General features: G+C 45.9%; 57 protein-coding genes, 1 tRNA gene, 2 rRNA genes and 1 other annotated feature. Of the genes, 1 reads left to right on the forward strand and 59 read right to left on the reverse strand.

Going from position 1 to position 56,699, the window contains the following annotated elements:
- The 48 genes from G475_RS0117090 to metG all read right to left on the reverse strand — a co-directional run.
- Nucleotides 1-230 (reverse strand): 16S ribosomal RNA (locus G475_RS0117090); the annotation flags it as partial.
- Between the two features lie 723 nt (nucleotides 231-953).
- Nucleotides 954-2,450 carry a lysine--tRNA ligase gene (gene lysS, locus G475_RS0117095; RefSeq protein WP_026702309.1) on the reverse strand — a complete coding sequence of 499 codons (1,497 nt, stop codon included), beginning with the start codon at nucleotides 2,448-2,450 and terminating at the stop codon, nucleotides 954-956.
- A 132-nt stretch (nucleotides 2,451-2,582) separates the two neighbouring features.
- Complete coding sequence (dusB, locus tag G475_RS0117100; RefSeq protein ID WP_026702310.1) at nucleotides 2,583-3,578, reverse strand: tRNA dihydrouridine synthase DusB; 996 nt, start codon at nucleotides 3,576-3,578, stop codon at nucleotides 2,583-2,585.
- Nucleotides 3,579-3,598: 20 nt separating this feature from the next.
- The gene (locus G475_RS0117105; RefSeq protein ID WP_026702311.1) at nucleotides 3,599-3,802 is read right to left on the reverse strand and encodes a helix-turn-helix domain-containing protein; all 204 of its coding nucleotides are present in this window, start codon (nucleotides 3,800-3,802) and stop codon (nucleotides 3,599-3,601) included.
- Complete coding sequence (gene folK / locus G475_RS0117110; RefSeq protein WP_026702312.1) at nucleotides 3,754-4,287, reverse strand: 2-amino-4-hydroxy-6-hydroxymethyldihydropteridine diphosphokinase; 534 nt, start codon at nucleotides 4,285-4,287, stop codon at nucleotides 3,754-3,756. The genes G475_RS0117105 and folK overlap by 49 nt, the downstream gene beginning before the upstream one ends.
- Nucleotides 4,284-4,646, reverse strand: coding sequence for a dihydroneopterin aldolase (gene folB / locus G475_RS0117115; protein WP_026702313.1), 363 nt, complete (start codon nucleotides 4,644-4,646; stop codon nucleotides 4,284-4,286). The genes folK and folB overlap by 4 nt, the downstream gene beginning before the upstream one ends.
- Nucleotides 4,639-5,466: a dihydropteroate synthase gene (folP, locus tag G475_RS0117120; RefSeq protein ID WP_026702314.1), complete on the reverse strand. Its 828-nt coding sequence runs from the start codon at nucleotides 5,464-5,466 to the stop codon at nucleotides 4,639-4,641. Before folP ends, folB begins: the two co-directional genes overlap by 8 nt.
- A 34-nt stretch (nucleotides 5,467-5,500) precedes the next feature.
- Nucleotides 5,501-6,367 carry an aminodeoxychorismate lyase gene (gene pabC, locus G475_RS0117125; protein ID WP_026702315.1) on the reverse strand — a complete coding sequence of 289 codons (867 nt, stop codon included), beginning with the start codon at nucleotides 6,365-6,367 and terminating at the stop codon, nucleotides 5,501-5,503.
- The gene (gene pabA, locus G475_RS0117130; protein WP_026702316.1) at nucleotides 6,367-6,957 is read right to left on the reverse strand and encodes an aminodeoxychorismate/anthranilate synthase component II; all 591 of its coding nucleotides are present in this window, start codon (nucleotides 6,955-6,957) and stop codon (nucleotides 6,367-6,369) included. The genes pabC and pabA overlap by 1 nt, the downstream gene beginning before the upstream one ends.
- Nucleotides 6,941-8,422, reverse strand: a complete 1,482-nt coding sequence (locus G475_RS0117135) for an anthranilate synthase component I family protein (protein ID WP_324603226.1) — start codon at nucleotides 8,420-8,422, stop codon at nucleotides 6,941-6,943. The genes pabA and G475_RS0117135 overlap by 17 nt, the downstream gene beginning before the upstream one ends.
- A 66-nt stretch (nucleotides 8,423-8,488) precedes the next feature.
- On the reverse strand, nucleotides 8,489-9,418 hold the full coding sequence (gene cysK, locus G475_RS0117140) for a cysteine synthase A (protein WP_026702318.1): 930 nt from the start codon (nucleotides 9,416-9,418) through the stop codon (nucleotides 8,489-8,491).
- A gap of 96 nt (nucleotides 9,419-9,514) precedes the next feature.
- Complete coding sequence (hslO, locus tag G475_RS0117145) at nucleotides 9,515-10,411, reverse strand: Hsp33 family molecular chaperone HslO (RefSeq protein WP_026702319.1); 897 nt, start codon at nucleotides 10,409-10,411, stop codon at nucleotides 9,515-9,517.
- Nucleotides 10,412-10,430: 19 nt separating this feature from the next.
- Nucleotides 10,431-11,264 carry a type III pantothenate kinase gene (locus tag G475_RS0117150; protein WP_233275807.1) on the reverse strand — a complete coding sequence of 278 codons (834 nt, stop codon included), beginning with the start codon at nucleotides 11,262-11,264 and terminating at the stop codon, nucleotides 10,431-10,433.
- A gap of 42 nt (nucleotides 11,265-11,306) precedes the next feature.
- On the reverse strand, nucleotides 11,307-13,394 hold the full coding sequence (gene ftsH / locus G475_RS0117155; protein ID WP_026702321.1) for an ATP-dependent zinc metalloprotease FtsH: 2,088 nt from the start codon (nucleotides 13,392-13,394) through the stop codon (nucleotides 11,307-11,309).
- A gap of 67 nt (nucleotides 13,395-13,461) precedes the next feature.
- Nucleotides 13,462-14,004, reverse strand: coding sequence for a hypoxanthine phosphoribosyltransferase (gene hpt, locus G475_RS0117160; RefSeq protein ID WP_026702322.1), 543 nt, complete (start codon nucleotides 14,002-14,004; stop codon nucleotides 13,462-13,464).
- A 148-nt stretch (nucleotides 14,005-14,152) separates the two neighbouring features.
- Nucleotides 14,153-15,553, reverse strand: a complete 1,401-nt coding sequence (gene tilS, locus G475_RS0117165; RefSeq protein WP_026702323.1) for a tRNA lysidine(34) synthetase TilS — start codon at nucleotides 15,551-15,553, stop codon at nucleotides 14,153-14,155.
- The gene (locus G475_RS0117170; protein WP_026702324.1) at nucleotides 15,537-15,980 is read right to left on the reverse strand and encodes a threonine/serine exporter family protein; all 444 of its coding nucleotides are present in this window, start codon (nucleotides 15,978-15,980) and stop codon (nucleotides 15,537-15,539) included. The genes tilS and G475_RS0117170 overlap by 17 nt, the downstream gene beginning before the upstream one ends.
- 27 nt (nucleotides 15,981-16,007) lie before the next feature.
- Complete coding sequence (locus G475_RS0117175; RefSeq protein WP_026702325.1) at nucleotides 16,008-16,766, reverse strand: threonine/serine exporter family protein; 759 nt, start codon at nucleotides 16,764-16,766, stop codon at nucleotides 16,008-16,010.
- A gap of 25 nt (nucleotides 16,767-16,791) precedes the next feature.
- Nucleotides 16,792-17,799 (reverse strand): protein kinase domain-containing protein, encoded by a 1,008-nt coding sequence (locus G475_RS0117180; RefSeq protein WP_026702326.1) that lies wholly within the window; start codon nucleotides 17,797-17,799, stop codon nucleotides 16,792-16,794.
- Nucleotides 17,756-18,499, reverse strand: a complete 744-nt coding sequence (locus G475_RS0117185) for a VWA domain-containing protein (RefSeq protein ID WP_026702327.1) — start codon at nucleotides 18,497-18,499, stop codon at nucleotides 17,756-17,758. The genes G475_RS0117180 and G475_RS0117185 overlap by 44 nt, the downstream gene beginning before the upstream one ends.
- 74 nt (nucleotides 18,500-18,573) lie before the next feature.
- Complete coding sequence (gene spoIIE / locus G475_RS0117190; protein WP_084414181.1) at nucleotides 18,574-21,069, reverse strand: stage II sporulation protein E; 2,496 nt, start codon at nucleotides 21,067-21,069, stop codon at nucleotides 18,574-18,576.
- Between the two features lie 292 nt (nucleotides 21,070-21,361).
- Nucleotides 21,362-21,438 (reverse strand) — tRNA-Met (locus G475_RS0117195).
- Nucleotides 21,439-22,057: 619 nt separating this feature from the next.
- A complete protein-coding gene (locus tag G475_RS0117205; RefSeq protein ID WP_026702330.1) occupies nucleotides 22,058-22,477 on the reverse strand; it encodes a S1 domain-containing RNA-binding protein in 420 nt (139 codons plus the stop codon).
- An 86-nt stretch (nucleotides 22,478-22,563) separates the two neighbouring features.
- Nucleotides 22,564-22,962 (reverse strand): FtsB family cell division protein, encoded by a 399-nt coding sequence (locus G475_RS0117210; protein WP_233275808.1) that lies wholly within the window; start codon nucleotides 22,960-22,962, stop codon nucleotides 22,564-22,566.
- Between the two features lie 31 nt (nucleotides 22,963-22,993).
- Nucleotides 22,994-23,566: a spore cortex biosynthesis protein YabQ gene (gene yabQ, locus G475_RS0117215; protein ID WP_026702332.1), complete on the reverse strand. Its 573-nt coding sequence runs from the start codon at nucleotides 23,564-23,566 to the stop codon at nucleotides 22,994-22,996.
- A complete protein-coding gene (gene yabP / locus G475_RS0117220; RefSeq protein ID WP_051302648.1) occupies nucleotides 23,563-23,859 on the reverse strand; it encodes a sporulation protein YabP in 297 nt (98 codons plus the stop codon). The genes yabQ and yabP overlap by 4 nt, the downstream gene beginning before the upstream one ends.
- Nucleotides 23,860-23,937: 78 nt before the next feature.
- Nucleotides 23,938-24,195: an RNA-binding S4 domain-containing protein gene (locus G475_RS0117225; protein WP_026702334.1), complete on the reverse strand. Its 258-nt coding sequence runs from the start codon at nucleotides 24,193-24,195 to the stop codon at nucleotides 23,938-23,940.
- Entirely contained in the window at nucleotides 24,185-25,702 is a 1,518-nt protein-coding gene (gene yabN, locus G475_RS0117230; protein ID WP_233275809.1) for a bifunctional methyltransferase/pyrophosphohydrolase YabN, read from the reverse strand. The genes G475_RS0117225 and yabN overlap by 11 nt, the downstream gene beginning before the upstream one ends.
- Nucleotides 25,677-27,302, reverse strand: coding sequence for a polysaccharide biosynthesis protein (locus tag G475_RS25500; RefSeq protein ID WP_051302650.1), 1,626 nt, complete (start codon nucleotides 27,300-27,302; stop codon nucleotides 25,677-25,679). The genes yabN and G475_RS25500 overlap by 26 nt, the downstream gene beginning before the upstream one ends.
- A 419-nt stretch (nucleotides 27,303-27,721) precedes the next feature.
- Complete coding sequence (gene spoVT, locus G475_RS0117240; protein WP_026702336.1) at nucleotides 27,722-28,261, reverse strand: stage V sporulation protein T; 540 nt, start codon at nucleotides 28,259-28,261, stop codon at nucleotides 27,722-27,724.
- Between the two features lie 200 nt (nucleotides 28,262-28,461).
- Complete coding sequence (gene mfd / locus G475_RS0117245) at nucleotides 28,462-31,995, reverse strand: transcription-repair coupling factor (protein WP_026702337.1); 3,534 nt, start codon at nucleotides 31,993-31,995, stop codon at nucleotides 28,462-28,464.
- A 216-nt stretch (nucleotides 31,996-32,211) separates the two neighbouring features.
- Entirely contained in the window at nucleotides 32,212-32,445 is a 234-nt protein-coding gene (locus G475_RS0117250; RefSeq protein WP_026702338.1) for an anti-sigma-F factor Fin family protein, read from the reverse strand.
- A gap of 76 nt (nucleotides 32,446-32,521) precedes the next feature.
- Nucleotides 32,522-33,085: an aminoacyl-tRNA hydrolase gene (gene pth / locus G475_RS0117255; RefSeq protein ID WP_026702339.1), complete on the reverse strand. Its 564-nt coding sequence runs from the start codon at nucleotides 33,083-33,085 to the stop codon at nucleotides 32,522-32,524.
- Nucleotides 33,086-33,323: 238 nt separating this feature from the next.
- Nucleotides 33,324-33,983: a 50S ribosomal protein L25/general stress protein Ctc gene (locus G475_RS0117260; protein WP_026702340.1), complete on the reverse strand. Its 660-nt coding sequence runs from the start codon at nucleotides 33,981-33,983 to the stop codon at nucleotides 33,324-33,326.
- 114 nt (nucleotides 33,984-34,097) lie between these two features.
- Entirely contained in the window at nucleotides 34,098-35,048 is a 951-nt protein-coding gene (locus tag G475_RS0117265) for a ribose-phosphate diphosphokinase (protein WP_026702341.1), read from the reverse strand.
- Nucleotides 35,049-35,072: 24 nt separating this feature from the next.
- Complete coding sequence (gene glmU / locus G475_RS0117270) at nucleotides 35,073-36,443, reverse strand: bifunctional UDP-N-acetylglucosamine diphosphorylase/glucosamine-1-phosphate N-acetyltransferase GlmU (RefSeq protein ID WP_026702342.1); 1,371 nt, start codon at nucleotides 36,441-36,443, stop codon at nucleotides 35,073-35,075.
- Between the two features lie 261 nt (nucleotides 36,444-36,704).
- Nucleotides 36,705-36,998: a septation regulator SpoVG gene (spoVG, locus tag G475_RS0117275; protein WP_026702343.1), complete on the reverse strand. Its 294-nt coding sequence runs from the start codon at nucleotides 36,996-36,998 to the stop codon at nucleotides 36,705-36,707.
- A 183-nt stretch (nucleotides 36,999-37,181) separates the two neighbouring features.
- Nucleotides 37,182-37,559: a RidA family protein gene (locus G475_RS0117280; RefSeq protein WP_035711684.1), complete on the reverse strand. Its 378-nt coding sequence runs from the start codon at nucleotides 37,557-37,559 to the stop codon at nucleotides 37,182-37,184.
- Nucleotides 37,559-38,398, reverse strand: coding sequence for a pur operon repressor (gene purR, locus G475_RS0117285; RefSeq protein WP_026702345.1), 840 nt, complete (start codon nucleotides 38,396-38,398; stop codon nucleotides 37,559-37,561). The genes G475_RS0117280 and purR overlap by 1 nt, the downstream gene beginning before the upstream one ends.
- Nucleotides 38,399-38,458: 60 nt before the next feature.
- The gene (gene ispE, locus G475_RS0117290; RefSeq protein WP_026702346.1) at nucleotides 38,459-39,322 is read right to left on the reverse strand and encodes a 4-(cytidine 5'-diphospho)-2-C-methyl-D-erythritol kinase; all 864 of its coding nucleotides are present in this window, start codon (nucleotides 39,320-39,322) and stop codon (nucleotides 38,459-38,461) included.
- A 253-nt stretch (nucleotides 39,323-39,575) separates the two neighbouring features.
- Nucleotides 39,576-39,758 carry an alpha/beta-type small acid-soluble spore protein gene (locus tag G475_RS0117295; RefSeq protein WP_026702347.1) on the reverse strand — a complete coding sequence of 61 codons (183 nt, stop codon included), beginning with the start codon at nucleotides 39,756-39,758 and terminating at the stop codon, nucleotides 39,576-39,578.
- Between the two features lie 141 nt (nucleotides 39,759-39,899).
- Nucleotides 39,900-40,154: a Veg family protein gene (locus tag G475_RS0117300; RefSeq protein ID WP_026702348.1), complete on the reverse strand. Its 255-nt coding sequence runs from the start codon at nucleotides 40,152-40,154 to the stop codon at nucleotides 39,900-39,902.
- A 316-nt stretch (nucleotides 40,155-40,470) separates the two neighbouring features.
- Nucleotides 40,471-41,358: a sporulation peptidase YabG gene (yabG, locus tag G475_RS0117305; RefSeq protein WP_026702349.1), complete on the reverse strand. Its 888-nt coding sequence runs from the start codon at nucleotides 41,356-41,358 to the stop codon at nucleotides 40,471-40,473.
- Nucleotides 41,359-41,869: 511 nt separating this feature from the next.
- On the reverse strand, nucleotides 41,870-42,745 hold the full coding sequence (gene rsmA, locus G475_RS0117315; RefSeq protein ID WP_026702351.1) for a 16S rRNA (adenine(1518)-N(6)/adenine(1519)-N(6))-dimethyltransferase RsmA: 876 nt from the start codon (nucleotides 42,743-42,745) through the stop codon (nucleotides 41,870-41,872).
- Nucleotides 42,699-43,310 carry a ribonuclease M5 gene (gene rnmV / locus G475_RS25505; RefSeq protein ID WP_051302653.1) on the reverse strand — a complete coding sequence of 204 codons (612 nt, stop codon included), beginning with the start codon at nucleotides 43,308-43,310 and terminating at the stop codon, nucleotides 42,699-42,701. Before rnmV ends, rsmA begins: the two co-directional genes overlap by 47 nt.
- 128 nt (nucleotides 43,311-43,438) lie before the next feature.
- Nucleotides 43,439-44,647 (reverse strand): G5 and 3D domain-containing protein, encoded by a 1,209-nt coding sequence (locus G475_RS0117325; protein WP_026702352.1) that lies wholly within the window; start codon nucleotides 44,645-44,647, stop codon nucleotides 43,439-43,441.
- Between the two features lie 214 nt (nucleotides 44,648-44,861).
- Nucleotides 44,862-45,629: a TatD family hydrolase gene (locus tag G475_RS0117330; protein ID WP_026702353.1), complete on the reverse strand. Its 768-nt coding sequence runs from the start codon at nucleotides 45,627-45,629 to the stop codon at nucleotides 44,862-44,864.
- 88 nt (nucleotides 45,630-45,717) lie between these two features.
- On the reverse strand, nucleotides 45,718-47,694 hold the full coding sequence (metG, locus tag G475_RS0117335; RefSeq protein WP_026702354.1) for a methionine--tRNA ligase: 1,977 nt from the start codon (nucleotides 47,692-47,694) through the stop codon (nucleotides 45,718-45,720).
- Nucleotides 47,695-47,840: 146 nt separating this feature from the next.
- Nucleotides 47,841-48,101: a binding site (T-box leader), on the reverse strand.
- A gap of 408 nt (nucleotides 48,102-48,509) precedes the next feature.
- Between metG and G475_RS0117340 the strand changes: the two genes are divergently transcribed.
- Complete coding sequence (locus tag G475_RS0117340) at nucleotides 48,510-48,794, forward strand: AbrB/MazE/SpoVT family DNA-binding domain-containing protein (RefSeq protein ID WP_026702355.1); 285 nt, start codon at nucleotides 48,510-48,512, stop codon at nucleotides 48,792-48,794.
- A gap of 76 nt (nucleotides 48,795-48,870) precedes the next feature.
- Here G475_RS0117340 and rsmI read toward each other — a convergent pair whose 3' ends face one another.
- The 11 genes from rsmI to rrf form a co-directional block, all read right to left on the reverse strand.
- On the reverse strand, nucleotides 48,871-49,737 hold the full coding sequence (gene rsmI, locus G475_RS0117345; RefSeq protein ID WP_026702356.1) for a 16S rRNA (cytidine(1402)-2'-O)-methyltransferase: 867 nt from the start codon (nucleotides 49,735-49,737) through the stop codon (nucleotides 48,871-48,873).
- Between the two features lie 13 nt (nucleotides 49,738-49,750).
- A complete protein-coding gene (locus tag G475_RS0117350) occupies nucleotides 49,751-50,005 on the reverse strand; it encodes a GIY-YIG nuclease family protein (protein ID WP_026702357.1) in 255 nt (84 codons plus the stop codon).
- The gene (locus G475_RS0117355) at nucleotides 49,992-50,729 is read right to left on the reverse strand and encodes a tRNA1(Val) (adenine(37)-N6)-methyltransferase (RefSeq protein WP_026702358.1); all 738 of its coding nucleotides are present in this window, start codon (nucleotides 50,727-50,729) and stop codon (nucleotides 49,992-49,994) included. Before G475_RS0117355 ends, G475_RS0117350 begins: the two co-directional genes overlap by 14 nt.
- A gap of 79 nt (nucleotides 50,730-50,808) precedes the next feature.
- On the reverse strand, nucleotides 50,809-51,156 hold the full coding sequence (gene yabA, locus G475_RS0117360) for a DNA replication initiation control protein YabA (protein ID WP_026702359.1): 348 nt from the start codon (nucleotides 51,154-51,156) through the stop codon (nucleotides 50,809-50,811).
- 27 nt (nucleotides 51,157-51,183) lie between these two features.
- Nucleotides 51,184-52,005 (reverse strand): PSP1 domain-containing protein, encoded by an 822-nt coding sequence (locus G475_RS0117365; RefSeq protein WP_026702360.1) that lies wholly within the window; start codon nucleotides 52,003-52,005, stop codon nucleotides 51,184-51,186.
- A 2-nt stretch (nucleotides 52,006-52,007) separates the two neighbouring features.
- Nucleotides 52,008-52,994, reverse strand: a complete 987-nt coding sequence (holB, locus tag G475_RS0117370) for a DNA polymerase III subunit delta' (protein WP_026702361.1) — start codon at nucleotides 52,992-52,994, stop codon at nucleotides 52,008-52,010.
- 15 nt (nucleotides 52,995-53,009) lie between these two features.
- The gene (locus G475_RS0117375) at nucleotides 53,010-53,339 is read right to left on the reverse strand and encodes a cyclic-di-AMP receptor (RefSeq protein WP_026702362.1); all 330 of its coding nucleotides are present in this window, start codon (nucleotides 53,337-53,339) and stop codon (nucleotides 53,010-53,012) included.
- A gap of 84 nt (nucleotides 53,340-53,423) precedes the next feature.
- On the reverse strand, nucleotides 53,424-54,065 hold the full coding sequence (gene tmk, locus G475_RS0117380) for a dTMP kinase (protein ID WP_026702363.1): 642 nt from the start codon (nucleotides 54,063-54,065) through the stop codon (nucleotides 53,424-53,426).
- Entirely contained in the window at nucleotides 54,058-55,518 is a 1,461-nt protein-coding gene (locus tag G475_RS25510) for an aminotransferase class I/II-fold pyridoxal phosphate-dependent enzyme (protein ID WP_051302655.1), read from the reverse strand. Before G475_RS25510 ends, tmk begins: the two co-directional genes overlap by 8 nt.
- A gap of 78 nt (nucleotides 55,519-55,596) precedes the next feature.
- A complete protein-coding gene (locus tag G475_RS27800; protein WP_051302656.1) occupies nucleotides 55,597-55,791 on the reverse strand; it encodes a sigma factor G inhibitor Gin in 195 nt (64 codons plus the stop codon).
- 589 nt (nucleotides 55,792-56,380) lie between these two features.
- Nucleotides 56,381-56,497: ribosomal RNA gene (gene rrf / locus G475_RS0117400) — 5S ribosomal RNA — on the reverse strand.
- Between the last annotated feature and the right edge of the window lie 202 nt (nucleotides 56,498-56,699).

Here is a 56,699-nt window from a genome sequence, read left to right on the forward strand (position 1 = left end):
CCCGCTTTTACCCATCGACCAGGCGGTCGATGGGCCTATCCGGTATTAGCCCCGGTTTCCCGGGGTTATCCCAGACCTCAGGGCAGGTTGCCCACGTGTTACTCACCCGTCCGCCGCTCGTTCCACACGCATTCCCTCCGAAGAGGGGCTGCCTGCTTCCCGCGCTCGACTTGCATGTATTAGGCACGCCGCCAGCGTTCGTCCTGAGCCAGGATCAAACTCTCCATTAAAAAGTTTGAACTAGCAAAACATAAATCATGCGATTCAACACCGTTGAATCGTCTTTGAATTGACAGACGCTTGACTTTCATTCAATTTTCAAAGGGCAATTTTCCCGCCGCCTCAATGGCGACTTTTTTATACTAACACCATGAATATCGGATGTCAATATATTTTCTTATTTGTTTATGAATAAGCTGTCTTCACAGCGACAAATAATAATATATCACCGCCATTATTTTTACGCAACCCATAATTTAAAATTTGTTTATTTCCATGATGTTTACCGTTCAAAAGCTTGAAGCGTTCATTCTATGAAGCTCCCCTCATGCCTTCCCCGCAGAAGCCGCCCGTGTTCCGACCCTGCTTCGAATAGCATAATAAAAAAAGGACTGCATCAAAAGGTACAGCCCCTTTCTTGTGATAAAGAAAATGGAACCAAGGCAGAAGCGGAAGGCGGCGACGCCGGGCCAACAGGACGTTGGTCATACATGCGTTGCCACATGATGTGGCGGTTTTAGCCTGTTTCCTTTTCAAGCAGCAGCCAAAGACCCCCTCAAACGGTGTTTGGGGCCGCAAGAAGCCGGTCAGATCAGCGTTGGCACAGGACGTGCCGAACTTAGCCGATCTTCCTCCATTGATGCAGCTGAGACGCTGCCCGCGGCAAGCGTCCGCCTACAGCGGATGCCTCAGCATGTAACGCTCTTTTGATACAGCTCCGTTTCATATTTGGTCTATTCCTGAGATTGCTTTCGCATCTGCGGGAACAATAATACATCCCGAATGGATCCTGAATTTGTTAAAAGCATCACCAGCCGGTCAATGCCAATACCAAGTCCCCCTGTTGGAGGAAGGCCGTATTCCATCGCTTCCAAGTAGTCCGTATCCATCATATGAGCTTCATCATCCCCGTGTTCTCGTTCCCTTACCTGGGCTTCAAACCGCTCCCGCTGATCAATGGGATCGTTCAGCTCTGTAAAGGCATTTGCATGCTCCCGTCCCATAATAAACAATTCAAAACGATCGGTGAAGCGCGGGTCTTCTTGATTTTTCTTGGCAAGTGGGGAAATCGCCAACGGATGACCATAAATAAACACAGGTTGAATTAATTTCTCTTCTACGAAATGCTCAAAGAATTCATTTACGATATGTCCAAATGTCATTGTTTCTTTCACCGGTACACCATGTTCTTTCGCTAATGCGTGGGCTTTTTCATCGCTCATGTCTTCCCAGAAATCCACTCCTGTTTCTTCTTTAATGGCATCGACAATATGAACTCTACGCCAGGATGGTGTTAAATCCACTTCATTCTCTCCGTAATTAACTTTGGCCGTTCCAAGAACTTCCTGCGCAATATGAGCAATCAGGTTTTCCGTAAGGGTCATAATGTCAGTATAATCCGCATATGCTTCGTACAATTCTATCATTGTAAATTCAGGATTATGACGGGTGGATATGCCTTCGTTCCGGAAAACCCTCCCGATTTCATATACTTTTTCCATGCCGCCCACTATTAACCGTTTTAAGTGCAGTTCAATCGCAATCCGAATATACAGCTCCATATCCAAAGCATTGTGATGGGTAATGAACGGCCGAGCTGCAGCTCCACCTGGAATAGAATGAAGCATAGGTGTCTCTACTTCCAGATACCCCTGGTCATCAAGATAACGCCGCATGGCCTGGAGGATTTTACTTCGAATCACAAACGTATCACGTACTTCCGGGTTCACGATAAGGTCCAGATAACGCTGGCGGTAACGCTGTTCTACATCTTTTAAGCCGTGGAATTTATCCGGGAGCGGACGTAATGACTTAGACAACAGTTCAAATTCTGTGGCTTTTGCCGACAATTCCCCCACTTTTGTCTTGAACGCCGTCCCGGTTACACCTACAAAATCGCCAATGTCAGTATTCTGAAATAACTCATAAGCTTCTTCGCCTACTTGATCTTTTCGTACATAGATTTGAATTTGTCCGGATATATCCTGAATATGGGCAAATCCGGCTTTCCCTTTCCCCCGCTTCGTCATTACCCGGCCGGCAAGGGAAACCACTGCTTCCTTTTCTTCCAGTTCTTCTTTCGTAAACTCGTCAAACTCTTCCGCCATGGATGCAGCAGTATGGGTCCTGTCAAAGCGCTCCCCAAATGGATCCTTTCCCTGTTCCTGCAGGGACTGGAGTTTATCTTTGCGAACAGCTATTTGATCATTTTGTTCCTGTTCCTGACTCAACCACAACAACTCCTCACCAATAAGTATTTTTCATTCCAACCGGTATCAGTAAAAAACTTCCATATTCTCATATAAACGGGACTGACCCTTTACGTCGAGGGGCAGCCCCACCTGTTTTGTTTGAGACGATTTTTACACCGTCGAAGCTTTTTCACGTTCTTCCAGCTGTTCGACAAATTCATATAAGGCATCTGCTACATCATCCCGGTAATCCAGATGATTAATTTTGTCCCGGACTTTACTGTTGCCCCGCATGCCTTTTAAATACCAGGCTGCATGTTTTCTCATTTCCCGTACTGCTACTTTCTCTCCTTTAAGATGAATAAGCCGGTCCATGTGAATCATGCATACATCCATTTTTTCCCGCGGAGTTGGCTCTTCGCTCCATTCACCAGTTTCAAGATAATGGATGGTGCGGTACAGCATCCATGGATCTCCGAGCGCAGCTCGCCCCACCATAACTCCGTCTACACCTGTTTGCTCCAGCATCGCTTTGGCGTCATGCGGAGTTTTCACATCACCATTTCCGATCACCGGCACCTGGACTGAATCTTTCACTTCTTTCAGGATATCCCAGTTCGCGGTGCCTTCATACATCTGCAGCCGTGTACGGCCATGGAGAGAAACCGCTTTGCCTCCGGCTGCTTCAATCGCCTGGGCATTTTCTACGGCCAAGATATGTTCATCATCCCAGCCCATCCTCATTTTCACTGTAACCGGTTTGTCTACAGCTTCCACTGCTGCTTTTACCATCTCATAAATTTTATCCGGGTCAAGCAGCCACTTGGCTCCCGCATCGCACTTCGTGATTTTAGGAACCGGACAGCCCATATTAATGTCAATGATATCAGCATTCGTCTGCTGATCCACCACTTGCGCTGCTTCTGCCATGGTGTCTTTATCGCCGCCGAATATCTGCAGGCTTAATGGTTTTTCCCGTTCATCTACATACAGCATCTGCATGGATTTTTCATTTTTATTTATTATGGCTTTATCACTTACCATTTCCGCGCAGACAAGACCGGTTCCAAATTCCTTTGCAATCAAACGAAAAGCGGGATTGCAGACACCTGCCATCGGCGCCAGTACTACCGGGTTTTTCATTTCAATATTATCGATCTTCAGCAAGTTTTGCACCTCCTATGCTTCTAATCAGAATGAAGCTCTTTTATAGAAATACCTAAGGCTTTGGTTACTTCATGCAGGAATGCGTCATCAGGGATACGGGTCCCCCGTTCCACCTGACCCAGTATTGAAACGGCAATTCCCATCTTTTTTGCCAGACGGACCTGGGTAAACCCTTTTAATTTTCGAAAAGCCCGAATCCTCCTCGCCCAGAGCATTTCCTCCATAAGCGTACACCTTCTTTTTCCCGGCCGGATAGTTGATCTGTCAGCTCCTGGATGGTTTGTTTATAGTTGGATACATATTGTGCAGCAGCTATTTCATTTAAAGGTATAAGCACAAACGCTCGTTCGTGCATTCTTGGGTGAGGGATATACAACTCATTCATCTTAATATTTTCATCATTGTATAGTAAAATGTCAAGGTCTATCGTACGGGGGCCCCAACGCTCGTGTCTCACTCGGTCCAGGCCTTGTTCGATAGACTGCGTGGTTTCAAGGACTTTCCCAGGGGTTAATTCGGTCTTCAGATGCAGCACCATATTTAAAAATGCCGGCTGCCCGGTTACTCCAACCGGTTCGGTTTCGTATATCGAGGAGAGACGAACAGGATCCAATGATTTATGCTGCCGGAGTTTACAGACAGCCTGCCGTAAATAATACTCGCGATCTCCAATGTTGGAACCCAGGGCCAAATAGCAGTCGTTTGTCATCCCCGTGTCCTCGTTATTTCAATGGCCACATATTCATAATGTCCAGCAATAGGGGGATTAGGCTTCATTACTTTGATGGTGGCTTCCTGAATCACCGCAAACGCGTCCAGTACTTCGGAAGCAATATCTTCTGCAATGGTTTCCACCAGTTTATAACATTTATCCTCTACTACGTTCTTTACAGTTTGGTACGCTTCCGCATAATTTACACTTTTATCTAGATCATCTTCCACCGCCGCTTCCGATAAATCAGCTTTCAACACGAGGTCCACCTGAAACGGCTGGCCCAATTTATTTTCTTCAGGAAAGACTCCGTGATATGCGTAAAACTCCATACCTTTCAGATAAATTTTATCCAACGGTTGTCACCTTCCCTTTTCCAAGCATCGCATCCATCATTTTTACGGTTCGGCTCATTTCTAAAACATCATGGACACGGACGATGTCCGCCCCCCGCTCCACACCTAAACTAATGGTGGCTCCTGTCCCCTCTACTCTTTCCTGAGCCGGCAGATTCAATGTTTTCGAAATAAGGGACTTCCTGGAAGTACCGAGCAGAACGGGGTAGTCGAGCGCAGTGAATTCTTCCAGTCTTCGCATAACTTCCAGGTTTTGATCATACGTTTTGGCAAAACCAATACCAGGATCCAGGATGATCCGTTCTTTTTTTACTCCTGCTTTCAGACAGATATCTATGCTTTCTTGAACATCTGCGAGGATGTCCTGCATAATTTCGTTATAATTTATATTTTCCCGATTGTGCATCAGGATAATCGGGACGTCATACGCAGCGGCTGTCTCTGCCATTTCCGGATCAGCCTTGGCCCCCCATACATCATTAATAATATCGGCACCAGCCTCCAGGGCTTGTCTGGCCGTTTCCGCTTTATACGTATCAATGGAAATAGGGACGGTCAGTTGGTCTGCCAGTTCCTCCAATACAGGGAGAACCCTGCGCCGTTCTTCTTCTCCATCTACCTTTGTCGACCCAGGCCTGGTGGATTCCCCGCCGACATCGATGATATCAGCACCCTGCTCTACCATCTGCCGGGCACGTTTTAAGGCAGCGCCCCCATGATTATATTCCCCGCCGTCAGAAAATGAATCCGGGGTGAGATTCAATATACCCATGACATATGTCTTTTTTGAAAAATCAATAAGGTTATTATTCCATTTCATAACGTTCTCACTCATTCCCCTCGTCCTTTCCTGCTTAAAATATATCTGCTACCTTCCAGAGAGATTCCCGGTGCAAGGCATATTCCTGTTGAAATAAATCGACGGCTGTCGTTTCTTTATGATAGCATACTTTCGTGTCAATCTCTGTAAGCGGCACAATCTCCTGAATGGAATTCGTCACAAACGCCTCCTCTGCTTCAATTACATGGGAGGGCTGGAAACATCCTTCTCTAAGGTAATAGCCATGTTTTTCAGCGATACGCATCACCAAAGAGCGGGTAACACCGTCCAGTATTCCCGTCTGCAGAGAGGGGGTGTACAATGCGTTTCCTTTTCTCCAAAAAATATTAGAGACAACCCCTTCCGCCACAAAGCCCTGTTCTGTAAGAAAAAGCCCTTCCACTTCCGGATCTGGCCCTGTTTCCCGTTTTCCTAAAATATTATTCAAGAAATGATGAGATTTTAACCGAATCGGGGTCTCTGGCGTATTACGCGGAACTGTTAAAAATGCAGCTTTTTTAGAAGCTGTCTGTTTCCCTTTCAGAGGAGAAAGGGGCTTCATGTAAATGATAACGGTCGGGGTCTCATATGGTTCTGTAGATAAACCTAGATTTCCCGGACCTGCTGAAATATTATAACGAACATAAGCATTTTTCCAGCCATTGGCCTTCTGAAGCATATGTAATTGGGAAAGAATCGTTTCCCTGTTATATTTCCAGGGTATATTCATCGACTCCAGGCCTTTTTCCATGCGGTGAAAATGATCATCCAGCAAAAATGGATGTCCATTGTAGATCCGGAATGTTTCAAAAAGACCCAGCCCATACATAAAACCGTGTTCAAAAACAGAAAGACGAGCAGCGCCCGCCTCCTGAATCTCTCCATTTATATAGACATACATTAGTAGGAAACTCCCTGCGGACTTCGGTTCGCTTTAATAAAGTTACGGAGAAGCCGTTTTCCCTCTCCTGTCATAATCGACTCCGGGTGAAACTGCACCCCTTCCAGCGCCATACTTTTATGGCGTATACCCATAATTTCGCCTTCCTCTGTTTCCGAGGTGATATCAAAACAGGCAGGCAGACTCTTCCGTTCAACAATTAAAGAATGATAACGGGTCGCTGTGAATGGATTCGGAAGGTTTTTATACACAGATTGTCCGTCGTGGTTTATCTCCGACGTCTTTCCATGCATAAGGCGGTCAGCCCGGATGACGTTCCCTCCAAAAACCTGTGCAATGGATTGATGGCCGAGACAAACTCCAAATACCGGGAGCCTCCCGGCAAAATGTCGAACCACCTCCATGCTTATGCCTGCTTCATCCGGACTGCAGGGGCCGGGAGAAATCATTAGAAAATCCGGAGCCATTTCCTCTATTTCTTCTATAGTTACTTTGTCATTGCGGCGGACAATCAGCTCTTCGCCCATTTCCCCAAGGTACTGGACAAGATTGTACGTAAAAGAATCATAATTATCAATCATTAAAATCATATACTTTTTCCTCCTCTGCTCTACTCTTATTCAACTCTGCTTCACTCCACTCTTTCGCCTTCCACAGTGCTCTTGCTTTCTTTAACGATTCTTTGTACTCCGCGTCCGCGCTGGAATCAATGACAATACCTGCTCCGGCCTGCACATAACAAATTCCGTCTTTTACAGCCATAGTGCGGATCGATATGTTCAGTTCCATATCACCGTTAAAACCGATCCAGCCAAGGGAACCGGTATAAATACCCCGGCGCACCGGTTCCAATTCCTCAATAATTTCCATCGTGCGGATTTTGGGAGCACCTGTAATCGTGCCGCCAGGAAAAGCTGCTTTTATCATATCATAAACATCCACATGTTCGGCAAGGTTTCCTTTTACATTCGAAACAATATGCATGACGTGGGAATAACGCTCTACTACCATAAGCTCATCTACTTTTACACTGCCATAGGCACATACTTTCCCAAGGTCATTGCGTTCGAGATCCACCAGCATCACATGTTCTGCCCGTTCCTTTTCTGTTCCCATCATTTCCTGTTCCAGCTTCTGGTCCTGTTCCCGCGTTTGTCCCCGGGAACGAGTACCGGCAATAGGCCTTGTTGATGCTTGCGTTCCCCGTTTTTTCACAAGCAGTTCCGGGGAAGCGCTGACCAGCTGCAGATCCGGAGTATGAAAATACCCCATGTAAGGAGATGGATTCAATTCGCGCAGCTTTTCATAAATATGAAGCGGAGGGGTGGACAACGCTTCTGACTGTCGAACCGACAAATTGACCTGGAACGCATCGCCGCGACGGATATATTCCTGGATTCGGCGGACAGCTTCCGTAAACCCTCTGTTGGAAAAGGAGGATTGTTTTTCATGAACCATCCCAGGTCCCGGCTGCCGTTTCCAGGTAAACAGAGGCGGAGCTTCCCATAATTGTCTGAGGCGGTGCCACTCTTGTTCTGCTTCCCTGTATTTGTTTTTATCGTAGTGAAGGATAACCCATAGTTTTTGGTTTTCGTGATCATATACAAACAACTGCTGGAATGCTAAAAAATAAAGATCAGGTGTATTTAGATCATCCTCCGCCTCCGCGGGCAGATCTTCGATATAACGTATGTAATCATAACTAACTGTTCCTATGACGCCTCCCTGAAAATCAGGAAGGTGACGCTCTGTTTTGAGTTGAAATGGAGCGAGCCAGGACTTCATTTCGTTTAATGGCTCCCCTTCTACCTGAAAAGTGTTCTCTTTCGTTTCAATGTTTAACCTATTATTTTTAGCTGTAAAGACAGCAAACGGAAGAACACCGGCAATGCTGTAGCGTCCTCTCTGCCCACTTTCCAGCAGAACATGATACAGCTGATCCGCGCTTAAGGAGCGATAGGCGGAAAAGAATGTTTCTTCAGCATAATCGATTGAATCAGCCATCACCGAAAATTCCGAGGCAGGATCCGGCATAGGAGCCAGTCCGGTTCTCATATGATTCCACCCCCTAAAAATAAAAGCAGAGCCGCTAAGCCCTGCTTTCCTAACATGCTTTCGTTTTTACTCTTCTTCTTCAAATTGGTAAAGAGGAGTACTGAGATAGCGTTCGCCATTACTAGGTATAACCGCAACCACTTTTTTGCCTTTTCCAAGCTTCTTCGCTTCTTCCAGCGCTGCATAAATCGCCGCACCGGAAGAAATACCTCCGAGAATGCCTTCTTCTTTTGCCGCGCGGCGGGCAAAATCAAAAGATTGCTCCGTGGTAACTGTCATGACTTCATCATACACATCCGTATCAAGAATTCCCGGTACGAAACCTGCTCCAATCCCCTGAATTTTGTGCGGTCCTTTGCTGCCGCCGCTGAGGACAGGGGAATCTGCCGGTTCCAACGCTACGATGCGCAGATTAGGATAATTTTCTTTTAAAAGTTTACCTGCCCCGGTTACTGTGCCGCCTGTACCGATACCAGAGACAAATGAATCAATTTGACCATCAACCTGCTTCAGCAGTTCACGCCCTGTGGTTTCCCTATGAACATCAACATTGGCCTGGTTTTCAAACTGCTGCGGCATAAAATAGCCTTTCTCTTCGGCAAGTTCGTTCGCTTTGCCAATAGCGCCTCCCATGCCTTCCGGTCCAGGTGTCAAAACAAGCTCAGCACCATAGGCACGAAGAAGGTTACGGCGTTCCATACTCATCGTGTCCGGCATAACCAGTACCGAACGATATCCTTTTGCCGCTGCCACCATCGCCAGACCAATGCCTGTGTTACCGCTTGTCGGCTCAATGATGGTATCGCCCTGCTTTAATTTTCCGTCTCTCTCTGCTGCTTCAATCATCGCTAGGGCAATCCGGTCCTTGACACTGCTGCCGGGGTTCATGTATTCCAGTTTCAAATAAACATCTGCATCGTTTTCTCCGGTTAAAGAGTTTAATTTGACTAAGGGTGTGTCTCCAATGAGTTCCGTGATATTATTTGCAACTTTCATCTTATCGGTTCCCCCTCGTTAATACCAAGTAAATTTATTGGTTTTATTGATAATATAGTACCAGCCTTTTGATTCCGTGTCAATCGAAACCAGCCGTTACTGCACGCTATTTTCTATATTCCACGCTTCTTCCTTCAGTTCCTTCAAATCTTCCTCAGAAAAATGATATTTTTCGTTACAAAAATGGCACTGCGTCTCAGCGCCGCCGTCTTTTTCAATCATATCCTGCAGTTCATCGCTGCCGAGGGAAATCAAAGCATTGGATACCCGCTCCGCTGAACAATGACAGGAAAAAGATACAGAAGTCCGTTCTAATATCTTCCCTTCTTCCCCTAAGATGATATAAAGAATTTCTTCCGGAGTTTTTCCTTTTTCAATCAATTTGGATATCGGCGGCATGGACTCCAATTGCTGCTCAATCTTTTCCACCAGCCACTCGTCTGCTCCCGGAAGAAGTTGAATAATGAAACCGCCGGCGGCCAAAATCGAGTTATCCGGGTTAACCAGCACGCCCAGCCCTACAGAAGACGGGATTTGCTCGGAAGAAACAAAGTAATACGTGAAGTCCTCCCCGATTTCCCCGGAAACCAGCGGCACACTGCCTGTGAAATGCTCTTTCATTCCAAGATCCTTTACAACCGATAATACACCTTCTGTTCCAACCGCCTGGGCTACATCCAATTTTCCTTTTTCATTTAAATCAAAATGAACCTGCATATGATGCGCATACCCTCTTGTATCACCTGAGGAATTACTGTCCACCACAATGGGTCCCATCGGGCCGTTTCCTTCGATTTTTATAGTAAGCTTCTCGTCCCCTTTCAGCATGGAACCCATCATAGAACCGGCAGTCATGGCTCGTCCCAACGCGGCACCCGCGGTCGGCCACGCCTGATGCCGTCGGGCTGCTTCATTAACCATGTCCGTGGTCTGAATGGCATAGGCTCTTACCTGGCCATTATAAGCTGTTGTTTTGATTAAATAATCTTCCATCTATAAATGTCTTCCTTTCTTATTGTTCACTCTTGTTTTTCTCATAAATATAGCGCAGTCCCTTTAAAGTGAGGTGGGGATCTACCTTATCAATGCTTCGAGCTGCCTCGTTTACTAACAACACATCCCCGCCCGTTGCAAGTACAAAGGGGTTTCCTTTAACTTCCTCTTTCATACGGGATATTATACCATCTACCTGGCTGGCATACCCAAAAAATAAACCTGATTGGATGGCATCGATCGTATTTTTCCCTATCACCCTGTCCTTCGATTCTACTTCCACTCTGGGCAATTTGGACCCATGATTATAAAGAGCTTCTGCGGATATGGACAACCCTGGGGCAATCACTCCCCCGGTATAACGATTGGAACCATCAATATAACAAAATGTGGCTGCTGTTCCAAAATCAGCTACAATCACAGGAGCCCTGTATTCCTCCAAAGCAGCGACCGCATTTACAATTCGGTCTGCCCCGACTTCCCGGGGGTTATCATAACGAATATTCAACCCGGTTTTGACGCCGGGGCCAATCACAAAGGGCTTAATTTTTAGGTATTTGGTACACATTTTCTCGAGCACAGGAAGCAGCGGGGGCACCACCGAAGATACAATAGCCCCCTCTATTTCACTGGGCTTGGCCCCTGTCACTTTTTCAACTAACGGAAGAATCTGCAACCCATAATCGTCTTCTGTCTTTTTCTCATCTGTCGACAGCCGCCAGCATTCTGCCAATTCTTCTCCGGCAAAAATACCAAAATAAATATGCGTATTTCCAATATTCATTACAAGTACCACACGTACTCCTCCCATCCTGCCATGTTCCTTTTTATCCGTAAAAAGGGATGCCGGCATTTGCGGCACCCCTATCCTCTATCATTACGTTAACCTGCCCCACTACCTGCGGTCCTCATCGTCACCGGAGGATGGCGGATGGTTATCTCCTAAATTTTCTGAGTCGGTCTTTTCATTCACCTTATTGTCCTTGAGCTGAGAGGAATTGGACTGTTCTTCAGAAGCGTCCTCTTCCTTCTCCGATTCAGACTTGGATTGAATGTTTACCTTCACATCGCTTTGGTTGTCATCATCAGAATCTGAAGATTTCAAAGCACCGACTTCTTCATCGTCTTTATTGGAATGATGGTCTTCCGGAAGTTTTCCGTGTTCCACCAGCGATTCAATCTGCTCTGCATCCAGCGTTTCCAATTCAAGCAGCGAAGCCGCTACAGCTTCCAGTTTGTCTTTATTTTCCGTCAGGATCTGGCGGCAGCGATCATAACACTCATTAACAATCTTCTGGACCTCTTTATCGATTTCATGAGCAATCGCATCACTATAATTCGGTTCATTCTGAATATCACGGCCGAGGAATACCTGTCCGCTTCCGCTGGAACCAAATTGAATCGGTCCAAGTTTCTCACTCATTCCGTACTCCGTTACCATTTTGCGGGCAATTTCCGTGGTACGCTGGAAGTCATTATGAGCGCCGGTACTTACTTCATTGAACATAATTTCTTCCGCCACTCTACCGCCGAGAAGCCCCACAATTTTATCCACCAGTTCCGGCTTCGTCATAAAGAAGCGGTCTTCTTTCGGAAGCATGACCGCATAACCGCCGGCCTGACCTCGCGGCACGATCGTTACCTTATGCACCATGTCGGCATTTTCCAGTTTCACGCCGACCACGGTATGTCCAGCCTCGTGGTGGGCCACAATATTCTTTTCTTTTTCCGAAATGACGCGGCTTTTCTTTGCTGGACCGGCAATTACCCGATCTATCGCTTCTTCTATATGAACCATCCGGATTTTTTCCATATCCGATCTGGCTGCTACCAGGGCAGCTTCGTTCAATAGGTTTTCCAGATCCGCCCCGGTAAAACCGGGAGTACGCTGGGCAATAGCCTTCAAGTTAACGTCATCAGCCAGGGGTTTGTTTCGGGCGTGAACCCCAAGTACTTCCTCCCGGCCTTTCACATCTGGACGGCCGACCATGATCTGGCGGTCAAACCGGCCTGGACGAAGGAGGGCAGGGTCCAGTACGTCGGAACGGTTAGTGGCGGCGATAATGATAATCCCTTCATTAGCACTAAAACCGTCCATCTCCACGAGGAGCTGGTTCAGTGTCTGTTCGCGTTCATCATGACCGCCTCCTACACCCGCTCCACGCTGACGACCTACAGCGTCAATCTCATCAATAAATATAATACATGGTGCGTTCTTCTTCGCATTTTCGAAAAGGTCACGGACACGGGACGCTCCGACACCCACAAACATTTCCACAAAGTCAGACCCGCTGATGGAGAAAAACGGCACTCCCGCTTCTCCGGCTACCGCCCGGGCGATCAATGTTTTACCAGTACCAGGAGGCCCCACCAGAAGGACACCTTTAGGGATCCGTGCCCCAATACTGGCAAATTTCCGTGGGTCTTTCAGAAAGTCCACCACTTCAATTAGTTCCTGCTTCTCTTCTTCTGCTCCGGCTACATCCTTAAAGCGTTCTTTCTTCTTCTCTTCCTGATACATTTTGGCTTTGCTTTTGCCAAAGTTCATCATTTTACTTCCGCCGCCCTGAGCCTGGCTGAGCAGGAAGAAGAAGAGAATAAAGATAATCACAAAAGGAATAATCGAGGTGAAAAAGGTTACCCAGGCACTCGGTTCCTCCGCCGGTTTTGTATCCAGCTCAAGCGAACCGCCATCGGCACCCTGGGCCGTCATTAACATCTGTGTATTTTCTTCAGAAATCGGCAGATGGGTTTGGAACGATTCGCCTTCTGCCTGCCCGACTTCCTGTCCTTCCACTAAATACACTTCACCTTCCGGCTGCAGTGTTACAGATGCTATCTCATTATTTTCCAGTTTCGTTACAAACTCTTCCGTTGTAATCTCTGTTGTATCCGTCTGGTCATTACTAAGGAAACTTATAATCCCTATAATGACTAGGAATAATAACAAATAAAAAACGGTGTTTCGAAATATTCGGTTCATTCCTGACCTCCTCCCGCGGGCATTGACAACTTACGTAATAGTACCATATTTGTTTTATTTCTCACAATCATGACCCCTTGTAAATTTCAGGCTTGAGAATACCAATATAAGGGAGGTTGCGGTATCTTTCTGCATAATCAAGCCCGTAACCTACAACAAATTCATCCGGCACAGTAAATCCAGCTGTATCTGGCACCAGCTCTACCTGCCTGCCTTCGGGTTTATCCAGCAGGGTGACGATCTTTAACGAATTTGCCCCTCTGTGTTTTATCAGACTGACGAGATAATTTAAGGTTACCCCGCTGTCAATAATATCTTCCAGAATAATAACATCCCGGCCTTCTACCGATGTATCCAGATCTTTAATAATCTTGACTTCTCCGGAAGAAACGGTGCTGTTCCCATAACTTGATACGTCCATCACATCTATTTCCAGATGAGCGTCAATCCGCTTGGTGACATCGGACATAAAAGGGAGTGCCCCTTTCAGCACTCCTATGACAAGCGGAAAGCGTCCTTTATATTCCTCCGTTAAATCTCGTCCGATTTCACGGATTTTATTTTGCAATTGTTCTTCATCAATTAAAACCTGCTGGATTTCATTATGCATATGCTCTTCCTTAACCCTCCCGAATGACATCAGCCAATGTATTAAAATGTAAGCGTCTCGTCAAAAAATGGCCGCTCCTCATCTTATCATGAAACCCCGTTTTATTTCATCCTTTAGGAACTGTACCATTCTTCTGTTTTTAAAAATACTACAGCTTTCGGCACGTTATTCTTAGAAAAGGGGCCTCGTCCCATGTCCGGGAGGGCACCTGCCTCCAGGATTTTTTTAACAGCGGCACCCAGACTACAGTTCCTTGAGCGTCCACCACGACAGGCCAATTGACCCGTTGGGCCCGCGGAATTTTTTTCTCTATAAAGATACGGTTTACTTTTTTACTCCCTTTCATTCCTAGAGGACGAATTCTATCCCCCTCCTGCCTCGGGCGTACAATCAAAGGAAAAGTCAGCTGTTCCGGTTTACAAATCAGCGTATGTTCTGTTGCTTCAGAGAAATCTTCTGACTGCAGGGGGTCTGCAGTAAATACATAGTCCCCAAAAACCGTTTCCCCGGGTACAGCCAACTCCACTGCTTCTCTTTTTGCTGCGGAATGTTTATTACTGTTCAGAAAAAACGTCACTGTATCATATTCTCGTTTTACGCAGATATTACCGGGCCAATCCAAGGAAAAAGAGGGATGATCCTGCTGCAATAACGCAAGGAATTGATCAATATGTACAACAGATAACTCTGGATTAAAATATATGCAAAGATACTTTAATATTAGATGAATCCCCCGCCTTTGTAAAGGCAGAGGAAGCGCCTTCACTCCATTCACAGAAATCGTCACGGAATGTTCATCTTGATACAGAATCTGCTGCTTCCATTTCTGCTCTGCCCGCCTCTCCAAGTATGCTCTTTCGTCTGCCAGCCAGTCGGCATATTGCTGAAAGTGGTGCTGCATACGGGGATCTTCTTCTTTTAAAGCCGGCAGTATCTGTTGGCGTATTCTGTTTCTTGTGTATTTGTCAGACGTATTGCTTTCATCTATTTGATAGGGAATCTTCTGCGTGCGGCAGTATTGGAGGATGTCTTCTTTGGTCACCCCAAGCAGAGGGCGGATTAGTTTTCCTGAGGAAAAAGGACGTTCCGCCTTCATGGCGGGATCCCCCAGCAAAGCCCGTCCGGAAACTTGTTTCATCAGCATTGTTTCGACCTGATCGTCTGCATGGTGGCCGGTCGCCAGGATAGAAACTTTTTCCTGTTTCATCACATCCGCCAGGTAGTTATACCGCAGTTGGCGGGCACGCTCTTGAATACTTCCTCCCTTTTCGGCTATTTCCTTCTTTACAGAAACGTATGTACGAAAAAAAGGAATAGACCATGTTTTACACCACGATTGCACAAATACTTCATCCTCCTCCGCTGTTTCCTCCCGGAGCCCATGGTTAACGTGGGCGGCCAGCACCTGAAGATTCCATGCCTTTTCTTTTTCTTTCATGAAATGAAGCAAAGCCATCGAATCCGGGCCGCCGGAAACGGCCACGAGAATCCGGGAGCCGGGATCTATCAGGCTTCTTTCTTTAATCCACTGTTCAACGGTGTGTTTCATAGCGCTGGCCGACTCCTTTACCTATAGAAAAAATCGAAAGAGCAAAACCAACCCCTCCGGCAATCGCTCCTGCCTGAAGAAGAGTTTCTACTCCAAGTCCGAGGCCGTTGACATAATTTTCTTCTACAAAAGCCAGCATACTCGAATAGGCCCTGCCTCCCGGAACAAGCGGGATAATACCCGGAATCATAAAAGTAGTAACCGGTACTTTTTTGAACTTGGCAAGCCAGTGGGAGGAAAACGCGACGGTAAATGCAGCCACCGCAGCAGCATTCACCTGGCTTAACCCCAGATCAGGCAGCAAGCTGTAAATAAACCATGTCATGATACCGATCAGACCGCCCCACCAAACAAGCCGAAACGGAATATTAAAAATAACGCCAAATGCTACGGTCGCCATAAAACAGAATAAAAGTTCAAGCCACATCTCACGCACACTCCTGCTTCTTCCGCATTATAAATAAAGAATGGATAAAGAAACAACCGTACCAGCTGCGATCGACAGAGATGTCACTGCCGCTTCCGCTCCACGGGCAACACCGGCGACTAAATCCCCCGACATTAGATCACGTACCGAGTTGGTCAGTGGAACTCCCGGTACGAGCGGTATCAGTGTGCCGATGACAACCTGATCCATGTTCTGCACCAATCCGGACGTTTCCAAAAGTACAGCTGCCAGTACACCAGAAACAGCTGCGAGAAATTCAGAAAAAAACTTTACTTTTAAAAACTTTTGATATAAAACGAGCGATACCGTAGTAATTAATCCGCCTATAAATGCCGGGAGAATGTCAGGAAAGCTATTACCGATTAAAAAAGAGAACGTGGCCCCGCCGACACCAGAAGCTAAGTAGATGAGCCACAACGGATAATTCATCGGCGCTTTTTCAATGTCTGTTAATTGGTTTGTTGCTTCTTCGATAGATAAATTCCCATGGGTGAATTCTCTCGAAACCTGGTTTACTGATGTAACCTTACTCAAATCCTGGAACCGTTCCCGGACTCGAATCATTTGCATATAATCCTGTCCATCCTCGGTACGGAATGCTAGAAAAATCCCTGTTAACGTCACAAAACTATTAACATTGTGCATTCCGGCCGCCTTTGCCATTCGATACATGGTGTCCTCTACCCGGTAAGTTTCCCCTCCGTAGCGGAGCATCAACTTCCCTCCCAAAAGACAAAACGACATCGTTTGTTCCGCTTTTCCCATGAACGGCCCTCCACCTCTTTTTTCCTTACATCCATTGTCCCATAAAGTATAGAACAGATGATAGGAAGAGAAAAGAGGCTGTTAGAATTATTTCTGTACGATACGAAGGCTTTTCTTTTGGTTTTTTCTTTTTTTGAATGGGGCGGGCGGCGGCCTTACTTCTGTTCGGAGAGGACGGTGTTTCTGATTTTTGTCTGCTGGTATGGTGTTCAATCGTCTGCATCAAATCCTTTTTCATAATCTGGGCATTGGGGTACTGCCCTTTTAATGCCTGCAGCAATACTTTCTTATAAGGGAGAAGCGGGGCAGAATTTACTATATAACGTTTCAGCAGATCGAGACTTCTATCCCCTGCGGTACCCGACGTTTTTTCGAAACGGCGGGGGTAAGCTGTTTCAATAAATATCATAGCGGCTGCAAATAAGTCATAGGATGGTTCAGCTTTACGATCTCCGAGCCCCCAATATCCCCTATCATAAAATTCGGTATATTCCTTGATTGCCCTGCCCTGCTTGGTTGTTCCTCCTACATCAAACCACCTTACCCGCGACGGAGGACCGGTAATAATTAAATTGTCGGGCTTAAGATCACCAAACACCCATCCTTCCTGATGAAGACGATCTAAATCACCCAACAGCTGGACCATAAATACAGGTACCCATTCGGTTCCACGTTTACGGGAAAATTCCAGTAACGTTTCGCCTTCTAAATATTCCATACAAAAAAATGGGTATACTTCCCCCTTCCACACCAGGTCGTCCACATCCAACAACGAAGGCCCAAGGACATTTCCCCGGACCTTGGAAAAAGCTTTTAGGACATTAACTTCTGATGTTAATGACAGCTTATTTTCTCCTATTTTCACAGCCCTCTGTCCTGACCTTGTCTCTACTAAATATACCGTGCCGGTCGCTCCGTTTCCCAGCTTCTTAATGATTTTATATGGATTTTTATTCCATTTTCCGGTCCACTTTGTTCCTGCCGGCAGGTTAAAAGCCTGATTCTTCGAATGGAGGTTCGTCTTCTCCATCATACATCAGCCCTCTTTTCGACGAGTGTTTTTCAAAATGATGCAGTGCCGCTTTCAGAGCTGGTCCGGTCGGAGTGACCCCGCCAGCTGTTAATTTATGAAAAATACCCGTTAAAGAATTCATTTCCGGGGTCCAGTCCAATACTTTTTCTGTTTCCTTTCTTTTCCCGGGAAATAAAAACAGAGCAAACTGATTATCTCCTGTTCTGGAATTCAGGCTGATGGATAAATCCGTTAAGGCTTCCTGTACCATCGGCAGTTTGGGTTTCATACTGGCGCTTGTATCCACAAGAATAAGCACTTCCAGATGAACGGTTTCTCCCAGTTCATCTACTACCTCAATGATTTCTCCTCTTTTATCAGGAGGAAGGTCATCCACTTCCTGCTGCTCTCCTAATATCTGACTCAGTTCGTTATGCACCACCCCATGAAGGGTTTGGGTCATGGCTTGTTTTGTAACCATCTGTACCGTCTGGGACAATTGATTTGCATATACCAGCTGACTGACACCGCCTCCGGAAGCCGCAATGTTTTCCACTTCCTGCAGCCCATGATCACGGGAGGAACCTTGATCCAGCACCCCGATAACATTTACAGTGATCCCCTTTTCTTTTGCAAACGCAGCGATTGCCGAGGGGTCTTCTCCTTGATTGGAACATCCATCGGTTATCAATAGAATTTGCTTGATTCTTCCACCACTCATGTATCTTCTCCTCCGTTATTGGTATTATTTTCATTTTTGACGGAGGCTGAAAAATATATACCTTATCGGAGATATCAAGCCTTTTTTCTTTTTAAGGGAACGGAATGGCGGACGGGGATAGCTGCCCATTTTGGAATGTTCCGCTGAATTTTAGCTGCCATCACCGTCATATCGTCATTGATTTGGCCCTGTGATACTCGTATGACCCGCTCGAGTAAATGATCAGCTATTTGCTGCGGCTCTTCTATTTCCATTTGGGATATCACACGCTTCATCCACATCTCTTTGTTTTCAATCTGGGTGGCAGCATCAAAAATTCCATCGCTCATCATGATTAAGATGTCGCCGTCTCTCATTTGTTCTGTGACGACATCAAGCTCTGCGTGCTCCATCATCCCGATTGGCAGATTTCCGGCTTCAATTTGTTTTACTTTTCCATCTCTTTTAATAAAGCTTGGAATGGAGCCTATTTTTATAAAACGTCCTTCGGCTTTTTGCAGGTCCATCATAAATAAATCAAGAGTGGAAAACATTTCTTCATTCGAACGTAAACTTAATACTGAATTGATCGAACGTATGGCGGTGGTCTCATCCATGCCCGACGCCAGGATCGTTTGTAAAATCTGCAGCGCCGAATGACTTTCTCTCCGGGCTTTTTGTCCGCTCCCCATTCCATCACTGATAGCCATGACATACTTTCCTGTCCCAATATCCATCGCCGCGTGACTGTCTCCTGAGACCCATCCCCCTTCTTTGGCTACTGTGGCCGTCCCTGTTTCCACGGTAAATGTCCTTGCTGAGGTGAAGGTAAAGTTGGAATACTCCGTCATTTCCTCATAAGGCTCTTCTCGATCTACAATGATATGTTCTTTTAAAATATCCGAAAGCATCGGGGCTATTATTTTTTCTGCCTGCTCCATGCCCGATGACTTTAACACACTCATTTCCACTTCCACGTTCCCTTCATCCAGGCGGTAGATGTCGACGTGGCCTATATCCAGCCCGGCCTCGTGTAAGGCATCATAAATTTGTTCTTCCTGGGCATGATGGGCTTCTTTTTCTTTTTGAATTTCTTTTGCAAAGTTTTCCATCACCTGGGAAACCCCCTGAAGCTGATCGGCCACCAGCTGGCGGCTTTCCTGGATATGCTGGGTCATCGCTTTTCTCGTTTGATCCTGTTGTAATATTTCTGCCATAACATCTGTCATCCGTTTATCATAATGACAATGTTTTTTCCACCGGTTTCTAGTTCTCGCGCTAACTTTTCCGTTCTCTCCCAATTCCTGCATTAAGTCCGTCATTCCATCATAGGTGGTGTGAAATTGAGTCACCCAGCATCTTTCTTTGCGAAAACACGTTTGGCAAGTTTTTTCTGTCACCTGGCTCAATAACTCATCCCTATGTTTATCCGCTTTTTCCGTTTCTTCCGCGTCTGGATTGGATCCAAAGCTGGTGGATAACGTTTGAAATAGATCAGAAAACTTTTCTACCTTCATGGCGGTTACGTCTCTGATTTTTTTCATATGTTTTTGCTGCTCGCGGGCATATTCCGGCGTACCTGGAATATATTTTTCAATAAAAGAGGTTAGAAATCGTGGAGTAAACAGAAATACTACCACAGCAGCGGCAGATTCGGCCAACGTTAACGATACACCGCTCAAGCCGTCCCCATACAGGGCAATTAAGGCAGTGCCAAGTAAAACGCCGACACTGACACCTGTTTTTCCGCCTTCTTTCAGCAGTCCGCCTAACAGCCCGGCAAAAGCCAGTAAACTCATTTGATATAGATTGGCAATCGAAGCCAGACTCAGCACCAATCCGGCAATCACGCCGACAGAAGCACCTATCGCAGCCCCGCCGGTATAAGCAAACATAAGCACGAGGTAACGAGCCAGCATATGTTCTGCAGCCATGCCGTATACGACCCATCCAATCGCTCCTGTCATAATCGAAGCAAGGAGGATAATAAAGCAGATAATCTCTTCATGCTTTAGTGGCTGCCTTCGTTTATTTGTAATAAGTAAGGGAAGACTTTGCAGAAAAATCATGGTCAGCATAAAACTCAATCCGGACTCAATGCCGGCCATTACAAAGGAATATGGGGTAACGGTCCCTTCTGCCAGCCAGGTTGTTCCAGTTCTTGCTCCCATTGTTGCCAAAAAAACCGTGATCGGAAGCGTCCACGTGGTTTTCCAGCCGTAGCGCGTGATCCACTCATACATGACAATAAATAAAGGAATCGCTGCTATGACAAAGGCAGCATGAAAAAGAGCCCCTGAAAACGTACCGGCTATCACTCCGGCTGCGCCAATTACTGCTTTTTCTTTTCTCCAGGCATACACCGCCGCAAAAAAGGGAACAGCAAAGGGAAATAATTCGGCTAACAATACGGCTCGTCCCAATAGAAGACCTGTAATAAACACCAGGGCCCCCCATTGAATAAATAAACGTTCCATTCCTGTTAAAGTTTTGGTTTTCAAACGCTGCTGGACTCTTCTCCCCTTTCTCCAGACAGCATCCCACATTGGCTGAACTTCTTCTGCCCGTCTGACTAAGTCTTTCTGGTGCATAACCTTCACCACCTGCTCCTTAGATTATGGAGCTTATTATACCTGCTTCGTTTTTCAATGTTTGTCAAAATAACCACTAGGATCAAAAAAATCCTTCGACGTTTTCCAGTCCCTTCTATTTCAAGGGCTGAGCTCACCTTAACGGTAAAACCGGGAGTCCGGCAGGCAAATTGGAACAATTTATTACAGCAAATGAACGGGAATTGTGTGGGAGAATGAAAAGAGGAAAAGAAAAAAGCTTGTTTTCCGTGATAGTTACGGAAAACAAGCTAGCGATGTTTTTATGTAAATATGGTAGCGGCGGAGGGAATCGAACCCCCGACCTTACGGGTATGAACCGTACGCTCTAGCCAGCTGAGCTACGCCGCCTTAAGAAAAGCAACACGAATGATTATATAATGTCAGCCTTGAGAGCGTCAACCATTAATTATGAATAGCTTTAGAATAGAGGACAGATCCGCTAGATCCTTTGAAAAGCGGAGACCGGCTTTAGCCACCTTTTGGACATTTATTCCGTTAAATGGGAGATTTAGCTGCCTGAGATGGCTTTTTCGGACATTTGTTCCGCTATTCGGGTTTTGGAACGCTTCTTTTCCGCTAAAATGGGGAAATAACGTACCAAATGTCCGCTTTCCCCTCCAAAATGGGAAATATCGAAGAAATAACGGAATAAATGTCCACCCGCTTTTCTGCTAAGAAAAGCGCAAGGCGCCGGCTTAAATAAAGGTTCTTCGTCGTGGACGTCCTGTGATCGCCACATCCTGTGGAAGGAGACCCGCCGAGGAGGCCTGCCGCGAAAGTCGCGGGTTGTTCGCGTCCTGTGGCAGCAAGGCGATCTGACCTGCCTCTCCTGCAGACCTTTGAGCCGATGGCACCTGAAGCGGCGCAACGTTTTATACCTTCGTATCTATTAAAAAACTGTCGGAAACGTTTTACGGGGAAACATTTCCGACAGCCGGCAGAGATTATTATTTATTCAACAGCAAGTTTATCGTCTGGAACCACCGCCGCGCTTGGCATCCGTTTGCTTTCTTAAAGACGAAAGCCGTTCTTCGCTATCCTTCATAAATCTGTTCATTTTTTCTTCAAAGGATAAAGAACGCTGCCCTTTGTTGCCGGGGCCGCCGCGTCCGCCTTTGGAGCGGTCATTTTTAGGACGGTCTTCCTGCGGCCGGTCGACTGCTTTACGGATAGAAAGGCCTATCTTTCCATCATCTTCTACTTTCATCACCTTAACGGTGACTTCATCTCCGACACTGACAAACTGATTAATATCTTCCACATACTTATCTGCAATTTCACTGATGTGAACTAATCCAGTTTTTCCGTCCGGCAGCTCAACAAATGCTCCAAAGTTAGTGATACCAGTGACTTTCCCTTGTAACTTGCTGCCTACTTCAATTGACATTTAAAAAATGCTCCTCCTTGTATTTTCGAGCTTGATTTTAACAGAGTTAAAATCATTATCATTATACTCGACTGGCAAAAAAAGTGTCAATCTGCTTTCTCGGATGATTCATCAGGGAGTTTAAATAAGGTTTCTCCCGGCTTCGTTAAATAGTAATCCCGTCTTGCAATCTCTGCTATGTAATCCAGATCATTGTAATTCTCTATCTCCTGCTTTAAATGGGCTTCCTCCGCCTTCAATTCTTCCATTTTCTGTTCGAGCTGGGCCCGTTCTGTTTTTTTGGCTTCCAGAGCAGACCATTGGGAGGTCAGAAGCACAGTAAAGACAACGGCAAGAAGGACCCCAGCGACAGAGAGGGCAGTCAGCCGGCGGATTAGTCCGCGTCTATGTTTCCCGGCAGCCGTCTGCTGCCGTTCCCGCTTCTTTTCCTCCTCCTGTACAAAGGAGCGGTTAATTTTTGTAACTTTTTTCTTGTCTGATATCAATACATATCCCTCCGGCTTTGTTTAAGCTCCATCAGTCTTTTAACAGGCGGGTTAACACGTCCGCTGTTTTTCTTATAAAAGTAAGGATGGGCAGGGGGAGAATTCGTTTGATCATCGGAGCAGCAGCACGAGCCATCCACGTTAAAGGGAAAAGCAGAACCCGCAGGATAAGGGACAGAATTTTTTTAATAATGGTTAATCCTATCATAACGGAGGACGCTGTCAGTTTCAATATGAATTTTACCGGGTGGATCAGCAGCACCTGTATAACAGCAGTAATAAACCTGATCAGCCAGCGGACGGCCGTCAATACATGTTCCAATCCAACCAAAAAGGAGGGACGCCCGAGATGCCGGTAAAGGAGAAATCCCGCAGCCAGTCCCGCAAAAATATAAAGGCGGAGTTCTCCTTCATTCACACGAAGAAGCACATAGAATACAAGCAGCGCCTGTACGATCCAAAATAGGACATCTCCGCCTGCGCGGGCCCACAGCCGGCGGAACGTATGCAGGGTGATCCGTTCGTAAACATCCATATTCACTCCGATAATGATTCCCATCATAATCATAGCAGCCATGGTCTGAAACTGGACGGCTAAACTCACTTAAATAACTTCCCTAAGAACCCTTTTGATTTTCCCTGCGATTGGTCCACATAAACAAGATCGTCCACTTTTCCTTCAATGGCAATGACTCCTTCATGGACATCCAGGTTTTTAATGTGAAGCTGATGCCCGCGTACAGATAGAAACCCCATGGACGTTTCTAATAAAAACTCCTCATTATCAAAACTTTCAACTTCTTTGACCCCGGTTATTTCAAGGCTTTTTCTACCTTTCATAATGATATCATGAGAAGCTTCGGGTCGCGGCAGCATGGATTCATCTTGGAATGACATATAGTATGCTCCTTTCACGGATAGCTTGTATCCCATCTATATGCCCGTCCTTCCGGAGTTAGTAGTAAAAAAATAAAATTAAGAGAGGGGTTCTTCTTTCAGGAGGGTGTACATGGAATCCGACGCTTCTTTTTTCGTCGTATCCTGTATCTGCTCCACCCGGACCGTCACAACTTTGGAGCCGAACTGTATCGTGATCTCGTCTCCCGGCGCCACTTCTGTCCCCGCCTTGGCTTTATTCCCGTTCACCGTAATTCTTCCCTGGGATGCTACTTCCTTTGCCAATGTTCTTCGTTTAATCAGGCGGGATACTTTTAAAAATTTATCAATCCTCATGCAACGCCTCTCCTTTCGTCTTTGATTTTGCTTCCTCCCATAATACATCCATTTCCTCCAGCGTCGTCTCTTGTGGGGAAGTGCCTTGCTCTCGTAATGCTTCTTCAATATATAAGAAGCGCTTTCGGAATTTGTGGTTTGTCATATGCAGGGATTCCTCCGGATACAGTTTATGAAACCTACCCAGGTTCACCAGTACAAACAGGAGATCGCCAAATTCTTTTTTCATCGATTCCATAGAACCATGTTTTACTTCATAGAGCCACTCCGCTAATTCTTCCTGCATTTTTTTCCACATAGGGGCGTCTTCCCCCCAATCAAAGCCAACACTGCCTGCTTTTTTTTGTAATTCATAGGCCTGCATCAACGCCGGCATAGAAGCCGGAATATCTTCTAATAACGAACGTTCCTTCTCTGTTTCCGCTTTTTCCTTCTGTTTAATGGTTTCCCAGTTTGCATTCACCTGTTCTTCACTCTCTGCTTCGGCTGTTCCGAAAACATGCGGGTGCCGGCGGATCATCTTTTCCGTTAATGTTTTTATAACATCTTCTATTGTAAAAAACCCTTCTTCTTCACTGATCTGCGCATGAAGCAGCACTTGAAGCAGGACATCACCTAATTCTTCCTGTAAATGGTCCTCCTGCTTTTCATCAATGGCAGCCAGCACCTCATGTGCTTCTTCCAGGAGATACCTTTTTAACGACTGGTGGGTCTGTTTCCTGTCCCATGGACAGCCATCCGGAGCGCGCAGCTTAGCGATAACCTCCCGGAGCGTTGAAAATTCATGATATAACAAGGATTCTTCGCTCACCGGCGGGACATATAAAGCGGTCAAATTGTCGACATTCATTTTTCTATCCAATTCAAACAAGGGAAGGCGCTGCTGCTTTTCTTCTGATGTCCCTGCGGCGGTGACAAGGGTTACTTCATATTCATCCGGATACTTTTCCATCAACGTTAACTTCACTTCAGAGGCTGTCATCTTGTCATAAATCTGGCTGATAATGAGGTGCTGGGTCATCTGTACATCTGTACCCGGTAATGCTGTCGCATCCAACAGTTGAAAACCATCATTGGGATCTATTCCCAGAGCTGCAAACATGGGATCAAGAAAGCTCTGTCCTCCTTCGATCTTTACCTCCAGACGTCCCAGTCTTTCTTCTTCAAGCAGCAGCTGTACGGTAGCTTCGGCTGTCATAGGGTGGCCTGGAACAGCATAGTAAATGGTTCCATAGCTAAATAGGGCCTTTTTTAATTCTTCCACAATGGACCCATATACCTGCTGGAAAGAAGAGCCGGCTTCATACCAATCATCGAAGCTTTGATAATATACTCCTTCCTGTTCGAGTTCAGCAACAACAGGATGTTTGCTCGTACGCAAATACAGATGTTCCCTTTGAAGCAGTGTTCTATAAACACCAAGGGGGAGCTGTGAAAGGTCCCCTGCTCCTAAACCAAGAATGTGAATCACGGGAAGTGATTTATTTTCGTTTTGCTCTATTTTCACGGTTCTGCTCCTTTCGTTCCATCCGGTTCACCAGCTTATTCCCAGCGGGAAGCAGCATCCCCTCTTCTTTCGTAAAAAGGGAGAGATGGATCACCGCCGATACTTGCAGCATCACCCCTAAAGCCGCGGCAGACAAAGCGGTTCCCGCTGCGGAAAGGCGGGTAAATTCCATGAATGAATCGCACCCATATTTTAACACAAAAATGATGGCACCCATGCCTGCTAACGCTGCTCCCGCCCGGACCAGCCATGCTATTCCAGGGAAATAGGCATATTTTTTATGATAGATAACCCACGTATTTCCTGCTGCGGTGACGGCCATTCCTGCCACAGTAGCTGCCGCAGCTCCGTGAATATCAAAAAGGGGAATCAATATCAGATTGGCTGTCAGTTTCAGTGTGAAACCAAGCAAGAGTAGAACAGCCGGCCAGAGAAAGCAATTATGTCCCTGCAGGATGGCACCAGTAACCATGATAATTCCGCTGAAAATAAGGGTTACCGCCAAAATCTGCATAGCACCTGTCCCTTTTTCATTTTCAAATAACATAATGTTTACAGGCTCAGCGATAATGATTAACCCAATGGCAGCGGCTGTTCCAATAAACCATGTCAGACGAATAGCCAGCGAAGCATAACGCCGTGACGTTTCCCTGGTTCCTGTCAATTCTTCTTGTTGAATCATTGGTACAACTGTCATGGAAAACGTCGCAGCAAGGACTGTACCAAATTGAAGCAGCGGCTGGCCGCGGTCAAACACCCCTTTTAAATTTTTTGCCTGATCGGGATCGATGCCATTGGCTGCCATCACACGAGCTGCGGTAAATGCATCCACCAGTTGGTATAAAATAAATACCATAGCCCCGCAAGCAGTAAGTATCCCGTATATCACCATTTTCCCATGGATTTCCTTGAGACGTTTTAGGGTTTCTCCCCAGGAAACACGAATAGCCTTCTCTTTCCAAAACCAGAACCCCAGTAAATAAACAGCTCCGCCGATACTTCCCAAAACAGAACCGGCAGCTGCTGCCTGCCCCGCTGCATATACATTCTTTCCCATCCATACAGTAAAAGCGGTTAACGTTAAAATAGCACTAACACGGATGACTTGCTCTAAGAGGTGGGAAACGGCCGTCGGGCGCATCTCTCCTATTCCCTGATAATACCCGCGTACAACCGAAAAAACGGGAATAAGCAACAATGCCGGAGAGATGTAACGAATTAAACGTTCGAGGTTCGCATCCCCCATCCAGCCAGCGATCCAGGGCGCTCCGGCAAACGCCAGTAAAAACAGGAAAACGTGAAAGAGAAATAAGGAGATAAAGGCAGCGTATGCTGTGTTTTTTGCTGCTCCTTCTCCAGTATTCACTGTATTTTCCACGATCATTTTGGAGAGTATCACTGGAAAGCCATACATGGAAAGAATCATGGCAGCTCCATAAATAGGATAAATCTGCTGGTAGACATACAACCCCTGATCCCCAGCCATATTTTGAAAAGGGACACGGTATAACGCACTTAACACCTTCCCGATGAAGGCGGCGGCTGTAACAAAAAACGCTCCTTTCCAGAAACGTTTGTTTTTTATGTAGGAGGTGCCCATCTCATCCTTCCTTCCTCAGATTCCGAGTATATCACAGAGAAGAAGGACTTTTCTTCCTAAGAAAAACAGCCGTTGAGAAATTCATCCATACTTTCACACTTTTAAAAAAGCTTGGGACAAAAGAAGAATGGAATGGGGGAACCACGCGTCTCAAGCCCCGCATCCGAGGGGCCCCAGAATGCGGGGGCAGGCCGGACTTGGCACAGGAGGCGCCGGTCCGCGGAAACAGAAGGATTTTGACGCAGATACATAGTGATATACAAAAATCCCGAACGATTTATAAAAATTGTTCGGGATTTTTAATGGTTTTTTGTCCCAGTCTCTTTTTCAAGGCCATACTTCATGGAAATACGCCCTGTATACGGTCAGTAATTTTATCTTCCATGAGCAGCAAGGCTCTATGTGCTGTTTAATGATTATTATTGCTCCATTTGTCTGGCTAAAAATCCAGCTGCTGTTTCCAGCAGTTTCCCTGATATCGCTTCATCGACCTTATCTTCTTTTGCGATCATGACCACTGCTCCAATCGGGTCCCCGTTTGCAATAATGGGAGCTATTCCATACCCTTTCATTGTTTCTTCATGATCACTGACAATATTGTAATCTCCTTTACTGGAAGTGACCTTGGTTTGGCGCTCTGTAATAGCTTCTTCTACAATCCGCCCAATGCTCTTATTGGCATAATCCTTTTTCACACCACCGGATACGGCAATATACGTATCACGATCCGCTACTAATACAGGGTGATGCAGCGTGTCATATAATGCTTCGGCATATTCTTTAGCAAAATCACCAAGTTCCGAAATGGGGGAGTATTTCTTTAGAATAACTTCTCCATCCCGGTCCACAAAGATTTCCAGAGGGTCTCCTTCTCTAATACGTAAGGTGCGGCGGATTTCTTTTGGAATAACCACTCTTCCTAAATCATCAATTCGACGAACAATACCAGTTGCTTTCATCATCTGGAGTTGCCTCCCTTTCTGCTGTTGTTTTTCAAAAAGATGGATAAGAGACATCAATAAAGGCTTTTCTTTTCTGGTTTTTTCAATATGCTTAAAAACCCTGCGTCTCTTTCTTGTATTGTGTTTATTATCCACCAGCAGAAAAGAACTATTCATCAGATCTAGAAAAAATTGGACTTGCTCTGAAAAAGATTGCATTAAGAGGTGGTTTCTTCTACTTCCTTTTTGGCTTCGGGCAGTTTCCCCACTACTATTTCCATTATCTCCAGAAGACGGCGGCTGGACATTTTATGATGATGCACAGCGATTTTAATATTTTGAGCATCTGCCCCAATTCCTACTTCTCTTCCCAGATCATTCACCATGGCAAACAGTTTGGAACCATCCATCGACTGGCTCGTTCGCTCTTTAAGAAGGATGGTAGTTTTCCCGGCTTCCTGGGTGATGGACTCCACTCCATTTTCTTTTGCCAGCAGTTTTACCTTAGACAAGGCAAACAAATCTGCAGTCTCCTGCGGATACTCTCCAAACCTATCGATCATTTCATCCTGCAGGTCATGCAGGTCTTCCAGCGTCTCAAGGCCTTTAAACCGTTTGTACATTTCGATCTTTTGCTTCGAATCATTAATATAACTTTCAGGGATGTAGGCGTCCATTCTCACGTCCATTTCCATTTCCGGTTCCTGCTCTTTTGGAGCCTCCCCTTTTTGTTCCTCTATGGCTTCTTTCAGCATTTCAGAATACAAATCAAATCCTACAGATTCAATAAACCCATGCTGTTCAGCTCCCAAAAGGTTTCCTGTGCCTCGGATCGATAAATCACGCATCGCAATTTTAAAGCCGGAACCCAGTTCCGTAAATTCTTTAATCGCCTGCAGGCGTTTTTCCGCAATTTCTGTTAATATTTTATCCCGCTGATAGGTAAAGTAAGCATAGGCGACCCGGTTGGAACGGCCCACCCTGCCTCTGATTTGGTAAAGCTGGGATAATCCCATCTTGTCCGCATTGTAGATAATCAGCGTATTAACATTAGGAATATCGACCCCAGTCTCTATAATTGTTGTAGTTACCAGCACATCCTTGTTCCCTTCAAGAAAATCAATCATAACGGATTCCAGTTCCTGTTCATTCATTTGACCGTGAGCATAAGCAACTTCAGCATCCGGGACAAGCATCGAGACCTGGTCAGCCATCCGGCTGATATCATCCACCCGGTTGTAAAGAAGGTAGACCTGCCCGCCCCGGCTTAATTCTCTCTCTACCGCTTCTTTGACCAGGGATGAATTATAATCCATGACATAGGTCTGTACCGGAAACCTGTTTTCAGGAGGGGTTTCAATCACTGATAAATCTCGTACTCCGAGCATGGACATATGCAGCGTCCTTGGAATAGGTGTAGCAGTCAGGGTCAGTACATCAATATTCGCTTTCAACTGTTTGATTTTCTCTTTGTGGGTCACACCGAAACGCTGCTCCTCGTCGACGATAAGCAGCCCTAAATCTTTAAATGTTATGTCTTTGGACAATACCCGGTGGGTGCCTACCACAATGTCAAGCCCCCCTGTTTTCAACCCCTTAATGGTATCACTCTGCTGTTTGCGGGTCCGGAAACGGCTCAGCATACCGATATTAATTGGATAATCCGCAAAACGTTCCGTTAACGTATCAAAATGCTGCTGGGCAAGAATGGTGGTCGGCACCAGCATTGCCACCTGTTTTCCATCCAGAATGGCTTTAAAGGCAGCGCGGATGGCCACCTCTGTTTTTCCATAACCTACATCCCCGCAAAGCAGCCGGTCCATCGGACGTTCCCGTTCCATATCTGCTTTTATTTCCTGAATCGCCTTTAATTGGTCCTCCGTTTCCTGATAGGAAAAGGAGTCGGCAAACGCCTGTTCCTCTTCTTCATGATTAGCAAAAGCATGCCCTTTGGAAGCTTCCCTGGCAGAGTACAGCTTTATTAAATCATCAGCAATATCCTTTACAGAGGATTCTACTTTACGTTTCACCTTTTTCCATTCTGACCCGCCAAGAGCATGTACTTTCGGCTCCTTATCCTCTGAGGCTACATATTTCTGGACAAGGTCAATCTGTTCCACCGGCACATACAGTTTATCATTGCCGCGGTAGGAAATATTTAAATAGTCCTGGTGCACGCCGTTTACTTCCAGCGTTTCAATCCCCAAATACTTACCGATCCCGTGATTCACGTGAACCACCAGATCTCCGATTTTTAATTCAGAATAACTTTTAATTCGTTCTGCATTAGACAGCTTTTGACGCCGTTGTGTCCTGTTGATTTTTTTCGTAAACGTTTCCTCTTCGGTAATGACAGCTATTTTTTCCATCGGGAGTTCAAACCCACTGTTCAGCTGCCCCTGTATAATAGACGGTCTGGCCGTGGTAAACGGACCTTCTCTGTCCATTTTGTCCGCTTCCATATCGTAGTCATAGAGGACATTCTGTAATTTTTGTACGCGGTCCTCATCTCCTGCAACAAAAACCACCGTGTAGTTGTCTTTCTGCCAGCGGTCCATCTCGTTTTTTAAGACGTGCATCTGGCCGTGGAACTGCTGCATTGCCTTACATTGAATGTTTGCTATATTCTGCGGCTGAATTGACGGAATGTTTCTCAAAAACAAGGAAAAATAAATTCTAGGATGATTTTTTTCCTTGAATAAATCATGAAATGGCACGGATATCGAAATATCATGAGGGATTTCCCCTTGTTCTAATACGGCCGTGGCCCATTCGGCTTCCTCTTTATCCAGACTTTCCGCCATGTCCTGCACTCTGCTGATTTCATCAAGAAACAAGACGGTATTTTCCGAAAAATAAGATAACAGGGTGGCCGGCTGCTCATAAAAGTACTGCATATACTTGTAAATTCCCTGAAACCTGGAGTGCTCCCGCAGCTGTTCTTTTTCATAACCCAGATAGGACTGCAGCTTTTCCTTCACTTCTTTGTCTTTTACACTATTTAACGTGGCAGACAAGGAGTCTTCGAGTTGAGCCGCAGCTTTATCAAAATGTTCCGGGTATAAAATCGTTTCCTGAGCCGGGCCGATCCATATTTCCTGGAGCTGATCCAGCGAACGCTGATCTTCTGCCTGAAAATACCGAAGGGAATCGACTTCCGTATCAAACAGTTCAATTCGTACGGGATGCTCTTCTGTTAGAGAATAAATGTCAATAATTCCGCCCCGCACGCTGAATTCTCCAGGAGCCGAAACCATATCCGCCCTCTGGTATCCGAGAGAAATTAAGTGAGGGATAAAGGTATCCAGATGAATATCTTCTCCCTGTTTTACAGGAAGCTGGGACGCTTTCCAGGTGTCGACCGGCGGCAGCAGTCTCCGCAGCCCGGCCACCGGGGCGATAACAATGCCGTTAAAATCTTTCATTAATTGATTAAGGACTTCTATACGCTGCGCCCGCATTTCCGGACTTGCTGTAGCTATTTCGGAAGAAATAAGCTCATTGACCGGGTACAAATAAACATCGTGGTCTGTTAAATCAATCAGATCTTCATAGAGCTTCTGCGCCTGAAACAGAGTGTGTGTAACAATCAGCTGCGGACGATCTATTTCTGCTTTCGTCAAAGACATGAAAAATGTTCGGGCTGAGCCGCTCAAACCCGCAACCAGCTGCTCTCTCATGCCGTGATTTATTCCTTCTAACACCGCTTTCACATGTTCGTTATCAGCCAGGGCTTTCTGCAATCCCTTCATGACTCTCGTTCCTCCTTCATTCCTTCCCCCGCTTGGTCCGTACCCAAAAAAGCACGTCACTATATCTTTACGCCAATCATAATAACAATTGAACGGATTGAAAACATCTTTTTTACATAGAACGTTTATCCATAGAAAAATGGGCTGGCCTTCTCCATATTATGTGTTCAAGAAGAACCAGACCCCCGTTGTTTATTCTTAACATGTTTATAATGTCTACTGAATCCATCGGTCTATTTCGTGAAATTGCGGGTTCTGCTCGAGCGCTTCTTCACAATGCTCACAGGTAACCCTCACATGAATATGACCATCCGATCCGTAGTGAATAATCTGCTGCTGTTCTTCGTCGGAGAGTTGATGAAATCCCAGACGGGGCGACACCAGCAGCTCTTCCTCTTCCAATGTCCCTACCGATGTGCCGCAGTGCCTGCAATAATAACAAATAGCCATAACGATGCCCCATTTTTAAAAGGTATTTTCCTTTTATAGTATAGGCGGCACTGCATTATACTATACGGAGGCAAGGTTAATTTTTCCTGTTATATTCATTCATTACTTCTGCAAACGGAGCAGAGAGCCATGATTCCGCAGCCCGGGCCGAGAGCTGAATGGACTCTTCTACTTTCTTTTTTTCTTCCGGTGTAAAGGTACCCAGTACATGAGAAATAACGGAATCCCCCGGCTCAGGATGCCCGATTCCAATTCGGATCCTCTTAAAATCCCTGGTGCCAAGATCATGAAAGATAGATTTCAATCCGTTATGCCCTCCGTGTCCCCCTTTTATTCGAATACGAAGAGAACCGGGCTCTAGATCAAGATCATCATAGATGACGAGCAGATTCTCCGCTGGAATTTGATAAAAATCCATAAGCGGCTGCAGGGCTTCTCCGGAAAGGTTCATGAAAGTGAGTGGTTTCACCAGATAAATTTTCTCCCCATCTGCAAAGGTTTCGGCAATCTGGCTTTTTTTCTCTTTTTTCCAGGATACACGCAGGCTTTCAGAAAGCTTGTCCACTGCCTGAAAACCGACGTTATGCCGTGTTTTCTCATAGTTACGTCCAGGGTTGCCAAGACCAGCGATAACCTTCATGTTCCGCCCCCCTTCCTTTATAAGCTTGTTTTTCATTATGCAGGGGCCAAACATCCGTACCCCCCAGCTTCCATCTCGTCAGCGGGAGTTTAGGCGGCGGCTGCCCCGATGGCCCTGGCCGCAGCAGCAGGAAGCTGCAAATTCAGCCTTTATCAAAAAGTTCCCGATTGAAGTTTCACCTTACGCATCACAGTAAAAAGGCATAACCGAATCACGGCTATACCTTTTCGTGCAAGTGTTATTCTTCTTCGGATTCGCTCTTTTCCCCTTCGCCGCCGGCGTCTTGACTATCGTCAGCTTCCACCAGCTCGGGCTCCTGTTCTTCTTCCTCGGATTCTTCGGCCTGCTCCGGCGGCTGCACCGTAACGACTGTTTCTTCCGGTTCATTGACAAATTCAAACGCCTTGCCGGAAGTCAGATCTCCGATTTGTACCGAGTCCCCGACACCCAGTTCGGAAATATCTACTGTAATTTCCTCCGGAATATCGGTAGGCAGGGCTCGTACCGTAATGTTGTAAAGAAGCGGAGATAAAATGCCTCCTTCTTTTTCGCCAGGGGCATCTCCCACTAGATTGACAGAAACCTCTGCTTCCATTTCCGATTTCAGGTCTACTTCAAAGAAATCAATGTGTACGAGATAGTCTTTAATAGGGTCCACCTGAACATCGTGCACGATCACTTTATGCTTGTCCGATTCACCTTCTACGTCTAATTCAATAATACCGTTCCGTCCTACTTCACGAATGGTCTTTATAAAAGTGATATTAGGAACGGAAACCGGTGTACTTTCCGTGTCTTTTCCGTACAGAACAGCAGGTACGTATCCATTGGTACGCAGCTTTTTCGATGCGGATTTTCTAAGATCCGTACGCGTGCTGGCTTCGAGAACTGTAGCCATAGTTGATTCACCTCGTTATATTATCTTGATAGGGTATTCCTTCTTCAAACCCACCTGAGAAGGGATTATACCATTACAGAAAACAGAAATCAAGTTCCTGAAAGCTCTGAGCGGTTATTCAAACAGCGTGCTCACCGATGTCTGTTCGTGCACACGAATAATAGCTTCAGCAATCAGCGGAGCAACAGAGAGCTGCGTAATCTTTTCAATGTTTTTTTCCTCCGGGAGGGCTATGGTATTTGTCACAGCCAGTTCCTGAATGTTTGAGTTTTCGATGCGCTCGATGGCCGGTCCCGATAAAACAGGATGAGTACTGCAGGCATAGACAGCTTCTGCTCCTTTTTCCAGCAGGGCGTCCGCTGCCAGTGTCATTGTCCCGGCCGTGTCTATAATATCATCGACAATAATCGCTGTTTTTCCTTCCACGTCGCCAATAATATTCATTACTTCAGAAACATTTGGTTTCGGGCGGCGTTTATCAATAATTGCAATCGGTGCCTTTAGACGATCCGCCATTTTTCTCGCACGTACCACTCCGCCATGATCCGGGGATACAATGACTGTATCTTCTACTCCTTTATCCTGGAAATGCTTCGATAATATCGGTTCTCCGAGAAGCTGGTCTACTGGTATATCGAAAAAACCCTGGATCTGGGAAGCATGCAGATCGACACTGAGCACCCTGGTGGCCCCGGCTTTTTCGATCAAATTCGCCACTAATTTTGAAGTGATCGGTTCTCTTGATCTTGCCTTCCGATCCTGACGAGCATACCCGTAGTAAGGGATCACGACGTTAATGGTGGCTGCAGATGCTCTTTTCATCGCATCGATCATAATCAGAAGCTCCATCAGGTGTTCATTGGCAGGATCGGAGGTAGACTGCACGAGAAATACATCGCACCCCCGGATGCTTTCTTCAATATTTACCTGTATTTCCCCGTCGCTGAATCGCTTAATTGAACTTTTTCCCATTTCAACCCCGATTTGATTGGTCACCTCATGCGTAAGATCAGGGTTTGAATTGAGGGTGAACACCTTCAAGTATGGATCGTCATAAATTGGCATGAAATATTCCCTCCGTCAAAATAATTATAATTCCTCTTTATTCTTTACGTAACCCTCTTTATTCGTCTGCCTGGAACGGGCAATCGATAATGCTTTACCCGGTACATCATCTGTAATAGTGGATCCTGCCGCAATATAAGCTCCCTCTCCCACTTTCACCGGGGCTACCAGGTTTGCGTTGCAGCCAACAAAGACATCATTTTCAATGGTCGTCAAATATTTCTGTTTTCCATCGTAATTCACGGTAATGGAGCCGCATCCTAAATTCACCCGTTCTCCTATCTCCGCATCCCCGACGTAACTGAGATGGGACGCTTTGCTCCCTTTTTTAAGCGATGACTTTTTCACTTCGACAAAATTGCCGATTTTTACTTCATCCCCAAGCTCCGATTCTGGACGAATATGAGCATACGGGCCGGCTTTTACATTTCTGCCGACATTGCTGTTTGACACCACCGACTGACGGATAGAAGTACCTTCCCCAATCCGGCTGTCCGTTATCTCCGTAAAAGGCCCGATGTCACAATGGCTTTCTATCTCTACTTCTCCATGCAGCATGGTGCCCGGGTGAAGAACGGTATCCGGTTTAAGGACGGCATCGGCAGAGATATAAGTATGATCTGGATCAATAATGGTAACACCCTGCCTCATCCAGTGTTCATTTGTCCGCTTCTTCATCGCTTTTTCCGCCTGCGATAAAGCAACTCGATCATTTACCCCGATCGTTTCAGAAAAATCAGGAGTCTGCCAGGCCGATAACGTTTCTCCCTGTGCTTTTAAGATTTCGATGACATCGGGTAGATAATATTCTCCCTGTGCATTATCATTACCAACCTTCGATAAAGCATCAAAAAGCAATTCATTATCAAAACAATACGTTCCTGTATTAATTTCTTTTACCTGCCGTTCCGTTTCATCGGCATCTTTTTCTTCCACAATTCGAAGTACTCCGCCCTGCTCGTCTCTGACCACCCGTCCATAGCCGGAGGGATTGTGGGCATAGGCAGTCAGAACTGTGGCTTTGGCTGCCGTTTGTTCATGATGATTCATAAGCGCCTCGATGGTTTCTGCCCGGATTAACGGCGTATCGCCGCAAAGAACAACGGTGACCCCTTTTTTATCTTTCAGATGTTCTTTCGTTTGTATGACGGCGTGACCGGTGCCGAGCTGCTCTTTTTGCAGTACATAAGAAACACGATCGCCTATATGCTGTTTCACTGCATCGGCACCGTGTCCTATTACCGTTACAATTTCATTCAGCCCCGCCTTCGTCACCTGATCAACAACATGTTCAACCATTGGTTTTCCGCACACAGGATGAAGTACTTTATACAAGTCGGATTTCATTCGTTTCCCTTGACCAGCGGCCAATATTACCGCGTAACGATTGTTCATTACTCATCCTCCACTTACCGTTTTTCCATTACGAATATATCCTAAAACCCTTCATATTTCAAGGAAAGTCCTTAGATTATCCCCTGGTATGTACCTGGAATATAATTCAAGTAAGACAAGACACAAAAATCAGGCGGTCGCCACTATAACACAGACCGCCTGATAACATAAGTATAATAGCTGTAATATAAAGGAGTATTTCCCTTCTCCTTTTTATTTGGGACGCACGGACGACGGCATCAACCGATGTTCCGTTCTACATTAAGAAGCCCCGGCTTCTTCATATTCTGGTTTTTCAAATTCTCCCTGTCGTTTGTACTCACCCAAAACGGCTGTTTGGATTTTTTCACGGGTCTGTGACGATATCGGGTGGGCGATGTCTCGAAACTCCCCGTCAGGTGTGCGTTTGCTGGGCATGGCAACAAACAGGCCGTTATTGCCGTCTATCACCCGGATATCATGAACAACAAACTCACTGTCAATCGTAATAGACGCGATAGCGCGCATCCGCCCCTCGGTGTTTACCCGACGAAGTCTTACGTCTGTTACTTGCATTCTTTCACCACCTTTTTCCAAATAAAAATACTTCTGCCATACCTTTCAACATACAGGGAAGGTTTTCCTTCTTTCCAAAGAAAAAAAATAAAATTTTTTTAACAAATAGGACGGCAGGCCCTTTTATTGTTATTTGCGATAAGAAATTCCCGCCCTTTCAGGCGGGAACCGATGGTAATTCCATCATGATTTTACAAGAGCTGTGACCTCTATTTCAATCAGGGCGTCTTTTGGTAATTTCGCTACTTCTACACAGGAGCGGGCAGGCTGATGCTGATCAAAATATTCCCCGTATATTTCGTTAATTAATGGAAATTCATCCATATTTTTAATAAAGACAGTGGCTTTTATCACAGTTTCCAGAGAAGCACCTGCCTCTTTTAATACGGCTTGCACGTTTTGAAAGACCTGGCGGGTCTGTTCCTGAACTCCGCCTTCTACCATCTCTCCCTGAGGGGTTAGCGGAATCTGGCCGGAACTGTAGAAAATATTATTGACAATGATACCCTGAGAATAGGGGCCGATCGCTTCTGGAGCCTCCGGTGTATAAATGGTTTGCATTATCCATCCACCTCTTTCAATTTTTTAAGAAAGTTTCCCGGTACCGCCTGAACCTGTTTTTCTTTTTCATTTACTTTTTCCAGACGGGCAATCGATATGTAATCGTCTACGAGACGTTCCTCTACATCTTCTGCTTCTACCAGGACACCTATTCCCATCACATTAGCTTTGAATTCGGTCAGCAGATCCATCATACCGCGTGACGTGCCGCCGGCTTTCATAAAGTCATCGACAATAAGAACATTGGCGCCTTCCTGCAGACTTCTTCTTGCGAGAGACATCGTCTGAATGCGTTTGGCCGACCCGGAAACATAGTTTATGCTTACCATCGAGCCTTCCGTCACACGGTGATCACGGCGGACAATGCTGACAGGGACATCCAAGTAAGAACCAATCGAGTAAGCCAGAGGAATGCCCTTCATCGCCACGGTCATTACGGTATCAATATTCTGATCGGCGTACACCGAAGCGAACAACCTCCCAATATTGTTCATGAGATGCGGATTCCCCAGAATATCCATCATATATAAATACCCGCCGGGCAGCAGCCGTTCTTTATCTTCCAGCTTCGTACAAAGAGATTCGACCAATTCTGTGCCTTCATCGATGGACACAGCGGGCACATATTTCACCCCGCCGCTTGCGCCGGCGATCGTAAGCAGAGAACCAAAGCCCTGTGATTCAAATATTTCTTTTACAATCGTTAAATCTTCACTGATGGAAGACTTCGCGGATTGATATCGTTCTGAAAAATAACTGAGAGATACAAGCTGATGAGGGTGCTGGATTAAATAATATGTCATATCAACCAGTCTGCCGCTCCGTTTTAATTTTTTCATGGTTACCTCCATAAAACCCGAATATTGTATTTGAAATATATCATTTTTATACGGGTTTTATCAAGCTTTCTTCTCCCCCAACAGCCTTACAGCATAAACCTGGTCGCAAAACCCCCGGAGAGCATTATATACCCGGTTCAATTTTGCTTCTTTTTTCACCAGTCCAAAAACAGTCGGACCGCTTCCGCTCATTAACGCCGCATCTACACCTGAAGCTTTCATCCGCTGCTTGATCTGGGTTATCTCCGGATACATGGGAAGCGTCACCTGTTCCAGAGCATTGTATAACGTGCGGCAAATATCACGATAACTATAATCGCGTATGGCAGCAGCCATGCTGTCGGAATATGCTTCGTTATTTTCTTTCATCCTCATCCGTTTATATATTTCTCCCGTCGATACACCAATCGGGGGTTTGGCTAAAATAACCCAGCATGGCGGCGGGGCTGAAATGGTTTCGATACACTCGCCCCGTCCCGTTGCTAAGGCAGTGCCCCCATAAACGCAGAAAGGGACGTCCGAGCCAAGAACAGCGCCCAGTTCCGCCAATTCTTCAAGCGGGAGATGCAGTCCCCAAATTTCATTAAGTCCTCTTAACGCCGCCGCAGCATCACTGCTCCCGCCCGCTAAACCGGCTGCCACCGGGATGTTTTTATATATGTAAATGGAAGCTCCCTGTTTTACATTACAGTGCTGCTTCAATAAAACAGCCGCCTGATAGGCCAGATTTCGATGGTCGGCAGGTAAAAACCCTTCTGACATTTCAACCTTAACCGCTCCATCATTCCGTGGTTCTATATCGAGCCGATCGGATAAATCCACCTGGGTCATGACCATCTTTACTTCATGATATCCGTCGTCTCTTTTGCCTAGTACATCCAGGCTTAAATTTATTTTAGCCGGGGCTTTAATTGATCGTTTCACCTTTCATTTCTCCTTCTTTTCAGCACAGCACCAACATTTCAAGAAAATTCACGTTCTTACCTCTGTACATTTTAGTTTAAAAAACGTGTCGTGTACAGCTTGAAATGTTGAAAGTACTGCGTCTCCTTTCCTGAAAGACAACACTGTCTCAGCATCCTCAAAAATCCAAAAGCTGCCCGGCCTGGGCCCCTTCCGATCTTGCTGTTTATTTTAGAAGAGGCTGCCCGATTGGACAGCCTCTTCCGCCTGTGAGTTAGGATCGGTGGTTTTGGTCTATACTCTGTTCAGCCATTTCGACAGCGCGTTTCACCATATTCCCTGCATCACGGGATTTAATACCGCCCCATCCTTCCTGCTGAACCGTATCATAAAAACCTAATTCCTGTGCGATTTCCATTTTTAATTGATCTGACATGATTCCGCGTCTCCGGCTCATCGTATCCATCTCCTCCATGGAATTATACTAACCCTCACAGGCACTTTATAGTATGCGCAAAAACGGCATAAATATAGCCTTCTGCTTGAACACAGAAAGCCAATTTACACCGTTTATTGTACGGTTTTCCAATTGTGTCCTCTACGCCTGAAGCTCCTCTTCTTCCAGCATTGATAATTGAATGGTCTTGGTAAGCACATCGGTATAACTGTACGAAATCCGTTCTACGGAGTGCTTGTCCTTGTCCAGTTTCACAATAAAAACCGATGGATACGTTTCTTCCAGCAAACCAGAGCGCTTAATCGTTTTTTTCCGGCCTCCGTTTGCCACCACCGTAATCTTCTTTCCAACGTTGGCGTCCAGTGATTCTTTAATCTCAATCAGTGTTTTTCCCATGATTACAGACCCACCTCACTCCAAATTATTATAACAATACCTCCCCCTTTTGTCAAACAAACAAATTATTTTATCAACTTCCAAGCTTGTTTGTCAATCACTTTCTCTTTTTTACAACCGTATCTTTATACATTGTATGCTATTTTTCACTTTTTATTCCTTCTTAAAAAAGGATCCGTATCAAAAGTCTATGACTAGCTAAACCTAACAAGAAGGGCATGCACTGCAAACGGACGCTTCCCGCCCCCGCCCCTGCCTCATTCTTTTAGTTAAAGAAAAGAAGCTGTACCTTTTGATACAGCTCCATACTGCCTTCTTATTCGTTTGTGGTTTTGGACAATGAATGGTTTTCCTCTTTCCATGGTGATCCCCGGCGGAGAACTCCTTTTGTTTCAAGCCCTCCGAGTCCTTCTTTTCCTGTTAAAGTGTGACGGATTAATTGAAGCGCACTGATTCGATCCATAAAAGGGGTTAAACTGATTTTTGCAGCAATATAAACCGGGTCCAGGGCGTGGATGTTTACTCTATCGGGAGAACTTGCAAAATTGGAACCAGCTTTGACCAGCCATTCAAAATAGGATTGGCAGGCTCCTGCAAAAATAATCAGCTGATCAAGCTGAGGGACTATTTTTCTGGCCTCCCGCACTGTCTGGCCGAATACTTTTGAATTCTTATATGATTTTATGTCATTTTCAGCCCCTCGTGACGAAATATAGGCATCGTGGCCGGTGATCACCAGAATATCAGGGCGGACCATTTCAATAAGCGAAGAAATCTGTTCCGGCATCTCTTTTTCTGGAATATGCACACCGTAAACGGGAATGCCCAGGCGTTCATATAAGGTGGTACATTTTGCTAAATAATAAGCATCTCCGTCTAAATGGAGGACACGGCCCCGCATTTCAAAATAAGACGTGTCCTCTTTATAGCCCTCGGAAGTCTCATGTTCATTTCTTTCTTTCATTAAACGCGCTTCCTGCCGGAACAGACGATAACTTCGTTCTTCCTTTTCCCGAAAATTTTTTTCGTGAGTTCTCCGCTCTTTTTCGTCCACTTTCTTCAAATCGTCCAGCGGAGCATCAGCTGCCAAACGCAGTTCTTCGCCTGCCAGCTCCGCTTTGTCCTGCTCCATCGAGGTGATTCGAAAGATAATATCACCATCATAGGAATAACGAGTGACAAGGTCTCCAACTTTTAATTCCACTTCCGCTTCCCCCTTCACTCGTCAGCCTATTCCCTGAAGCAGGAAATGTGCCCATCAAAAAAACTCCTCCTTGTCTTAAACAATCTGCTGCATGGGGAGTTCACTTTTTCATCGACGCATCTGCCCTGCAGATACAAACGTTGGTAAAACGGATATGATAGCCAGGTTACATGGCGGACATCTATTCCCTTAAAAGGCAGAATGAGGGCCCGCGGCGGCTTTTCCGGACATTTGTTCCGCTATCCCGGTTTTGAACCGCTTCTTATACGCTAAAAAGGGGAAATAGCGGAATAAATGTCCCATTCCCCTTTCAAAATCGGGAATATCGATGAAATAACGGAATAAATGTCCTTTCCACTCAGCGCCGGAAAACCTGCTCAGGCTAAGCACCGCCTTCCGACGCTTAGGACCTTAGAGAAAGATTCTATGAGACAGGGAGCCTTTCCTATAACTCCCCCCTCTCCGCCGTATCTTTTTACCGCAGACAGCACAACGAGGTCTTCCTATTGCTTTATGTTATATGCTTTCTCAGAGCTTCACTCAGCTTTGCGTATTCTTCCATGGTCAGAGATTCTCCCCGTCTTCCGGAATCGATCTCCGCCTCCTGTAAGGCAGCTGCCAGCTCCTCTCTTTGTTCCCTGCCGGTAAGGTTATGCTGTAAATTGTTCCAGATGGTTTTACGCCGCTGAGCAAAAGCAGCCTTTACCACTTGAAAGAAATGAGCTTCCTCTTCTACATGCACAGGCGGGCTTTTCCGCAAATCAAACCGAACTACTGCTGAATCTACATTTGGTTTAGGTACAAATACTGTTTTTGGGACAATCATGGTTTTTACGGGGATAGAGAAGTATTGTGCCGCTATCGACAACGAACCATAATTTTTGGAACCCGGATCGGCTGCAATGCGGTCAGCCACTTCTTTCTGCATCATAAATACCATGCGGGATAGCGGGAGACGCTGCTCCAACAGCTTCATGATGATCGGTGTCGTGACGTAATAAGGCAGGTTCCCTGCAACAATAACATCTTCCACCTCCTGCATATATTCATGAAGCACCTGCTCCAAATCAGCCTTCAGGATATCTTCATGCCAAATTCTCACGTTGCTGTAGGGCATCATTGTCTTTTGCAGTACCGGGATCAGACGACCGTCAATTTCAAATGCTTCCACCTGTTTAACGGCCTTTGCAAATTGCTCGGTAAGGCCTCCGATGCCAGGTCCTATTTCAATCACGCCATCTTCTGGTCCTGCCCCCGCAGCACTTACAATTTTCTCTAATATATTGCGGTCAATCAAAAAGTTCTGACCTAAGCTTTTTTTAAATGAGAAGCCGTGTTCTTCAAGAATTTCTTTGGTCCGGCTCGGTACTGCTATTTCTCTGGGCAATTGCTTCTTCCTCCTCCAACACTTTCGCAGCAGCCCGGGCAAATTCCGCCCGTTGAATATTAAACACGTCCAGTCTATTTAAAAACTGTTTGGCATTGGCGTAACCAATATTTAATAGTTCTCCCATTTTTTCACGCCTTTCTCTGGCGCCCGGGCCTGCCATCATGCCCGCGTCCAATAAATCCTGCCGGGTCACCGCTTCCGTCTGTTCCACCTCTGCCGGCATCTCTTCGCGCAACTGACGCAAAGCCCGTTGAATGGTTTCCGGCAGCGCATTTTCCACCCCTATGTTGTCACGAGCCTCCGACATGGCATCGTCTTTTGTAAGAAAAGCATGTTTGCAGCCGGGGATTTCTCTGCTGACAATCCGGCGGATTCGTTCACCGGGGACATCAGGATCTGTAAAAATAATGACGCCGCGCCTCTCCTGGGCCAGGGAAATCCGTTTTAATACAGCCTCTCCAATTGCAGAACCGTTGGTTTCAATCGTATCTGCTTTCACCGCCCGTTTAATTGCCATCGTATCATCTTTTCCTTCCACGACAATACATTCCTTTATCTTCATCTTTTTTCAAAGCCTCCCGGCACGATCCATAGCTTGCATCATTATACTATGATCGTCCGCTAAAAAAAAGGCGGAAGGCGGGGAAGGTTCTCTTCCCCGCATTCACGCCCTGCTTAAGAACATATATATTAATCCAAGATGGTTACATCTACGGTTTTTCTGCCAAAACTGTTTGCTTCTTGTTTTGTAGGAACATGTAAATCAATTCGGTTTCCGCTGATAGCTCCGCCTGTGTCAGCTGCGGTTGCTTCTCCGTAGCCTTCCACATGAACTCTTGTGCCAAGCGGAATAACGGATGGATCGACAGCTACTACCTTCCTGTTGGGGTTGGCGTTGAGATTCACACCAGTTGCGGTGACACCGGAGCAGCCAGAACAATCAGCCGTGTAGGCGGTGGCATGCATGGAAATCGTCTGCCCCTCGGCATTGCTTCCTGAGGGACTTTCACCGCGGGCGGCCGTTGCCGTTTGTTCTCTTGCTCCAACGGCTACAACTTTATCTTTGCTTTCTTCCACCTGTGTTTCCTCTACGAGTTCACGGGACACTTCCTCCCCGTTTTCCATTACGACTTCATATTCTTTTCTAACGAGACCTTTCCTGCCACTTTCCAGAACTTGTTCCTTTCCCTTCGCAAGGGCATCATCCCGGCGTGTGACTGTGGCATAATCCACTTCTTCTTCCACTACATCGGTGACCTTTTCCACGCGGATGACTTCAATTTCCGCTTCCGCTGAAATATCTTTTTGTTTTCCAGGTTCCACCCGGTCGTTATCATCCAGATTAACGTCAACTTCTTTTAAAAGATCAGCGACAGTAGTCGAAGTGGTCATCACTTCTTCTGATTCTTCATCGTATTGAACCGTTACCGGAAACGCCGATTCATAAACCAGTGTCATTCCTTCCTGAACGGGAGCATCTATTTCTTTATTTACCTCATCATGGGCCCCAATATCAATATCCTGCTCTTCCATTGCTTCCTTTACAGTTGAAGCGGTCGTCCAAACTTTCGTCTCCTCTCCATCTTCTGAGATCGTAATCTGTTTGGCGGGATTCCACTCCAGTTCCATGTTACCAACAATGGGATCTGTTAAAGATGAGCTGAGTTCATCTTTTTCCTCTACCTTAAGGTTCTGTTCTTCCAGCATGGCTCCCACGGTATCCGCATGGGTTTCCACGTTCATTTCTTCTTCACCTTTAGAAATAGTAACGGTCGCCTTCGTCGTTTCATGTACAGCATAAAATAGGCCTGCTGCGGTGAGAAGAAGAAAAGAGAGTGCCAGAACCGCGCCTTTTCCCGGCTTTAATCCGGCGAAAAAAGCTTTCCATTCCGAACTCATCTTCTAACCCTCCTTTACAAGCAAGTGATTATAGACCCTTCCTCCTTTCCTGTCAATCAATTTGACCATCCAACCTCTATTATTAACCACAAGACGAGAAAAGAGAATACGAATCTCTCGACACCACATGATATGAAAAAGAAGATAAACCTAGAAGCGGTACGAAATGACAAAGCAGCCGACGAAGGCCGGCACAAACCAACAAAGAAAGCTGTCAGCTTATGTGGAAAAGTTTTTTCGCATTAGCGGTGGTCTGCTCTGCCAAATCCTCCAGCGGTATTGCTTTCAGCTCCGCTATTTTTTCAGCCACCAGTTTTACATAGGCCGGTTCATTCCGCTTCCCCCGGTTCGGGTGCGGCGCTAAAAATGGACTGTCGGTCTCCACCAGCAGCCGGTCCATTGGTATTTCCCCGGCTACTTCTTTGGGCAGTTTCGCATTTTTAAACGTAACCGGACCTCCAAAGGAAATATAAAAATTCATATCCAAAGCCTGCCGGGCAATATCCAGGTCTCCACCGAAGCAATGCATGATGCCGCCCACTTCTGAAGCATTCTCTTCTTTCAGCACATCTATAATATCCTGATGGGCTTTTCGATCATGAATAACAAGCGGCAAATTCACTTTTTTTGCCAGAGAAATCTGCTTGCGAAACGCTTCTTTCTGAACATCGGCAGGCGACTTGTCCCAATGATAGTCAAGTCCTGTTTCTCCTATGGCCACTACTTTCGGATGAGCGGAGAGCTCTTCAATCCAGGTTAAATCCCGGTCCTTCATATCTACAGCATCGACAGGATGCCATCCAATGGATGCATACATAAAGTCATACGTATCGATCAGCTTCATCGCTTTATCAATCGTTTCATGATCGAACCCGACAATATTCATCCATTCGACGCCTGCCTCTTTAGCTCTGGCAATGGTCTCTTTCAAATCATTTTCAAATTCATCAATGTTTAAATGTACATGCGTATCAAACAGCATCGTCTCACCTCTTTATATCAGTGTTTCGTAAAACAAAGGCTGACCCAAAAGGGGACGTCCCTTTCAGGTCAGACCATGACGGTTCGTATTAATTTACTTCTGAACCATTAGGCAGATTTTTATCTATCGTAGCCAGAGTCAGCTCTTCCCCCCGGGAGGCTGCCAGAATCATCCCCTGCGACATTTCTCCCCGTAATTTCACAGGTTTAAGGTTCGTTACACAAATAACCTTTTTCCCTTCCAGATCAGCAGGCTTATAATGTTCCGCAATGCCGGAAACGACCTGCCTCTTTTCCCTGCCGAGATCCAGCTGGATTTTTAACAGCTTGTCTGTGTTCTTCACGGGTTCTGCCGACAAAACCTGAGCTACCTTTAATGTTACGTTGGAAAATTCATCAATCGAAATCTCTTTTTCTTTTTCCTGCTCCTCGTCTTCGTTTGTTTTCACCGTACCGCCCATATCTTGAATTATATTGGCCACTTCTTCCTGCATCTCAAGCCGCGGGAAGATAGGTTCTCCTTTGTTCACCACAGCGGTTCCTTCCGGAAGCTGCCCAAATTCGCGCAGGGTTTCCCATTCAGTGTAATCTGACGGCACGCCAAGTTGATGCCATATTTTTTGAGGCGTTTCTGTCATAAACGGCTGAATCATGATAGAAATATAACGCAGGGATTCGGCCAGATGATAAAGCACCGTGCCCAGCTGTTCCCGCTGTGTCTCGTCTTTAGCAAGCATCCACGGCTGGGTCTCATCAATATATTTATTCGTCCGGCTGACGAGCTGCCAAATGGCTGTAAGAGCTACGGAAAATTCCATTTCTTCCATCGCTGTTTCCACTTTGTAAACCGTGGCATCTACAAGGTCTACAAGAGATTCATCATACGGTGTACCGTCCTTCAGATAAGCCGGCAGTTTTCCATCGAAATATTTGTTGATCATCGCAACCGTGCGATTTAACAAATTGCCCAGGTCGTTCGCCAAATCATAGTTCAGACGCTCCACGAAACCTTCCGGGGTAAATACGCCGTCTGAACCAAATGGTACTTCCCGAAGCAGATAATAACGGAGAGCATCCAGGCCGTATCGATTAATTAAAGGGACCGGGTCTACCACATTTCCCTTCGATTTCGACATTTTTCCGTCTTTCATGAGGAGCCAGCCATGCCCAAATACTTTTTTGGGAAGCGGGAGGTCGAGTGCCATAAGCATAATAGGCCAGTAAATAGTATGGAAACGAACAATCTCTTTTCCCACTAGATGTACATCTGCCGGCCAGTATTTTTGAAAGTCTTCCTCATTCTCTGTTCCATAACCCAGGGCTGTGATGTAGTTGGATAAAGCATCAATCCACACGTACACTACATGCTCTGGATCACTTTCCACTGGAATGCCCCATTCAAACGCTGTACGGGATACTGCCAAATCTTCAAGACCTGGTTTAATGAAATTGTTAATCATTTCGTTTTTTCGGGATTCCGGCTGAATAAATTCAGGGTTTTCTTCATAAAACTGAAGCAGCCGGTCAGCATACCTGCTCATCCGGAAGAAATAAGACTTTTCTCTTACCCATTCTACGGGATGCCCACTCTCCGGACTGTATCCTCCAACAATCCTTCCGTTTTCATAAATGGCATCTTCCAGCTGGCGTTCGGTAAAAAACGATTCATCGGAAACGGAATACCAGCCTTCATATTCATCAAGATAAATGTCCCCGTTTTCTTTTAACGTTTCAAAGATCTTTTGTACTACTTTTTTATGTCTGGCTTCCGTCGTCCGGATGAAATCGTCATAAGAAATATCAAGCTTATCCCATAAGCTTTTAATCCCGGCCACCACCTCATCAACAAACTCCTGTGGCGACACTCCTTTATCCTCCGCTTTTCGTTCGATCTTCTGCCCATGTTCATCCGTTCCTGTCAAATACCGGACATCATATCCTCGAAGCCGTTTATAACGAGCCATTGCATCCCCGGCCACCGTAGTATAAGCATGTCCAATGTGCAGCTTATCGCTTGGATAATATATCGGCGTGGTAATATAAAACGTATTTTTTTCTTCTGCCATTTTTACATCTCCTCCTTTTTACCTTCATTAAGAAAAGCAAAAGCGCAAGCGCCCTGGGAAACCCTCGAGCGGCTGGGCGCTGAAGTCAACTCTTGAAAACGCCAACCTTTTAAACTTTCTTATCTTATAAAAAACTCCCGTCCTCTGAAAGGGACGAGAGCATTACTCACGCGGTACCACCCAAATTTCTTCATCTATGATAAGGATGAAGCTTTGTGCGCTGACCTGTTAATTATTGTAGAACAGCACGCTCCCTTTAACGCAGACTTACGTTCTTCCCTTACTTTCACAGCTCGAAAAGAAAATCCTCCCGGGACCATCTTCAAGAGTTTCCTCTGCGCCGGTTTCCAGCTACTCCGGCTCTCTGCGGCAGTTTCCCTCTTTACTCATCCCTTCATCAGATATGTTATCTGGAATTGTGACCGATTACTTCTCATTAAGACTATAACGAAGCGGGTGTTCTGTGTCAAGATACGGGCAGTCCGTAAACGCATTCCTTTCTTTTTCACTTATATTCTACATTTTTCGACACAATTGAACAAATTTATATAATTTATTTTCGATACTTACCATGACAGATGATACAATAATTAACAGTACTATTGTGATCATCTCCCCTTTATTTCACACATTTTTCATCTATTTACCCTTTCGTGACAACTTCTTTAACAATATAGAAAATTTTTCAAAGTTTTTCAGTTTTTTTATGCAAAGCAATTGACGTGTTTTGGAAAGATTGGTATTCTTAGCTTATAAATAGAGAAAATTGTCGAACGATGACGCATTTTTAATTTAATTATCGAGGAGGAACTGGAATGAAATCAACTGGAATTGTCAGAAAAGTAGATGAGCTTGGGCGCGTGGTGATCCCGATTGAACTCCGCAGAACATTGGATATTGCGGAAAAGGATGCACTTGAAATTTATGTCGATCATGATCGGATTGTCCTTAAAAAGTATAAACCTAATATGACCTGTCAGGTGACCGGGGAAGTGTCAGATGAAAACATCGCCCTCGCTGATGGGAAAATTATTCTTTCCCCGGAAGGCGCTGAAGAAGTGATTAAAGATCTGCAGTCTTACGTGGACAAGCATAAATAATAAAAAACGGAGCCTGGGTTTTCCCACGGCTCCGTTTTTTATGCAACTTTTGTTTCCTCAGCGTTCAAAATGTATGTCATAGGTCATGATAGACAGCGTAAATCTCTCTTTTTGGCACCCCGCGTTCTTTCGCCGTTTCCTTGATTGCCTCTTTGGACGACATTCCATTATCAATATGAACCTGTACATGATCGACAGCCGATAGCGTTTCCCACCATTGTACCCGGGGCTCTGTCTCTGGATCTGCACCTTCCACAATCACACAGCATTCCCCTTTCACATTCTCTTCGTGAAGGTACTCCGCTAATTCCGAAAGGGTCCCCCTTATGATTTCTTCGTATTTTTTCGTCATTTCCCTTGCCAGTACCACTTCCCGTTTCTCCCAGATATCCGCAAGATGAGCGATCATTTCTTTCAGCCGGTGCGGGGACTCGTAAAAAATAAGAGGAGCCTGGATGGTCGTGAGTTCCTCCAGCAGGGTCTGACGGTCTTTTTTCTTTCGCGGCAGAAATCCATGGAAATAAAAAGGGCCGCCCCCAAGTCCGGAAGCTGTCAAAGCTGTGACAGCAGCGTTTGCACCTGGCAGCGATATAATAGGAATATTTTCACCGGCCGCCCGTCTTACGACCTCTTTCCCAGGGTCAGAGACAAGCGGCGTGCCGGCATCACTAACCAGAGCCACCTGCCTGCCCTCCTGCAGCAGTCCCAGAATCTTATCCCCTTTTGTTTCTTTATTGTGCTCATGGTAGCTGTCTAACGAAACAGAAATATCAAAATGAGAACACAATTTCCTGGTTTGACGGGTATCCTCCGCAAAAATAATATCTACTTCCTGCAAAAGGCGGACAGCCCGGTACGTCATGTCCTCCAGATTTCCAATAGGGGTAGGAACAAGATATAAAGCCGCCTTCGTTTCATTATCGTAGCTTTGTTGATGTTTCATGACGATTCCTCCGTTAATTTTTAAAAAGAATCTTTTCTTTTTCCTTCCGGGCCAGCTGTTTCAATTCGTACTCCGCCCGCATCGCTTCGGTCTTCGTAGCAAAGGACTGCTGATAGACGAGTCGAAAGGGGCCCCGTCCTCTCGTATACTTGGCCCCTTTCCCCTGTTCGTGCCTGCGGAGCCGGTGTTCAATATTCGTCGTATACCCCGTATAATAGGAGCCGTCTCCGCACTCCAGTATGTATACATAATGATTACCTGCCTTCATAATAACTCTTGAACTCCTCTGTATAATTTCCTTTTGCATCATATACAGTTAACGGCGGATGACACGTCAGTCCTGGCTTTCCATCTTTTATTCCCTCTGTTAATAAAATGTTTGCATCTTTTCCTGCTTTTGGGTAAATGATTTTCATGCGTTTTGGTTCTATTCGGTATTTGCGAAAGGTGGTCAGCAGCTCCACCATTCTCTCCGGACGAAGAACCATAGATACTTTTCCTTTCTGTTTCACCAATCCGGAAGCCGCTGAAATAATGTCCTCCAACGTCCCATGTTCTTCATGGCGGGCCGAGGTGAAATAAGGGCTGCGATTTTTTTCTCCTTCCGAAGGGGTCGAAAAATAAGGGGGGTTACAGGTTACCAGATCAGCCTGCCCTATTTTTTTAGAGAGTTCCGGGTTTCGCACATCGTCTTCCATGATCGATATTTGTGGTGTTTGATTATAGACTGCACTGCGCACGGCCATGTCGGCAAGTTTCGGCTGAATTTCCACTCCTGTAATCGGAACACTGCTTCTTGCCGACAGGACGAGCGGAATTACTCCGTTCCCGCTGCATAAATCAATAATGGATCCTTTGGTTAAGGGAACATAAGTGAAACGGGCCAAAAGAACAGCATCCAGAGAAAAGGCAAACACCTGAGAGCTCTGAATGATATGCCGTCCCCCGCCAATATAGTCAAGCCTTTCCCCTTCCAATAACTCTGCTTTCATCTCTTTCCCCTTCCTGCAAAATAATTGTAATCACAAAGATATAAAAGAGGCTGCCCCTGGCGGCAGGAGCAGCTCCATGTTATTTCTGATTAAGAAAGGAAAGGCAAAATAGACAATCTCCATTTGCCCTCAGGCTTCCATAATGCATATTGCAAATATGAAACCCTTCATGATATAAGCGAGCTAAATTATCATGGCCCTCCCCCACACTTTTTTTGCCGGGAGAAGAAGTTGTCGTATCATTTCCCTGTTCCGAGGTGTCTTTTTCATCTAAGAGTTTCCGTAAATGTTGGTTTTCCAGGGCCAGCGCATGATTTTCTTCAATGAGCATGGCCAATTGTTCTTTCAATTCTCCTAGCTCATCATGAAAAGTACCGATCCGTTCTTCCATGTGAATGACTTGTGAGAATATTTCTTTCTTCTCCACGTTCCTTCCACCTCAATCACCTTGTCTTCAGCTCACAATATATCCTTCATCCATTAATTCATCCAGGCTGTATTCCAGTACATTGTGTTCCTGCTCTTCCCGCAGCTCCACCTGAACCAGGCGTTCCAGTATATTCAGTCCAACGACTTTTCCTTCTCCCTGCGGCGTCGTAATATGTTCACCGATATCGGGAAGTTCTTTTTTCGCTGTTTCGTAATGATCGTTTTCATATTTCAAACAGCACATGAGCCGTCCGCATAAACCGGAGATTTTCGCTGGATTAAGAGACAGGTTTTGATCCTTGGCCATTTTAATGGAAACGGGTTCAAAATCCCCGAGAAAGGTCGAGCAGCAGAGAACACGGCCGCACGGACCAATTCCTCCAAGCAGTTTCGCTTCATCCCGGACTCCTATCTGGCGTAACTCAATACGGGTGCGGAAGACAGAGGCTAAATCTTTTACCAGATCACGAAAATCAATGCGCCCTTCTGCGGTAAAATAAAAAAGAACCTTGTTCCGGTCAAATGTATAATCGGCGTCGACCAGCTTCATATCCAGATTATGTTCCGCTATTTTAGCTTCACAAACCTCGTAGGCTTTATTGGAAAGCTCTTTGTTCTCCTCTATCGTTAATTTATCCTGTTCACTTGCGATCCGTACTACTTCTTTAAGCGGCAGGACCACGTCCTCTTTGCCTACCTGCTTCTTCTCAAGCACTACTTTCCCAAATTCCAGGCCGCGGGACGTTTCTACCACGACCCACTCCCCTTTTTCTATCGTTAACTGACCCGGAGAAAAATAATAAATCTTCCCCGCTTTCTTAAATCTTACACCTATCACATCATGCAAAGCTATGATCCCTCCTGTAAACGGAGCAGTAAACGCTCCATGAGAAGCTGGGCATTTACATTGGCACGAAGCCTCCGCTTCGCATCAAGGATCAGCTGCAATGTATTCGCGATGTCTGTTTCCGGCATCCGTTGACCCTGTTTTTCCATCACTTCTTTCTGATCCGGATACGCAAGATCCTGCTGCCCATATTTCACCGTCAACAGATCACGGTACCAGAAAAGCAGCAAATCCAGGCCGATGTCCAGCTCTTCTCTATCCTTGAAATGGGTAAGCCACTTTTCCTGCAGTGTCAATAACATTTGATGAGGTCTGGAATGGACCTCTTCCACTAATTGTATCACTAGTGCTCTTCCCTGTACAATCCAGTCGGTCCCTTCTTCGTTATAGCCGCGGGCGGTTTCGTCCGGCAGTCTGGCGAGCAGAGAAGCAGCTGCTTCGGAGGCTCCCTGTTCCTGGTATATTTTGGTACGTGTGTCGGTGCTCGGAGGGGCAAAGGAGATCTTTTGGGCCCGGGAGAGGATCGTATCCAGCATAAAGTGAACATTTTCCGTTAGTAAAAGAGCCAGGATGGGACTCTCCGGCTCTTCCAAAAATTTGAGGAGACTATTGGCTGCACTGGCCGTCATCCGATCCGCATCATTAACAATATATATTTTAAACGCTGTCTCCATTCCTTTATAGGTTAACTCTTTCTGCAGGTTTTCCACCTGTGCTTTTTTGATGGAAGCTCCCTCTGGTTCGACGACGATAATATCAGGATGATTGCCGTGCTCAATTCTCATACATTCACTGCATGAACCACAGGGAGCAGCCTCCTGCTGCCAGGGACAAAACAAACTTTGGGCGACAAGCCATGCCGTATGTTTCTTGCCTGCTCCACGCATGCCTTCAAAAATATAGGCGTGAGCAAGCCTGTCCTTTTCGATACTCTGTTTGAGCATATTCATAACCGTTGGCTGTTCTTTCCACATCTGGTTCCAATCCATGATTATCCCTCGTTATTAAAACTGTTCGAATTGCTCCACCTGCATGATAAAGACCGTAGCTCCGCCAACCTGAACTTCTACAGGATAGGGAACATAGGAATCGGCATTGCCCCCCATGGGAGATACCGGTGCTACCAGCTGATCCCGGGTTTTACAGTTATCCTGTATGATTTCAAGCACAGATTGAACCTGTTCGTCTTCCACCCCAATTAAGAACGTTGTGTTTCCAGCCCGCAGAAAGCCTCCCGTGCTGGCCAGTTTCGTCGCCCTAAAATCCTCTTCCACCAGCGCATTAGACAGCCTGTTGCTATCCTTGTCCTGTACCACCGCTACAATTAACTTCATTGGAACACCTCTTTCTTTCTGTGCTTGAATAGAAGTCTTTTCTCTTATATTACTGGATAAACGGCGAAAATGAAATCGAAACCTCTATGGTTTATCGTGCAATAAAGACAATATGTGATCGACGCTTTTCTGCTGCACGTCCTCTATTGCCAATTCTGCATTTATTCTATGTATACGTTGGGGAAAACGCTCCACTAACCCGGCATACGCCTGATAAACCTTTTTATGAAAATCGATATGCTCCTGATCGAGTCTATTGTATTCACGCTTTTGATTTTCATAAATACGGTGCAATCCCTTTTCCGGATCGATATCTAAATAAATCGTAGCATCCGGCATGTAGTCCTCCACCGCGAATTCATTAATGCTTAATACTTCCTCCAGCCCAATTCCCCGGGCAGCTCCCTGATAAGCAAGGCTGCTGTCTATAAAGCGGTCACAGAGTACTATATTTCCCTGCTGTAACGCTGGTATTACTTTTTCTACTAAATGCTGCCTTCGAGCAGCTGCATAAAGCAGTGCTTCGGTTCTCCGTTCCATCATTGTATGCGCAGGATCCAGTACAATCGTCCGGATTTTTTCAGCTATATCAATACCGCCGGGTTCCCGCGTTTTCATTACACGATACCCCGAACGTTTCAGTTCATGAAAAACGTTATCCAGCACTGTCGTTTTTCCAGCGCCTTCACACCCTTCGAAAGTGATAAAAACCCCTTTTTCATTCATTTGTCCCATCCCTTTTCGATATACTAATGTACCACTGTCCGTTTATCTCCTGCCATCCTCCTTGAATACGGCCGCCTCCGGCCAGCCATTCACAGAGGAATTCATAACGTTCCCCCTCCAGTCTTTCGCCTTTAAAAAAGAGTGGGATTCCGGGAGGGTACGGAATAATATCAGCTGCGGTCCGTTCTCCCCGTCCGGCTTGAACCAGGCACACTGCCGGCTCTCTGTCTCCTCGTTTATACCAGTCCTTTTCCATAAGCTGCATTCCAAAGGAGGGAACCGGAAGCAGGCAGCTTGAAGGAGGGCTTTCCGGTTTTTCCTGATACATTTGCTGGACCGCCCGTTCTATACGCTCATAAGACTGGGTATGGCAGGAATCAAAAGAAAGAAAAAAAACGACATGACGGTGGTCCGCCAATTCTGTATAAATATATTCTTTTTCAAGATATTTCTGCAGGCGCCATCCGCTGTATCCTTCCGGTGTTTTCATAATATATTTCAACGGATCCGCTTTTATGTGATAGGGAGGGTGGACTTCTTCCAAATCGGAAGCCTGTCGTATATTATTTTTAACTTCCTGTATAGGCTTCTCAATAAAAGAGTCCTCTTTCTGCATCCTATCATGTAAATATTTTCTCGCGGCATCCAGGGAAGCCATAAGAGGATAAGAAGGACTGCTGGACTGCAGCATAGAAGATGCTTCCCGGACAGCACGCACACTTATTTGGCTGGAGGGCCCTACATGTAAATATCCCGTCATCGTTAGAGCAGGCAGGGTTTTATGAGCGGACTGTACCACGAGATCGGCTCCCTGAGCCACAGCTGTTTCAGGAAAAACCGCACTGGCTGGAAAATGAGCCCCGTGGGCTTCATCTACAGCGACCACCGCTCCATTTTCTTTCGCTTCTTGTATAAGAGGACGCAGAGACGGGGTCCAGCCATAATAACTAGGGGAGGTTAAAACCAGACCCCTGGCAGTTGGATACGTTTGAAAGGCCGTTTTTACTTGCAGATAAGAGAGTCCCATGGATAACTGGGAGTGCTCATCAAATGCCGGGTCTATAAATACAGGCTGCACCCCTGCCATGCGGAGCCCGTTTACCAGCGATTTATGAGCATCTCGCTGAACCAGTACAACGTCGCCTGCTTCAAAAGCTGCCAGCATCATGATTAAATTACCCGCCGTAGAACCTCCAATAAGAAACTGCGTGTAAGCTGCTCCATACAACTCGGCAGCCAGCGCCTGGGCTGAAGCAATTATTCCATGAGGATCATGTAAATCATCCAATCCGGTTAATTCCGTTTGGTCAAAAGGCAGCAGGGACGCAAACATGTTTTTTCCCGGTTCAGGCATCGCCCTCCCATTTTTATGACCCGGCACATGGAACGAATCCGGAGATAAGGCAGCGTGATTCTGTAAGGCTTCCATAATAGGAACTGAGTTCTGATCCATGAGTGACCCTCGTTTAATCTCGTATAATAGCCGTACTAAAATTATGACGTACAATCCGCATTCTTGCAATTTTCATTTTTACATTAATAACTTTGAGGCTTTCAGTTTTCTTAGCTTTTTTATAGCTTCATTGTATTTTGGATCTCCTGTATCTAAAAGAATAAGCTCTTTTTCGCAATTCCTGCATATAAAAGAATCCATAATGTGTATCCCTGCGTTTTCATAACGTTCACATAGAATACAAGACTCCGCTCCTTCTTTTTTCTCCGTCACAGAGCACACCTCCTCCTATGAAACTTATTTTGTCCGAAATCCGCCTTTTTTATTCATAGAGCAAGGGACCAATACGTTACTATTCAATGTCGTGTTAGCGAAGTTGGCATTGTTCTTTTCAATTTGTTCCGTCATGGTATAACAACCGATGTGGCTGTATGGGGAGTGGAGACCTGCTGTTGAGCGTGCCCCGGCATTCGCTTTGACGAGTGGCGGATAGGGTCGGAAAACGAAGACAGGAGCCATTGTGCAAGCTTCTTTATTGCTTTTCCTGCGTCTGGTATAGTGCGCCTGGAAAATTCATCCGAGCACATCCGCTGCAGGGGATGCTTTGGGCTATGTTACGAGTAGCTGGGCTGAGCCCTGTGCGGATATTTTGTCCGGTCCCTCTTTAGGGATAGAAAAATAACAGAGCTGCCTGCTGAATCGGGGAGGCCGGTGGCGATCGATTTTGCGATCTTCTCTTAAAAGACAGACGGAGGCTCCGCCATCGCACCCCGGATTCAGCTTTTTTACAGCAAAAGTTACCAAGGAGATTTCGCGGAACAAGAAAAAGCCTGCCGGATCTGGGATCCGGCAGGCTTCCTTTGCCTGGCAGCGTCCTACTTTCACAAAGGGTTGCCCCTTCATTATCATCGGCGCTGGAGAGCTTAACTTCCGTGTTCGGCATGGGAACGGGTGGAACCTCTCCGCCATCACCACCAGACTTACCCTGGACGGGCTGGCTTCTGTGTTGCGAACAGGACGTTCGCGATTTGAACAGAAGATCCTTTTATCGCAGGATCATCGATCCTGCTGTTTGGAAGAGCGGGAATAGTATTCCCTCAAAACTGCATAACGAAGCATCCAGCCATAGACCACCTTGGTGTTTTGGATAAGCCCTCGACCGATTAGTATCTGTCAGCTCC

Source organism: Salibacterium aidingense DSM 18341 (genome assembly GCF_000429685.1).
Taxonomy (GTDB): Bacteria; Bacillota; Bacilli; order Bacillales; family Marinococcaceae; genus Salibacterium; species Salibacterium aidingense.

Bases quoted from the DNA above. Each gene is read 5' to 3' on its own strand.
- G475_RS0117175 (WP_026702325.1), bottom strand. From the start codon at position 16,766: ATGGGAAAAGCGGAACAAACGATGTCGTTTTGTCTTTTGGGAGGGAAG.
- G475_RS0117170 (WP_026702324.1), bottom strand. From the start codon at position 15,980: ATGTGGCTTGAACTTTTATTCTGTTTTATGGCGACCGTAGCATTTGGC.
- hslO (WP_026702319.1), bottom strand. From the start codon at position 10,411: ATGGAAGATTATTTAATCAAAACAACAGCTTATAATGGCCAGGTAAGA.
- G475_RS0117340 (WP_026702355.1), top strand. From the start codon at position 48,510: ATGAAATCAACTGGAATTGTCAGAAAAGTAGATGAGCTTGGGCGCGTG.
- G475_RS0117205 (WP_026702330.1), bottom strand. From the start codon at position 22,477: ATGTCAATTGAAGTAGGCAGCAAGTTACAAGGGAAAGTCACTGGTATC.
- spoIIE (WP_084414181.1), bottom strand. From the start codon at position 21,069: ATGCACCAGAAAGACTTAGTCAGACGGGCAGAAGAAGTTCAGCCAATG.
- G475_RS0117295 (WP_026702347.1), bottom strand. From the start codon at position 39,758: ATGAGCCGGAGACGCGGAATCATGTCAGATCAATTAAAAATGGAAATC.
- G475_RS0117250 (WP_026702338.1), bottom strand. From the start codon at position 32,445: ATGGCTATTTGTTATTATTGCAGGCACTGCGGCACATCGGTAGGGACA.
- G475_RS0117150 (WP_233275807.1), bottom strand. From the start codon at position 11,264: ATGCCGGCATCCCTTTTTACGGATAAAAAGGAACATGGCAGGATGGGA.
- G475_RS0117260 (WP_026702340.1), bottom strand. From the start codon at position 33,983: ATGGCTACAGTTCTCGAAGCCAGCACGCGTACGGATCTTAGAAAATCC.
- glmU (WP_026702342.1), bottom strand. From the start codon at position 36,443: ATGAACAATCGTTACGCGGTAATATTGGCCGCTGGTCAAGGGAAACGA.
- mfd (WP_026702337.1), bottom strand. From the start codon at position 31,995: ATGAAGGGATTGCAGAAAGCCCTGGCTGATAACGAACATGTGAAAGCG.
- pth (WP_026702339.1), bottom strand. From the start codon at position 33,085: ATGAAGGTTATCGCTGGTCTTGGCAACCCTGGACGTAACTATGAGAAA.
- spoVG (WP_026702343.1), bottom strand. From the start codon at position 36,998: ATGCAAGTAACAGACGTAAGACTTCGTCGGGTAAACACCGAGGGGCGG.
- tilS (WP_026702323.1), bottom strand. From the start codon at position 15,553: ATGAAACACACCGTTGAACAGTGGATTAAAGAAAGAAGCCTGATAGAT.
- G475_RS0117375 (WP_026702362.1), bottom strand. From the start codon at position 53,339: ATGAAGTTAATTGTAGCGGTGGTACAGGACAAGGATAGCAACAGGCTG.
- G475_RS25500 (WP_051302650.1), bottom strand. From the start codon at position 27,302: ATGGGCACCTCCTACATAAAAAACAAACGTTTCTGGAAAGGAGCGTTT.
- G475_RS0117185 (WP_026702327.1), bottom strand. From the start codon at position 18,499: ATGAGTGGTGGAAGAATCAAGCAAATTCTATTGATAACCGATGGATGT.
- folP (WP_026702314.1), bottom strand. From the start codon at position 5,466: ATGAAATGGAATAATAACCTTATTGATTTTTCAAAAAAGACATATGTC.
- rnmV (WP_051302653.1), bottom strand. From the start codon at position 43,310: ATGAAGATAAAGGAATGTATTGTCGTGGAAGGAAAAGATGATACGATG.
- rsmI (WP_026702356.1), bottom strand. From the start codon at position 49,737: ATGAAACATCAACAAAGCTACGATAATGAAACGAAGGCGGCTTTATAT.
- G475_RS0117135 (WP_324603226.1), bottom strand. From the start codon at position 8,422: ATGAGAACCGGACTGGCTCCTATGCCGGATCCTGCCTCGGAATTTTCG.
- purR (WP_026702345.1), bottom strand. From the start codon at position 38,398: ATGAAAAAATTAAAACGGAGCGGCAGACTGGTTGATATGACATATTAT.
- tmk (WP_026702363.1), bottom strand. From the start codon at position 54,065: ATGAATGAAAAAGGGGTTTTTATCACTTTCGAAGGGTGTGAAGGCGCT.
- metG (WP_026702354.1), bottom strand. From the start codon at position 47,694: ATGGCAGAAGAAAAAAATACGTTTTATATTACCACGCCGATATATTAT.
- G475_RS0117300 (WP_026702348.1), bottom strand. From the start codon at position 40,154: ATGGGAAAAACACTGATTGAGATTAAAGAATCACTGGACGCCAACGTT.
- G475_RS0117330 (WP_026702353.1), bottom strand. From the start codon at position 45,629: ATGCTGTTTGATACGCATGTACATTTAAACATTGATGAATTTGAAAAT.
- folK (WP_026702312.1), bottom strand. From the start codon at position 4,287: ATGACAAACGACTGCTATTTGGCCCTGGGTTCCAACATTGGAGATCGC.
- G475_RS0117325 (WP_026702352.1), bottom strand. From the start codon at position 44,647: ATGAGTTCGGAATGGAAAGCTTTTTTCGCCGGATTAAAGCCGGGAAAA.
- G475_RS0117180 (WP_026702326.1), bottom strand. From the start codon at position 17,799: ATGATGGAGAAGACGAACCTCCATTCGAAGAATCAGGCTTTTAACCTG.
- holB (WP_026702361.1), bottom strand. From the start codon at position 52,994: ATGGATTGGAACCAGATGTGGAAAGAACAGCCAACGGTTATGAATATG.
- G475_RS0117265 (WP_026702341.1), bottom strand. From the start codon at position 35,048: ATGCCAATTTATGACGATCCATACTTGAAGGTGTTCACCCTCAATTCA.
- hpt (WP_026702322.1), bottom strand. From the start codon at position 14,004: ATGCATAATGAAATCCAGCAGGTTTTAATTGATGAAGAACAATTGCAA.
- ftsH (WP_026702321.1), bottom strand. From the start codon at position 13,394: ATGAACCGAATATTTCGAAACACCGTTTTTTATTTGTTATTATTCCTA.
- spoVT (WP_026702336.1), bottom strand. From the start codon at position 28,261: ATGAAAGCAACTGGTATTGTTCGTCGAATTGATGATTTAGGAAGAGTG.
- G475_RS0117225 (WP_026702334.1), bottom strand. From the start codon at position 24,195: ATGAGGATTGATAAATTTTTAAAAGTATCCCGCCTGATTAAACGAAGA.
- G475_RS0117105 (WP_026702311.1), bottom strand. From the start codon at position 3,802: ATGGAGGAAATGCTCTGGGCGAGGAGGATTCGGGCTTTTCGAAAATTA.
- G475_RS0117350 (WP_026702357.1), bottom strand. From the start codon at position 50,005: ATGAAGGCAGGTAATCATTATGTATACATACTGGAGTGCGGAGACGGC.
- pabC (WP_026702315.1), bottom strand. From the start codon at position 6,367: ATGTATGTCTATATAAATGGAGAGATTCAGGAGGCGGGCGCTGCTCGT.
- pabA (WP_026702316.1), bottom strand. From the start codon at position 6,957: ATGATTTTAATGATTGATAATTATGATTCTTTTACGTACAATCTTGTC.
- G475_RS0117355 (WP_026702358.1), bottom strand. From the start codon at position 50,729: ATGAAAGCAGAGTTATTGGAAGGGGAAAGGCTTGACTATATTGGCGGG.
- G475_RS25510 (WP_051302655.1), bottom strand. From the start codon at position 55,518: ATGGATCAGAACTCAGTTCCTATTATGGAAGCCTTACAGAATCACGCT.
- yabP (WP_051302648.1), bottom strand. From the start codon at position 23,859: ATGTCATTCCAAGATGAATCCATGCTGCCGCGACCCGAAGCTTCTCAT.
- G475_RS0117280 (WP_035711684.1), bottom strand. From the start codon at position 37,559: ATGCAAACCATTTATACACCGGAGGCTCCAGAAGCGATCGGCCCCTAT.
- cysK (WP_026702318.1), bottom strand. From the start codon at position 9,418: ATGAAAGTTGCAAATAATATCACGGAACTCATTGGAGACACACCCTTA.